Origin of the sequence: Absiella sp. AM29-15, from assembly GCF_003434225.1 — a bacterium.
Taxonomy (GTDB): domain Bacteria; phylum Bacillota_I; class Bacilli_A; order Erysipelotrichales; family Erysipelotrichaceae; genus Hoskinsella; species Hoskinsella hominis.
Genome location: NZ_QVFL01000019.1, coordinates 57,672 through 101,925, shown reverse-complemented (window position 1 = coordinate 101,925; position 44,254 = coordinate 57,672). Strand labels below are relative to the sequence as shown.

The window sequence follows — 44,254 nt, the reverse complement described above, 5'->3', positions numbered from 1 at the left end:
ATCCGGTGCTAATGTTTAATTATTTTTAAGACATTTTCATTTTTGCTTGACATCATTTTTTTAATATTTTTTCACTTTAATTATATCAAACTAATACTAAAACTTAAAAAAAATCATGATTTTTACTATCGAAAAGTATAAAAATCCCCCGTTACATACATAACGAGGGTTGTAAAAGTAATACTATTTATTTTCGTAATAAATTTCTTCTTTTACGGCATCTGCCTGTTTCTTTCCACATAAAGCTTCCAATATCGCAAATCCAAAATCAATTGTCGCTGCAGCACTTCTACCAGTGATGAAGTGACCATCTTTCACAACATACTGATATTGATAATCTCCACCAAAATCGTCGTTCATGGCAGTGAAGCATGTATATTTTTTGCCCTTTAAATATCCAAGTCTGCCAAGTACTGTTGGTCCTGCACAGATTGCACATACCAATTTATCTTCTGCATCAAATGTTTTGATTGCGGCTTTCACAGTTTCATTTGCTTCTAATACTTTAAATCCAGGTCCTCCTGGTAATACAATTGCCTGATAGTCATTAGCATTAAATTCTGCTAATGGTTTTAAATTTGTACAAGTCATGCCAAATCGACCTGTTTTATCATCTGATTCTACAGCATATAGGTCTACATCCACGCCACCTCTTCTAAGAATCGCAAATGTTCCTATAGCTTCTATTTCTTCAAATCCTTCTGCTAAAAATACACAAACTTTCATTTATTTTTCCTCCTTTTATTCCTTTGGATCTCTAGGTTTATATGGTTCAAATGTATTTGGAAACAACATATATTCCACAATACGTGCACAATCCGCAACACAGCCTCGACAGCTTCTGATACGATCTGTAACACCATCACTTCCACGTAATACATTGCATTCACAACTACTATTCCATTCTTCAAATACTCTGCACATATCATGCCCTAAGGTAAATGTGGACTGTTTGGTTTTTGGATTTTTTAATTCTCCATCACTGTTTTCCAATCCTGCCAACATCATCATGCCACATACAGAACCACACATTTCATAACGTTTCGCAATACCAAGTCCAAATGCTTCACTTACACGAAATGCTGTTTTTTCATCCATTCCTAATAAATCTGCATAGGTACAAACGACAGACTGACAACAGTTATACCCGTTTTTATGACGATTTAATGCATCTTCAACTCTTGATTTCATTTGTGTCTGCCTCCATTTCTTTTTGCATTGTAACACATTTAAAATGGTATGAAAAATTATATTTTCTGATAGATAGATAACAAACGCTAATACTTATGATATTTAGAAATCTTTTATAAAAAACTTTATGATATTTCATATCCATAAACAGATATTGAAGAAAAAAATCAGGATATCCATATTATCGATAGATAACATGTCACAGGTCAAAAAAAGAGGAAACATGTTCCTCTAAGCTAAATCTTCCCCATTGCTGGCAATGACTTTTTGATACCAGGCAAATGATTTTTTCTTTGTCCGTCGATAACTTCCTTTTCCCATATCATCCACGTCCACATATATAAAACCATAACGTTTTTTCATTTCTCCACTGCTGGCACTTACTAAGTCAATTGGACCCCAGCAGGTATAACCAAGTAATTCTACACCATCTTCCTCAATGGCATCTTTCATGGCCTGTATGTGATTGCGTAAGTATTGGATACGTTCATCATCTTCTACATAGCCATGTTCATCTGTTTCATCTATGGTACCCAATCCGTTTTCCACGACAAACAATGGTTTTTGATAGCGATCATATACTTGATTTAACGTAATGCGAAAGCCTAATGGATCGATTGGCCATCCCCACTTGCTAAATGTCAGATAAGGATTTTTTGCGGATGCAAATAGATTTCCTTCTGCCATATTGTTTTTATCTAAGGATGCCGCAATACAGCGGCTATTATAGTAGGAGAACGCCACAAAATCTACGGTATACTCTTTTAGAATCTGTGTATCTTCAGGTTCCATTTTCGGCATACAGTTTTTCCGTTGTAGTTGCTTAATGGCATAGGCTGGATAAGCACCACGTGATTGTACATCAATGAAGAAATAATTCTCTCGATCTACCTGCATTGCCTTAAAGACATCTTCCGGTTTACAACTGTATGGATAAGCACTGCCTGCCGCAAACATACATCCAATTTGATTGTTTGGATCTATTTCATGTGCTAGTTTTGTTGCAAGTGCACTTGCAACGAGTTCATGGTGGGCCGCCTGATATTTAATGGCTGTTTCATTTTCTTCTTTTTGAAATACCAGTCCAGCACCCATAAAAGGTGCATGTAAAATCATATTTATTTCATTAAAGGTAAGCCAGTTATGTACAAGTCCCTGATATCTATCAAATAATGTTTTACATAATTTTAAATAATGGTCAATCATTTCTCTGCTTCGCCATCCACCAATGGTCTTTATAAGATGAATAGGACAATCAAAATGAGTAATAGTTACTAAAGGTTCTATGCCATAATGCTGACATAAGCGAAAGATGTTTTCATAAAACTGTAAGCCTGCCTCATTGGGAATATCTTCATCCCCCTTTGGATAAATTCTGGTCCAAGCAATACTCATGCGATATACTTTAAAACCAAGTTTTGCAAATAAAGCAATATCCTCCTGATAATGGTGATATAAATCGATTCCATGATGCGATGGATAGTGATGGTTTTTATCACATGATAAATGCTCAATATGTCCAGCGATGATCTTACTTCGATCTGGTCCACTTGGGCAGATATCCACATTGGCAAGTCCTCTGCCATCTTCTTGATATCCACCTTCACATTGGTTGGCAGCCGTTGCGCCACCCCATAAGAAGTTATCTGGAAATCCCATACTACACCTACTAACGAATGATATGCATTAGGTTTTCCCCATGCATAATGGTTTCTTTATTTTCTGGTAATACATCCATAAAGTTTGCGCTGTTGGTAATAACAATTGGCGTTTCAATACAATAACCAGCTTTTGTAATGGCCTCCATATCAAATTGAATTAGTTTTTGACCTTTTTCAATATGATCTCCCTGTTTCACAAATGCTTCAAATCCTTCTCCATGTAATTGAACCGTATCTAATCCAATGTGAATTAATACCTCTACTCCTTCATCACTGGTGATACCAATCGCATGCAGGGTTGGAAAAAGGGTTGTTACTACGCCATTTACTGGTGCATATACCATACCTTCTTCAGGCAGGATTGCGGCTCCTTTTCCTAATGCACCTGTTGAAAATGCACCATCTTGTACATCTTCAAGTTTCATTAGTGTTCCACTTATCGGGCTGATGATATCATCTTTCTGAATCAGGTTTTCTTCTTTTGTTTCGGTGTTTGTATCTGGCTTTTCTGTTTCTTCTTTATCCTTAAAACTTATCATCGTCATCACAAAGGCTATGATCATGGTAATGATAACACCTGTAATGGCAACAATCAGATTATCAATAGAACCATCTGGGGCAATCATTGCAGGAAATTCAAAGATTCCCATGCCACCCATCATAAATTTTCTAAAATTGAAGGCTCCATAAAATGCACCACCGATGCCCCCAGCGATACAACTGATTACAAATGGTTTCTTTAATGGCACCAGGATACCATAGATGGCTGGTTCTGTGACACCAAAGATACCAGAGATAAAGTTAGGCAGACACATTTCTTTTAGTTTTTTATTTTTGGTTTTGATAAAGATAGCCGCTACAACAGCTGAAGTCGCAAAGGTACATGCGAAGAATGGCATCATTACATTATCAAATCCATATGTCACAATATTATTGATATATACAGGAATAAAGCCCCAGTGTAATCCAAAGATTACTAAAATCTGCCATGTTAAGCCAACAATGCCACCAGCTAAAAGTGGAGAGAAATCGCGAATAGCGATTACTGTTTCCGCAATCAGTTTAGAACCAAAAGTTGCGACTGGTCCAATCAACAAGAAGCCAACTGGTAAAGAGATCATCAATGTCAACATTGGCACAAAGAAGAATTTCACCAGATCAGGCACAATTTTACTAAACAGCTTTTCACATTTGCTGGCAAAATATACGATAAAGATTACGGGTATAACCGTGGATGTATAATCCATAGAGATTACAGGAATGCCAAAGAAATCAATATAGACAGGTGATGCAAACATTGTTCCTTCAAACATTGTGTATAATGGCTCCATTCCATTTGAAATCATAGAGCTTTGAATGGCTGGATAACACATGATTGCGCCAACGGCTAAACCTACCATTGGTTTTAAGCCGAATTTTTTCGCTGATGTATATCCTAAAAATACAGGTAAAAAGGTAAATAATCCATCGCCAATCGCATTTAAAATCATATAGCCGCCACAGGTATCAGGATATAATCCCATGACAACAAATAAGGTATTAAAGCCCTTGACCATTCCACATGCGGCCATTAAGCCTAAAATTGGCTGGAAGATACCAGATATGATATCGATGAATTGATCTAATGGCTTTTGTTTTTTCGCATGTACAGGCTCACTGTTTTGAAGATTTAGTAAAGGCATGACTTCTTCATAAACATTCGCTACCTGATTTCCAATAACGATTTGATATTGCCCACCGCTTTTCATTACGGTCACAACACCATCCATACCTTTGATGACTTCATCATTTGCGATGTTTTCATCTTTTAATTTAAAACGCAGACGTGTGATACAGTGGGTTAAACTAATAACATTGTCTTTTCCTCCCACTTGTTTGACGATTTCTTTTGCTAGTTCTTGATATTTTTTCATTTTCTTTTCCTCCATTTTTTATTGTTGAAGGTCAAGCCAACTGAATGTAACTATCCTTTATGAATGTATCAAGTTTGTTTGTATACCGCTTTGATGCCTCCTTTTTATATCTATATATCAGTAGTTTCCTACTTTGATACCTGCACAATACGTGAGATGTGAATGCTTAAATACAGAATTTCTTCATCACTTAATGTATAGCCATATTTTTGTTTTAGGAAATGAGCAATTTTCTGTACACAGACACATGCTTTGGGATACTTGCTTTGGACAAGCTCCAACATGTTGTCCACATCCTGTCCTTCATAGCTTTTTCCCGAAAACAAGCGCTGTGCAAAGAATTTCAAATGGGTGATAAAGCGATAATAGTAGACGGAATCTTCATCTAATTCAATAGAAAATGTCATACGCACGATGGTTTCAATTTCCTGCATGACTTTTGTAATTTCTTTTACGGATTTAGTATGCATATCCAATTGTGCATTCACAATATGCAATGCGATAAAGCCTGCTTCATCATCATTTAATTGAACATGAAAGCGTTCTTCAATCAATTTGACAGCGTATTTTCCTACTTGATATTCATCACGGTAAAACTTTTGAATATCCCAAAGCATAACATTCTTTACTTCAATATCCTGTTTCTTACGTTCTACTGCCATATAAATATGATCACATAAGGAAACGATGACATTCTCATTTAATGGATTATCAATGTGAATTTTCGCATAAGATATAATTTCTTCTGCGATTTCCACATGCTCCACAGGTATGGTTTGAAACAGCTCCTGTAAGCGTTTGTTTGCTGTGGTATCCTTTAGAGTAAAGACTTTTTCTATCTTTTGATCATCTACAGGTGTTCCTGCTTCTACCTGAAAGCCAATCCCTCTGCCGGTTAAGATTTGTTCCTGTCCCTGTTCATCTAATGCAACTACTACATTGTTATTTAGACGTTTTTTATATGTATACATCTTTCCACCTCATCTCCACAAAAAAACCTGTCAATCTATCAAACGATATAATGAATCATCAAAAGATCACTATATAAACATTTTCAGATATAACAGGTCGAGCTTGTATTTAAACAATAACTATCCTATTTGCAAGGTTATTCTAACACTAGTTTTTCCCCTTGTCAATCAGGTTTTTTACTTTCTTTTGTAAATAATCGGATCATCAAATCCAAAAGTACGCTTTCCATTCATCTCCATGGATTCAGATACTTCTAATCGATCAGCTGAGAAAGTTTCATGTAATGTGAATTTTAAAACTGGTGTAAACATACTTTCACTGCCACCTTCCCAAACACCATCATGATATTGATAAAGAGCTGGTGTAAACTTAGATGAAACCTTTAATTCCTCATAATTCAAAGAGGATAAATGCTCATATGTAAAAGTAGATGCATCATAGCCGGATGGCATTTCATAAGAAGTTAATTTTATACCTTCTTCTACCTCTTCAAATAGAAATAGATGAGGTGATGCATGGCTTTTTCCATTGCTAGCGTAATTGCTTTCTTCTAAAAGGAAGATGCCTTCAAATGCTACTGGTAAATGCTTAATGTTTGCATTGATCACTGTATTACGGTGTTGGGCGAATGGAAAATTGATATCTTTTTTCTGTTGTTTGTCTTGAAACTGTTCACGATTATCAAATTCACCTTCTAATAACTTCACAAATTCTACTAATGTTTTCATTGGTACTACCTCCATCTGCCTACCATCATACACCGAACAGGACTCATTTACCAGATGAATGCTTCATTTGTATTAATTAATTAGACAGTGATTGAATATGGGCAACAATACTACCTATAATATCTACACGATTAAATGGTGTAATCAAATAAAATCCATCCACCAGATCATAAATTTTTTCTGCGATTTCACAGGATATTGTAACCGCAAGTTCACTTGCTTGTGTGCGATCTTTATCCACATACAGATCAATGATTTCCTGATCTACATCGATACCGGATATTTCATTATTCATATATACTGCATTACGATGGGATACGATAGGAATAATACCACCAAAGATTTTAGATGATAATGCTTGTTTTGCCAGCTTTAAGTTTTCATAGGCCTGTTTCGATAATACCGGCTGACTCATAAAGGCAGTAACGCCTTGTTTTTCTTTCTTTCTGGCTTTTTCCAGTTCTGCCTTAAAGTTGACTGCATTGATATTTAATGCGCCACAAATTAAGAATGGCTGTGGAAAGGTAGTTTGATTTAAATCGTTGATAAAGCCAGCCAAAAGCTGAGAATTGAAATTGAATACCCCTTTGACCTGTTTACGATCTTCAGCAGGGATTGGATCACCAGTTACAACCAATACATTATGCACACCTTCGATTTGTAGACCAAACAGCAAAGCCTTCGTCGCATTGATGTTACGATCACGACAGGTCATATGTGGTATGACATGCATTCCCATTTCACGATGTAGTTTACAAGCCAGTAAAGAGCTGTCAACCCTTGCACGTGCCACAGGGCAATCCGCAATGGTTAATGCATCTACACCTGCCTGCTTCAAATAGGCGGCATTATCCATGAAATGCTCGATATCACAATGATTTGGCGGGTCAAATTCAACTGCAATTATTTTTTCTCCTCGTTTGATTTTCTGATGAAAAGGATCATGGTCTATGATTTCTTTTTTATCATTTTTTATTTCTTTTGTGCTTGATTCTACTTTAGGACTTTGTATTTTCAACTGTTTACGAATAGCTTTAATATAAGCCGGTGTCGTACCGCAACATCCGCCAATGATACTGGCGCCATGGGTAATGATCTGCATCATTGCGTTGGCATAATAGGTTGAATTATCCCTAAAAAAGGTACGATTATGCAGAATGGTTGGATATCCCGAATTTGGCATGACACTGATTTTATGATGCTTGATGGATAATCCCTGAAGAATGCGATCTAAATGCATTGGACCACAGATACAGTTCATGCCAATCGCATCTACATAAGGACATGTGTCCATTTCCATCAATAGTTTTTCTCCACTGATTCCCTGTCTAGTATAGCCATCCCCACTTAACGCAAAGCTTGTGATGATATAGCTTTGTGGACTTTTTTCTTTGATATAGGCGCAGATTTCTTTTAAGGCGATATCATTATAAAAGGTTTCAAACAGAAAACGGTTGGCCCCTAAAGATAAAAAGATATCCACGATTGCCTGATATTCCTTAAAAAGATCCATTCCTTTCTGCTGGGCCATTGGGCCGATATCCGCAAATACTTCTACCTGGTATTCTTCACCAATGTCTTTTGCGAGTAGATATCCCTGATGAATGATGTTTTCAAGTTCTTCCTTCGTACAATCAAGGTTTTGGGCATTGGCAGAAAAAGTATTGGTTTTTATGGCATTGGCACCTGCTTCACAATATTCCCGATGAATCTGTAAGACTCGTGAGGGATATTGTATATTCGCTAGTTCACATGGCATATCTTCATCATATAAAGAAGCATAATATGTCCCAAATGCGCCATCAAATAAGAAGGGTTCTTTGATATCTAACATTGGAATACCTCCTTTGCGATGTCTGCGCTTTGTTTTGCGTCTTTTGCGTAATAATCCGCATGGATTTTTTTCGCATATTCTTCACTGACAACAGCACCGCCTACCATAATCTTACATGGATGTTTTGCGTCATGTAGTGCCTGGATGGTTGCCTCCATGGATGCTAATGTTGTCGTCATCAATGCACTTAATCCAATCAGATAAACATTTTCCTGAATGGCAGTTTCCACAATTGTTTCAACTGGTACATCCTTGCCTAAGTCAATGACTGTAAAGCCATAGTTTTCTAATACTACTTTTACGATATTTTTACCGATATCATGGACATCTCCTTTGACAGTCGCAAGTATAATCTTTCCTTTGGAAATACTTTCAGCACCGCTTTTTAAAATACTTTTTCGTATTTCTTCAAATGCACACTGACTGGCAGTTGCCGCATTGATCAGTCCTGGCAGATAGATTTCTTTTTTCTCATAGCGTTCCCCAACGATATCCAAAGCCGGAATCAATTGTTCATTAACGATATCCAATGGTTCTTTTTCTTTTAATGCTTCGATGGTCAATTGACGTGTTTCATCTTTCAATCCTTTGCATACCGCCTCCACAAGTGTGACTTCTTTATTCAATGTTTGTGTTACTGGTTGATTGCTCATATTGGCATACGCCTCAACATACGCCATGCAGTCTTTATCTAATCCGGATAATACACGATACGCGCGGATTGCGTCCATCATTACTTTTTGATTAGGATTGATGATTGGCATTGTTAAGCCTGCGGATAGTGCCATCGTTAGAAAATGCTGGTTTAATATACTACGCTGCGGCAGCCCAAAGGAGATGTTACTGACACCGAGTACGCTTTGTACACCCAGTTCTTTGCGAATAGCAGTTAATGTCTGTAATGTTTGTTTTGCCTGATCCTGTTGGGCGGATACTGTTAGTGTTAAACAATCTAAAAACACACGTTGTTTTTCAATTCCATAGGCTTGTGCACATGCAGTGATGCGCTTTCCAATTTCTAAACGTTTTTCTTTTGTTTCTGGAATACCTTTTTCATCCAGTGTCAAACCGATGACATTGGCGCCATATTTTTTTATGAGTGGCAAGATTGCCTGCATATTGGCTTCTTCCCCATTACAAGAATTTACGATAGGGATACCATTATAAATCCGTAATGCTGCTTCCATGACTTCTGTATTCGTTGTATCAATCTGTAAAGGAACATCAATTACCGTCTGTAATTCTTTGATGACTTTTACCATCATGCTTTTTTCATCGATACCAGGCAATCCTACGTTAACATCTAAAATATCAGCGCCACCTTCTACTTCTTCCATCGCAATGGATAAAATTTCATCCATATTCTGATGGCGCAAAGCCTCTTTCATTCGCTTATTTCCTGTAGGATTGATACGTTCTCCAATCACATGCACATCATCTAGTTTCAGGCATTTTGTAGGTGAACAGGTGTAGCCTGCTTCTTCATATAAACTTTCGGAGCAGGTAGAAACAAGTGTTTCTGTTAGTGCCTTAATAAAGGCTGGTGTTGTGCCACAACATCCTCCCACATAGCGAACAGGCAGTTCTTCATAAGCTTTCATCTGACTTGCAAAGCTTTGTGCATCCATATCATACGTATTGCTCATAGGATCTGGCAGTCCTGCATTTGCTTTAATGATTAAAGGAAGGGGTGTCACCTTAGCTAATCGTCTGGCAATTGGCAATATTTCGGCTGGTCCTAAGGAACAGTTGATGCCAAGGGCATCTACGCCAAGTCTTGTGGCAGTAATTCCAAAGCTTTCCACACTACATCCGGTAAATGTTCTTCCATCATGTTCAAAACTCATTGTCACAAAGATTTCCATATCACTGTTTTCTTTTGCGGCAAGTATCGCCGCTTTAATTTCCATCAGATCACTCATTGTTTCAAAAACAACCAGATCTACACCTGCCTTTACTCCTGCGATAATTTGTTGTTTAAAGATATCATACGCTTCTTCAAAGCTTAAATAGCCATTTGGCTCTAACAGCTCTCCAATAGGTCCAAGATCAAGAGCAACTCTGGCCTTTCCATTTGCGGCCTTTTTCGCAAGCTCAACAGCCTTCATAATCACTTCTTCTACACTATATGGACATTTTTCAAGTTTCTTACGATTTGCGCCAAAGGTATTAGCATAAATAATCTGGGCGCCACTTTCAATATAATTTCTATGAAGCTTCATAAGCAGTTCTTCATGTTCAAACATAAATGCTTCTGGTAATTCTCCTGGTTTTAAACCATTCGCCTGTAGCTGGGTACCCATGCCACCATCTAAATATATTACATTACGCTCCACAACGATTCCCTCTCTTTCTTAACTCACATGTATCTTTTAAATCACAGTATGCACAGCCACTGATGCGCTTTTCCTGCTTTTTATCTGATATCCCTATCATCGCAGTAATGGATTTTAGCGGGATCAATAAGGAAGATTCATTCACAAACAAACCGATTTTACGTTTGGTATCCAGACGTTCACAGAAGGTTTTCTGTATATCGATGCGTAAATCTCCATAGCCACAGGAAAAACGATCGGTTAAATAACGATGCTGCTTAGCATATTTCTGTGCCAGTTCTTCCTGAAAATCATTTGCGAATGCTTCAATACCTGCATTACATACCGCATCAAATACCAGCATATCTCCCATATCTTTTAAGGATAAACGTTTTGTTTCCACATCGATTGCAGTTCCAAGAGTGGCAGCCATAAAGATCACCTGATCACAGGTTTTCAATAATTCTCTGATATCTTTGCCATGTAATGGTATTTTCAAATCATTATCATATCCATGTATCGTAGAGATATGATACACCACCTTTGGCTTTGCTAGTTCTTTGACACGTTTGATTTGTGTCTGTATCTGATTTGTTAAATGTTCATCTGCTTCTTTACATCCAAGATAATGTAATACCTCATCAAATGGAATATCCGGCATCAATCTTTCCATGCTCATCTTCCTTTCTTTACAAAAAAAGCTTTCATCCATAGGACGAAAGCTCGTGTTACCACCTAATTTTATCTCAATCTCACAATTGAAATCTTCATAAGTACGCCTGCATAGCAGGTTATACCTTTGCCTGTAACGTGACATCACGTCATGATCTACTATATGTTCAACCATGCAACTCCAAGACCATCTTCCCATACACGCTCCTTATTTCCTTTCACCAAGCTGGAAACTCTCTTTGAAGGTTTATGTATCGTACTCTTCTTTTCATCATCTTTAATTTGCCTTATTTTACCATGCCACCTATCTTACGTCAATAAAAAGATATTTTTATAAAGAATTTTTCTGATATAATAAATAATGAAAGGTGATGAGGGAACATGAAAAAGAAACTCTTATGGATGATCGCTGTTAGTTTATTATTGACAAGCTGTTCAAAAAAACAAGAACCGCCAGCACAAAAAGAACTAACAAAAGAAGATATTTCCATAGCTGAAGAACAGGGAAAACAAGTAGGCTTAGAGATGTTGAAGAATTCAGAAAAAGAAACTGCCTATATCATGATGGCAGAAGATGGAAATGCTAATGTTTATGATACAAAGATTGGTGGTACACCATATTTACCACCTGATTTTGATTATCCCTATGATCGAGAAGCTGGTATGGAGGATCAGCCGTTAATCATGCTGGCACAATTCAATTTCTCCCAATTCCCGAAGAACGATCGTTTTCCTGATCATGGTATTTTGCAAATTTATATATCGGGAAGTCATGGCGCCAATATGTATGGGTATCATTATGAAAATCCCAGCAATGATGAATCATTCCGTGTGATTTATTTTGATGATATAGAAACAGATGAAACAAAGCTTCAATCACCGCCAAAGATTGAAAATGATGAAGAATTCCCATTACAGCCAATGGATACCTGTATTAAAATCAAGATTGAAGAAAAGTCATATCCGACCATTCCTGAAATGGAAGATTTTAGTGATATCATGGCATCAACATATCAAAAATTATATCATAAAGATTTAGATTCCAACCCGGCAAGTGTTTATTTAAGCAGTGCGGTTTATGATACCCTTGGCTATACGCCAAGTCGTATGAGTGGGCATCCTTATTATATGCAAGGAGATCCTAGAAGTGAGCTGGATGCATTGGTTTATGATGAAGTACTGGCGTTGTTTCAACCTGATTTAAGTGATCATTTTATGTTTGCGGATGGTGGCTGTGCTGTCTTTATGATCAACCACGAAGATTTAATAAATCATGATTTCTCTGATGTATATTATACATGGGACTGTTTTTAAAAAGTCCCATGTTTTATTTATGGTGTTTTCTTAATTCCTCGATCTGTTTCATGCGTTGAGTTACCTTTTGTTCACTTCCCTGCATGGTTGGTTCATAATAGATTGCATGTAATAAAGCATCTGGCAAACACTTCATATTTGTGATTTTATCATCATAATCATGCGCATATTGATACCCTTCTCCATAATGTAAATCAGCCATCAATTTGGTTGGCGCATTACGGATTTGTAAAGGTACTGGTTCTGCGATTGTTTGTAAAGCATCTTTTTTCGCAGCTTCATATGCCATATATAAAGCGTTGGATTTTGGCGCAAGTGCACAATAAGTAACAGCATGTGTTAAATGCACACTGCATTCTGGCATCCCCAAATAATGACATGCCTGATAAGCCGCAATACAGATTTCTAAAGCACGGCTATCTGCCATACCTATATCTTCACTGGCAAAGCGTACGATTCTTCTTGCGACATATAAAGGATCCTCCCCTGCTTCTAACATTCTGGCAAGCCAATAAATCGATGCCTGTACATCTGAATTACGCATGCTTTTATGCAAAGCGGAAATGATATTATAATGCTCCTCCCCTTTTTTATCATACAACAGACTTTTTTGATTGATACATTGTTCCATGATTTCTTTAGTGACATAAATACCATCTTCTTTTTGTTCACTGTTGAGTACGATCATTTCTAAGGTATTCAAAGCTGTTCTGGCATCGCCATTCGCAAATCCGGCAATCATATACAACATATCATCATCTATATGAACATGATCATCTTTAAATCCAAATTCATCATGTATGGCATTTTGAAGCAGCTCCACAAGATCTTCTCTTGTAAGAGGTTGTAAAACAAATACCTTACAACGGGATAACAACGCTCCATTGATCTCAAAGCTTGGATTTTCGGTTGTCGCACCAATCAAAATGATACTGCCTTTCTCCACATAAGGAAGAAAAGCATCCTGTTGTGCCTTATTAAAACGATGGATTTCATCTACGAAAACAATGGTCTTTTCTCCTAAACGACGGCTTACTTCCGCTTCCTTCATGACTTCTTTGATTTCTTTTACACCACTGGTAACCGCAGAAAAATTAATAAAGTGGGCCTTTGTCTGATGAGCGATAATCATCGCAAGGGTTGTTTTTCCTACCCCAGGTGGACCCCAGAATATTAAAGAAGATATACGATCTGCTTCAATCAGTCGATACAATACTTTACCTTTTCCAATCAAATGCTTTTGACCAACAAATTTATCTAAACTCATGGGGCGTAAACGGCTTGCTAAAGGAGTATCACTTTTATCTTCAAATAAAGATTCCTGTTGCATAAGATCACCTGCTTTCCCCTTTATTATATCATGAAAAAGAAGGCATAATACGCCTTCTATTCTCTTTCAAAACTTGCTTCTATAATCTGACCTTTATCTACATCTACCATAATGACAAATGTGACATCTTGCTTTGGATGAGCTACCCAGCTTTCTACATGTCCTGGATCATAAATATGCTGTGTAGAGATGGCCTCTTTTTGAAAAGATAACTGTGATGCATCTTTACGATAAGTTTTCACAAAGTTATCCACAAGCTGTTGCGCCTGTTGATCAGATAGCTTGTTTCCTGTAGATTCTGAAGATATTTCATAATTTTTAAATACAAAATGCTTTATTTCCATATCGTTGGAATGTATTTGTATATTATATCGATACGTATAACTACCATTCTTATCTTGTGTACTTGCATAATTACCAAACATATAAAACTTTACATTATCCACTGTTTCTATTTTCGCTGTATTCATTTGTGCCAAATATTTTTCTGGCACAAAAGCTGATAAAGATTGAAACAGTTCTTTTTGTTGCTGCAGCTCTTGTTCTGTCAGCTTTTGATTCATTGCTTGTAATTCTTCATCATATATCTTTTGATATGTATCAACATCTTCAAGTTCTATATCTTCACTGTTTTTCGTATATATCTTCATCAATTCCTGATTATCATGTTTCAAATGATAAATAACTTGATGCACCGGTTGTTGCAATGCCAATATGGCGGCAGCGTTCTGCTTAAGACCTTCCTCTTGTAAAGTAAAGAAATGTTCATAGGAAAGATCCTGTGTTGTATTCATGGTAATCAATAGTTGCTGTTGTCCCATGCCATCTTTATCAGAAAGCTCACAATGCTCATAGCTAAATGTATCTCCATAATCTAATTTCGATACCCATTGATCGAAAGGTGTCATACGTTCTTGATAAATATCACTAACATAATGTTCATCCTGTCTTGTCCACTGCTTATCCTTTTGTTTTGGTGTTGTCCATAGTCCAATACCGATTGCAATTATGATGAAAATCAAGACAATCGATAGCCATACTTTCATTTTTTTTAATTTTAAAACGTTTTTGATACGCTCTTTTATATTTCCTTCCCCAAAACAGACAACACTATTTTGTATCTGTGATTTCTCACATGCAAAAGATAATAACGTTTGCGCATAGGCTTTTTTCTGTATCTGATATTTATTGATAACTGCCTCATCACAAGACATCTCCATATCTTTCCCCATCAATATATAAGCAAGCCATACCAATGGATGAAACCAATACATCACAGTTAGACAATATGCGAATATTTTCATGAGATAATCTTTTCGTTTGATATGCATCTGTTCATGAAGAATGATATATTTTGCTTCTTGATCAGAAATATCCGCAGGTAAATATATAGCTGGATGCAGGATGCCAAATACAAAAGGAGTTCCTGAAACATCACTTTGATAAATACCAGGTTCCCTCACGATAGATGAAGCAAGGCGTTTTTTTAAGTGTACATACGCCATGCCATTTTTTATAAACAATGTCAATATACCAATCGCCCAGATATAGATACTAATGATTTTCCATAATGGTTCCTCCTGTGCTTTCTTTGTGATATAAGGCATAGTTTCATCCACAGGTTTTCTATTATTATTTACCATATCCGTGCTATCTTCTGTATCCTTTGCAATGGAAGGGGCTATTAACATTTCTGTCATAGTTGTTTCCATTTTAGGATGTAATGTAAATTCACTTTCTATATGCCATGGAATCAATAATGGAATTGCCACAATGATCCATAAAGCATAGGCATATTTTTTAGGAAAACGTTTTAATATGAAACGTACGATCATCACAAATATGATGACATAACTGATAGAAATACTTTGTTTGATCAAAAATTGAAACACCTCAGTCATGATCATCACCATCTTCATAAGCAGCAATCATTTCTTTTAATTGCTCTGCTTCTTCTTTCGTTAATTTACGATGATCCATAAAAGATGCGATAAAAGCTGGTAAAGAATTATCAAACATACGTTCTATCAATCGTTTGCTTTCATATCGTTGTACCTGTTGCTTCTTCAAACAGGAAGTCACAATCGTATTTTGATTCTGTAATATTCCTTTATCACATAGTTTTTTTAATACCGTATACGTGGTTGTTCGTTTCCAGCCTAAACGTTTCTCACATATTTTGGTTAACTCCCCAGAAGCAATTGGTTCTACTTCCCAAATAATACTGACAAAATCATATTCCCTGTCATGTAAAATTGCTTTCTCCATTTTCTGTGCCATATAGTCTATTATTATAGACACCCTTTCTATCTTCAGTCTATCACGATAGACTAGCAATGTAAAGAAAAAGACACAACAGATGTCTTATTCAAAATATTTACGCCAAATCGCAAGTTCTCTTTCTGCACTCTCATGGGAATCACTTGCGTGAATGACATTATTTACTAAGCGCCATTGTTTTGTTGCCTGCTCATAATCATCATGGCTGTATTTACCACGAATCGTATCTTTCCCAGCATCCTTTGGATTTGTCTTACCAACAAGTGCCCGTGTATATTCAATAATATCCTGATTCCCTTCATACGTTATCATCATTGGCATAATGTAATGAGGTCCATCATAGTAAAAGGAATTGAATAATTTTCCCGGGAAATCAAACGCTTTTTTCATAGAATCGATAACACCCTTATAATGATCCAATAAGGTTTTCATAACATCCATATCTACTTCTAATTTCACCTGTTTTTCTATTTTAAGGCCATGTGCTATCAAATCCTTCAGTATTTCCTCATACTGGTTTGTAAATGCATCAGGTTTCAACATCATAAAAGTTTTCTGTTTCATCATTATCACTCCTCTTGCTCATTATACCCACTTTATACAAAAAGAAAAGCTTTCTGCATAAGAAAGCCTACTTTTCCATAAATTCTTTAATCATTGGTAAACGATTTTTTGTATCTTCATATCCTAAATCAAACCATCTTTGTAATAAATCTTTATCATGTGTATAACGTGTGACACCATAATCTGCACTAGGACGAAGAACCAGCGCTTTTCCCTCTTTTTCCAAAGATTGTACAATGCCCCATTGCTTTTGATAATTGATATGGCGAATCTTCAAATTTTCACGAATCTGCTTGTTGCCTGGATACATCAATTTTGCTAATTGTATCTGCCAGCCTGGTGCAGCTTTACGCACATAGTTTTCTTCCTTAGTAGAAATAAAAACATGCTTTTCCATTCCCTGACGAATACTTTGTTCAATTGGTATCATGTCAACCAATCCTGCATCCATATACGTATGTCCACGGAATTTCACAGGTCTAGTCAATAAAAATAAAGAACAAGATGCCTGCATTAACAGCTGCTCTTCATTATCGAAGAATTCTTTTGCATAATATTCTACTTCATTGGTATCCATGTTGTATACACCGATATCCAATTGTGTAGGGTTTTTCATAAATGCTTCATAATCTAATGGTGCATGTTTTTCAATAAAGTTACATACATGGCGTATGCCAAACACACCACGTTCGTGTAATAAAGGATAGACACCAATGGCATGTGGATCACTTGCGGCATCAACTCCGGTAATTCTTAATCTTTCTTTTTGTTTGGAAACAAAAGGCAACAATACTTCTGCGCCTGCACTGATTCCAGCTGTGTATGGAAAATCGATATGCTCATCTAAAAAACACTTCAAAACACCGCAGGTATATGCTGCTTTTGTTCCTCCGCCTTCACAAATCAAACCAATCTTTTTACTCATCTTATATACACCTCATAGATTATTATTATACTATTTTCATTCAAAAAGGTAAAGAAATCATCAAGCTTTTTCACGAAAAAAGGCATAAAAAAGAGCTTTTTCAGCTCTTTTTACATCATTGGAGAGAATAAATTCAAAAAGGCTCGCATAATACGAATTGGAAGTTTTACAGATCGGCATTCTTCCAATGTAACTTCATGACTCATCTCTAATGTTTTCATATAATCTTTTTTTACATCCATAACAACCTTGCTCTTATAGAACCATACACCACATTCATAATGTAAATAATAAGAACGATAGTCCATATTCACTGTCCCAACAATGGCCATTTTATCATCCACAACAAATGTTTTACTATGTACAAAGCCAGGAGTATATTCATAAATTTTAACACCTGCTTCTATTAAATCACGATAATTGGATCTTGTGACTTCAAATACATACCACTTATCTGGAATATGTGGTGTCAATATTCTAACATCAATACCATTCTTTGCTGCCAGCATTAATGTTGTTTTCATTTCGTTATCAATGACAAGATACGGTGTTGTCGCATATACATATTTTGTAGCACTGTTGATCATATTGATATGTGTGTACTCCCCAACATTTTCATCATCTGTTGGTGAATCGCTATATGGCTGTACAAAGCCATCATTTTCAATTTCTAAAAATTCTTGGAAAGATGGTTTAAAGTTGAATACATCATCTTTTATTTTTTCATCATAATTCCAGAATTGTAAAAACATTAATGTCAGATTCCATACAGCTTCACCTTTCAGCATAACACTGCAATCCTTCCAATGTCCAAACCGTTCTTTCTTATTGATGTATTCATCAGCAAGATTTATTCCACCTGTCATACCGACTTTTCCATCGATAACCAGTATTTTTCTATGGTCACGATTGTTCATTTGCATCGCAAGCATCGGGCGAATTGGATTAAATACTTTTGCTTTGATGCCAAGCCGGTTTAATACTTTATAATAATCTTGGGATAAGGTTGTAATACAACCTGCATCATCATATAATACTCTGACATCTACGCCTTGTTTCACCTTTTCAATCAAGATATCTAGTACCGTATCCCACATCAATCCTGGCGCAATGATAAAATATTCTAAGAAAATAAATTTCTCTGCTTTCTTCAACTCTTCAATCATTGCCTCGAATTTATCTTCTCCTACTGGAAAGAATGTCGTTTCTGTATGTTTATGAATAGGGAAACAAGCATTTTTCCAAATATAATTTGCCTGTTTATGTGCAATTGGATCTTCTAATTCAAGATCATCCATGATTTGTTGATTCTGCCAAATGATTTCCTGAACCGTTTCCGCTGATTCCATGTCACGTTTACGTAATTCTTTTGGAACTTTTTGACCACCAAATAATAAATAAATCAATCCGCCAAAGACTGGAAATGCCATGATCAACAATACCCAGGCAAGCTTATATGTAGGATTTTCATTCTTATTAATGATATATACACTCATACAAAAGCTTAACGCAATTAATATGAAATAAATCCAAACGAAATATTCACTCAGTTGAAATATAATACCTAAAAATACGGCAAGCTGAATCAATATTAATACTGTCACAATAAATATTTTGTTTTTAAGAACGGATAATACTTTCCTCATATGTTCCCTCCTTTCTTAAAAAACAAATTAATTTTATTTTTGTTTATGTAAATAGTTTGTGACCATGCCAATCACTCTTGTTAAATTTTCCTCTTGTAACTTGTTATCTTTCCCTGTTCCTGTTCCTAATACATACAATCTGCCATCATTGTCAACTTCTCCACAACTAATAACGATTGCTTTATCAAAATGTGCCATTGCACTTTGAAATTGCATACCTTCATCTATTTTAACGACTTCAATATTCTTTTTATTTGGATCACATTTCACAACTTCCTGTGCCATTTTTCTGTTTTGTGGGCGATATCCAATTTGTAATGTACTTCCCTTGCCTATACAATCTAAACAAATGATATTTGGATTTTTTCCAGCATCTTTAAATTCTTTACCAGCAATATCAGCACCTAAATAACGTGTTTTATTTTTATCTGTAAATAAGAACCCAACTTTTTTTCTTTCATCCTTGCTTAATGCCTCCGCAATATCTAATGCAGCTATGATAGATGCAGAATTACGTGTAAAATTCTTTGTATTTCTAATCCCATGTGTTATAAAATAAACTAAGAATAGCAACAACAGAAACATAATCAATGAAATCATTGCGGTCATGATAGGGTTTGTTGTCATCTTTCCACCAAAGAATACAAATATTAAGATGATTGCATATAATGCTACAATTGGCACAAAGGTTGCGGCCATCGTTTTGCTGGCTGTTTTTTCTCCATCAAATGGAAAATAAAAAACCTTATTCCATATTTTACGCTCTGGTGTATCATATGGCACAACAATGACAGTTTTCGCATTTTTTATATTTCCAAAGAAATAATCTTTCGCTTTATTCAACCATTTTCTTCCTTCGATTTCTTTCATTTCATAACCTAATTCAGAAAATTCTTTTGCGATTTCATCCTTGAATTTATTTTTTTGTTTTCTTGAAAAACGTGTCCCAAATTGCTTGGTATATTTTTCGATACGGTTATCGTTCATTTTCATTTCCTCCTTGCGAATGACACTATTATACATGAAAAAGCTCTAATTTAAAACCCGTTAATCAAAAAAGTACCTGTGGGCTTCAGGTACTATTCTGTAATTTCTATAATTTTTTCGAAAGGGTTATTATATGCTTTTATGTATACAAGAGGTTTTCCACTCTTGCTGGTTATTACAGTTTCCACTCTAATAATAGGAGTATTCATTTTTATCTTCAAAAGATTTGCGAATTGTACTGGTACCAGCATAGGAATAAAACGCTGAATAATACGTCCATCTTTCAGATACGCATTTAAATCTAATAATTGTCTTAGATTATTCAATTCCGATTCGCTGATACTGCTTCGTATAAAAAATATCTCTTCCACACTAATAGGTTTTGTGTTAAGGGTATTCAAACGCAAGACAATTAGTGTCATTTCGTCTGGACTGATTTCAAGTCGTTCCGCTATTTCAGGACCAGCTTCATCAGCCTTTTTTACATTAAAATATAATACGTTAAATTCACTGATATCTTCCTGTAACAAAGCTGAAACAGGAGTTTTCTTAACAAATTTTCGATCCGCGACAAAGGTTCCTTTATTTTTATCACGGTACAAAAATCCTTCTTCTACAAGTTCATTTATTGCATTACGTACAGTCATACGGCTAGCATCAAATCTAACCGCCATTTCACGCTCAGAATCGATAGGCGAATTCGCAGGTTTATCTTCAATTTCCTGTAAAATCATTTCTTTGATCTTACGATAGATTGGAGTCGCCATATTTTCACCTTACCTTTCTTTTTTTAACGCATGAAACCGAATGACCTCCAAGGCTTAATGTAATCTAATAACATAATTTCATCAGCTGGAATATGTCCAATGACATTCTTTCTACCATCATTAGGCATATCTTTCAAAACAATATGAAGTTCACCTTTATAACGAGAATATTCATCATTTACAATGACAACATCTCCACGTTTTAAATCTCTTGTATTTTTTGGTGGAACACTTTCTTTTGCGAATGTTACACGAGGCATTGTGCTACGTGCCATATACTCACTCATGTCACCACGTACAAAGTGTGGATGCTCAAACAGAATCTTTTCCTCTGTTGGATGAAGTTCTGCTTCATAGTCGATTTTGAAAGTTAATAGACCTGGATCAATTGTTGAAAGTGTTTTCAACTCATCTTCAGTTGCATATGCATTTGCTATTATAACATCATCTACCAGTCTTGTGGCAAATAAATGTCTAGCTTGCACATCAATTGGCAAGTCCCTGTGTATTTCCAAAGTACATAATCCTTCATTTACAGGCCAAGGACCATAAGTTCCTTCTGCCTGAGAACTAACGAATGCTGCAACTTTTACATTCAAATTTTTAATATCCTTACTGCATTTTTCAAAATGTTCATAACTGATTCCACTAAATCTCTGTGGATAGAAGTTATGGCAAGTAATAATGTTATCCAGCTTTGGATAGTGACTCATAATATTGTCTAAGTATTTCGTACCTAAACTTGCGTTAATTTCGATTTTCAAATTTTCTTTGTTATAGCTCATTAAAGCTTCCTTTAATGAATCAAATCCTTCATCTAGACGAATCCCATCCGCATGCATTTCTTTGAAAAAAGATAAATCATCATAAGAAACGCCTAATTTTTCAAATACAAATGGCGCTACGTCAAGGATGACTTCCATTCCATAACTATGAGCGTGATCAATTAATTCACGGAATTCGCGTAAAATTTCTTCACGTTCTTTTTCAACACTTAACAGACAAGTAAAAATTCTTTTGAATCCGTATTTTGCTGCAAGTGTAACATATGCCTTATCCTTTTCTAATGTCGAATGTTCTGGATATAGTGATATCCCTAATCTAGCCATGATTAGCCTCCTTTAGAGCGCTATTTCTTTTCTTCTTGCTCAGGAATAGCTTCCTCTTTATTTTCTATTTTTTCATTTTCTTTTTTTTGATCAAGTATGCTTTTCTCAATGGCACGCAACAATTTTGTTGCCTTCTTCTTAGCACCACGGTTATAGAAGAAAGACATAATCTTGAAGTTTACTGCTTTTGTTCCGGTAGCAGCATCAAATCCTTCACGATATGTTACCCCAATGTGATCAGCATCAAGTTGTTCGATTTCATAAGCGATATAATTTACACCTTGAGAACTTTCAAATTTAGCCTCATATTTTACAGGCTCCTCAAATTCTGTTATGGTTACCTTAACAGATCCTTTTCTTCCTGTTTTGTTTTTCAGGGTTTTCGTATAAGTATAACCTTTTTTAATCTGTTTTGGTCTTACATTTTTTCCTGTTGCCTGTGTAATATCATAAGCTAATGAAGTTTGTAATACTTCCCAAAATTCACTAGCACCTACATATAATTTTTCACATACTTCCATATCTATATCTCCTTATCTTTTCTTAGCCGGCTTGCTGCTTGACTTTGCATTCTTTTTGTCTTTATATACTAACACAAAACCTGCAATAGCGACAAGTACTCCAGCTAAACAAGTTGATAAAGATACTCCTGAATCTTTTGTTGTTTGCGAAAATATAATCATAATACATCCAATACTTGCTAAAAATAAACCCCAGCGTGTCATAATATCACCTTTTCTTATTGTTATCTTTCTATTGCCTTTTTATTTTACTTCAAAATTGAAATAAAATATAGATTTTTTACTGTTATTTTTTATTTATCAGTAATTTGGAAATACATAACACTTCCAATTTGAGTACCTTTGATAGCTGCTTTAGCGATAGCCATTGCTTTTGCAACATCATCTGTATTAACAGTAAATTCTAGTTTAATTCCTTTTTTTCCTTCATATTTATAAGAAATACCTTCTTCAGTAGATTTTTCTAATAAATCGATGATAAAATCCTGATTCAGTCCACAACTGATGTAAATTTTGTTTTCCATGATCAAATCTCCTTTTTCCTAACCTATTTCTTAATTTCCTTATATAAATCGATAAATTCCTGTGCTAAAATTTTGAAAGCTTCTGCGCTCATCAACTGGTCTTCTGCATGTGTTAATAATAAAGTCATCTGAGTAACTTCACCACTAGCTTCCTGCTGAATCAACTGAGCATGTGCATGATGTCCTGTTGTGAAATTTTCATTACCTTCATTAATTTTCTGTTCTGCTGCTTCAAAGTTTCCTGCTTTTGCTTCCTGAATAGCTTCGATAAATAAGCTTCTAGCCATTCCTACTGACGAAATAATCTGAAAACAAGTTAATTCTAATCCTTCCATTAATAAGTACCTCCTCTTATAAAAGCAATTAAGGAAGAAAGAACACGATCTTTCTTCCTTATTTACTTTTGTCTATATTAGTTTTTTATTCCTGAGTTGTATCCATGCGGTTTGCAACGATAACGAATGGGATCCAGCATAATGTAGCAACTACTAAGTTGATAGCAGCAATTACACCGGCCATGATGTTACCACCTGTAGCTAAGATAGCGTAAATTACTGGTGGAACTACCCAAGGAACTGTAATGAATACTGGTGGAATTAATCCAGCAGCTGTAGCACCATAAGCGATTAGAGCCAGGATAACTGGTGTAATCAACCATGGAATGAAGTAAATTGGATTTAATACGATTGGTAAACCGAAGATAACTGGTTCGTTGATGTTGAAGCATCCCATTGGGAAACTTAATTTAGCAACTGCTCTGTTATCATCACGTTTAGAGAAGATGAAGATTGCAATTAATAATGCGATTGTACATCCTGAACCACCCATCCAAATGAATGCATCGAATGATCCACGAGTCCATGTGAACATTGTTGGGATAAGATCGCTTAATGATTTTCCAGCGTCCATACCTACGTTATAGATATCTGTATTTTTGTTCAATAGAGGGATATAACCACCATCTAAGATTGGTGACAATACGTTTGGTCCATGTAAACCGAAGAACCAGAATAACTGAACTGCAAATACGATAATTACGATTGTCAATGGTCCCTGAGATAAGTTCTGGAATGGAGCCTGTAAGAATTCCATGATTAATTCTGGAAGGCCGTTTCCTGTTGTCATTGTACAAATCTGCTGAATAATACCTGCTGCATAAATTGCTGCAGTACCTGGAATAATTGCTGCGAATGCTTTAGATACAGCTGGTGGTACTTGTTCTGGCAATTTGATAGTAACTTTTTTGATCATCAGTTTTGAATAGATCATAACTGAGATTAAACCAACGATTAATGCTGTAAACAGACCTTGAGCGTTTGTCCATGCATATGGCAGGAATCCCCAACCACCTACATTATTTAATACAACAGCATTATTAGCAGCATCAGCAACTACGTCTAAGCCTAGTCCCTGTAATACTGATAATGAATCTGGTGTAACGCCTGGTAATGTATAAGCAATTCCGCTTGCACTCTGTGATAATACAGTAATGAAAGCAGCTGTAGAAACTAAACCACCTGCAAGAGGGTTAGTATCATATGATTTTGCTAATGTGTAACCAAATGAGAATGAGAATGCAATTGCAAGCATTGCAAGAGTTCCCCACCAAACACATCCATTGATTCCGATCAACCAGCTGAAAGTATCAGCGATGTGAAGATCTGGTAAGTAGTTGTTTGGTAAGTCACGGAAGAATACGTTTAATAATGTAGCGATAGCACCTGCCATTGTAACTGGCATAATCCCGATGAAACCATCACGGATTGCTACAAGGTGTCTTTGAGAACCGATTTTGGCAGCGATTGGCACAAAATGTTTCTCCATCCATGCTGTGAATTTTTCCATTTTTTCTTTCTCCTCCTAAAAATGAAATATTTTTTTACACTGTCCGACAAACTAGCCTTATTTGCCGATTAGTGACAATGCTTGTTTTAAGACTTTCTCACCGTTCATTGTTCCATAAGATGCCATATCAATGACCTGAACAGGTTTTGCGTCTTTTACTAAGTCCTTCATCTTCTTTTCTAAGAAACGAACCTGAGGCCCAAGCATAATAACGTCTGCTTTAGGTGCATTGGTTGGTGATTCTGCATCTCCGACCGCCCAAATATTTGCTTCAATGCCGTCTTTAGCAGCAGCCTCCTGCATTTTCTTTACCAACATACTTGTTGACATACCAGCAGAGCAAACTAGCAGTATATTAACCATGAGATGTCCTCCTTTCTGGTGGTCTATACCACCTCAGTACACACATATAATACACCGGATATTGAAATAATGCAAGCGTTTTCTTTAAATTTTTGTTATTTTTGTGTGATAGCTTCCCCAACGTTCTCACAAAAAGTGTTAAAAAGCCTTTAAAATAAAGGTTTTAAGCACTTCCATTTTTTTTGTTTTTTTTCAACTTTTTTGTGTTTTTCTTCTAAATTTTATGCTTTTTTTATCTATTTTAGACCATTTTACCATAACTTTTGTGGTATAAACCATGGTATGTGCGTGATTAATATGTGATTTTTTGATTTAAAAATTTAGACCATGCAATTGACATAAAAAAAGGAAGTTTTTTATTCTTCCTCTTCCTGAAATTGACTATTATATAGTTTTTCATAAAATCCTTTTTGTTCCATTAAGGACTCATGTGTCCCTTGCTCCACAATATCTCCATTTTGGATAACCAATATTAAATCAGCATTACGAATGGTGGAAAGACGATGTGCAATCACAAAGCTGGTTCTACCCTTCATAACTTTCTGCATTGCATCCTGCAGCATTTTTTCTAATCGTGTATCAACACTGCTGGTTGCTTCATCCAAAATTAAAATAGATGGATTTTTTAAAATTGCTCTGGCAATCGTCAATAATTGTTTCTCTCCCTGGGAGATGTTATTTGCTTCTTCATTGATAAAGGAATGATATCCCTCAGGTAACGTTCTGATAAAATGATCAACATTTGCCATTTTTGCTGCTTCTACAATTTCATCATTTCGTGCGTCTAATCTTCCATACCGAATATTATCATACACACTACCATTAAACAGCCAGGTATCCTGTAATACCATACCAAACATACTTCGTAATTCGCCACGTTTCATATCACGGATATCCACACCATCAATTTTGATGCTTCCGCCTTTGACATCATAAAAGCGTAGTAATAGGTTAATTAAGGTCGTTTTACCAGCACCGGTTGGTCCAACAATGGCAACCATTTGACCACTCTTTACTTCTAAGTTTAAGTCTTTCATTAATATTTCATCATTATAACCAAATTTCACATGTGAAAAGCTGACATTGCCTTTTACATTTTCTAATGTTTCCGCAGGCTGTTTCTCCGCGACTTCTTCTGGTTCATTCAACACATCCATGACACGTCCTAATGCCGCAAAGGCACTTTGTATCTGGGAGGATAGATTGCTAACCTGAGATAATGGATCATTGACCTGCCAGATATATCGTACAAAGGCCTGTAAATTTCCAACCTGAAGCCTTCCATGAATGATATCAATGGTACCAACAACAGCAACAACACCAATGGTACAATAGGTCACAAAAGAATTTAATGGTCCAATGGCACTGGATACAAACTGTGCACGACTGGCATTTTTTCTTAAATTTTCATTGATGGTTTTGAATTTATGAATGCTTTCTTCCTGTTTGTTATAAAGTAGGATTTCATTATACCCGGTATACATCTCCGTAATAGCGCCATTTAAATCTCCCAAAGCATTTTGCTGTGCCTGAAACAGTTTCTGGCTTTTTCTTACCACAAATTGCGTAATGAGCAAAGTCAATGGAATGATCATAAAAGCAATACATGCCATGGTCACATTGGTTGAAAACATCATAAACAATGCCATAAGAATGGTTAAAATACCACTTAGCACCTGTAAAACACTTTGTTGCAGTGCATTTGAAATCGCATCAATATCATTGGTGATTCGACTTAATACATCTCCATAGTGATGTGAATCGAAGTAACGTACAGGAAGTTTTCTGATTTTATTCATCATGGCACTTCTCAAATCCCGCATAGAATGCTGAATTGCATTGGTCAGCCAGATTGTACCAAATGCCTGCGAGAATGTTTTTGCTAAATAAAATCCAAACAAAATTGTCATATAACGAAGCACCTGATCAAAATGTACCTGAATGCTTGTTTTATTTTCTAAACTTGTAGTAACATCTTGCATTAACTGTGTTGTGATCTTTCCTTCATATCCTGGTGCAAGTCCCAAGGATACGGTTGTTACAACAATCATAAGGACAACACCAAACAGCTGCCATTTATATGGTGCAATGAACGGCATCAATCCTTTGATATCACGTTTTGCTTTTGATAATTTATGTTTATTCATGAGCAAGTTCCTCCTCACTTAATTGAGATAGAGCAATTTCATGATAGATTTCGCAATTTTTCAATAATTCTTTATGGGTTCCCATACCTACAATATTTCCTTCGTTTAATACGACGATTTTATCTGCATCCATAATAGAAGAAATACGCTGGGCAACCACCATAACAATTGCTTCTTTGGTTTCTTTTTTCAATTCATGACGTAAAACAGCATCCGTTTTAAAGTCCAACGCACTGAAAGAATCATCAAATATATAAATTTCAGGTTTTCTGATGATAGCACGCGCTATAGATAAACGCTGCTTCTGTCCTCCTGATACGTTGGTTGCTCCTTCTGATATTTCTTCATCAAAACCATGCTCTTTTTCCATAATAAAGTCATATGCCTGAGCAACACGTGCTGCATGTATGATTTCTTCATCACTTGCATCTTCTTTGCCAAAACAGATATTCTCTTTGATACTGCCACTAAACAAGAATGCTTTTTGTGGAATGACACCTAATTTGCTTCTTAGTTCTTTTACATCATAATCACGGATATCAATACCATCAATATAAATCGTACCTTTGCTTACATCATAGAAACGTGGAATCAGATTGATTAGCGTACTCTTTCCAGATCCTGTACTTCCGATAAAGGCTATGGTTTCTCCTTTTTTCGCTTCAAAGCTGATATCTTTTAATACCGCTTCTTCACCATCTGGATACACAAAAGTCACATGATCAAAACGAATCGTTGTTTCATTTTTCGCTTCTTTTGTTTCCGATTTTGATTTAATCAATGGGTCTACATCAAATACCTCTTCAATACGTTTGGCACTGACTTCAGCACGTGGATACATCATAAACACGGTACAAAACAACATGATACTAAACATGGCATGGAATAAGTAGTCTAAAAAGGCTACCAATTGTCCAACTTGTAAAGATCCATCCGCTATCAAATGAGCTGCGACCCAGAATATACATAAACCAGCGATATTCATCAATAAAAAGAATACCGGCTGTGTCAATGACATTAATTTAAACAGTTTCTTAGAATATCCGGTGAATTTTTCATTTGTACCTTCAAAGCGGTTTTGTTCATATGCATCATTATCAAATGCACGAATGACTCTGATCCCACTTAAATTTTCTCTTGAAATACGGTTTAATTCATCTAATGATGTCTGCTGATTTTCTGAAATCGGCTTACTAAACTTTGCGACGGCAAATACTCCTAAAATAATAAATGGTATCGTTGCCGCAATAATACCAGATAATGGCAATGACGCTCTTGCCGTCATGATAAAACTGAATATAAACATAACCGGAGTCATTAAGGCCGTTCTAAGTAATACATTGACAAACATCTGTATCTGAAATGCATCATTGTTTGTTCTTGTAATCATAGAGCTAATGCCAAATTGATTAAACTCATGTGCTGTAAATTTCTGTGCTTTTTCAAAAATATCATTTCTGATATCTCTGGTGATATTGGTAGAAATTTTTGCACAACAAAATCCCAATAATATCGTCATGGATACACCGATAATCGAAATTAGTAATATCACAAGTCCCATCTGAATTAGATAATTTTCATCACTTCGCAAAACACCCTGGTCAATCATTTCTGCAATGATTGTTGGAATACCCAGCTCCACCAGTGCGAATCCGAAAACAGATATTACATTGATAAACACCAGCAGTTTATATTTTTTCAAATAATGTAATATTAATCGCATATTATCCCTTCCCTTCTTGATTTCTTCGTGAAACTACCTTATCATAAACTATAAGGTAACCTTATAGTCAAGAGAGGATTGTGATTTTTTTGAAGAAAAATAAATATTTAACCGCAGGTGAGTTCGCTAAAATCTGTGATATACCAAAACACGTATTATTTCATTATGACGATATTGGTTTATTTCAACCAGAGTACAAAGCTGAAAATGGTTATCGTTATTACAGCTACCGTCAATATGATACGTTCTTAGTTATTATGAATTTAAAAAAGATGGGCATGTCTTTAAAAGATATCAAAGTTTTTTTAAGTAAACGGGATCCTTCTTTATTTTTATCCTTATTAGAAGATAAGTTTGAAGAAATTGATTCCTTGATTGAATATTTAAAAGGTGTAAAATCAATGATGCAATGGATGAAAGACAGTACACAGGAGGCATTATGTCATAAAGATGATCCCATCAGTATCACACATCTACCACAGCGTATTATTTTATGCAGTGATAACATGGAGAATTCCAATAATACCTCATTTGTGAATTTCATGCAGGAATATATCCAGTTTATCAAAGAGAATAATATCAATATGCAGCAAAGTGTTGGCAACATGATCAGTGTAGAGGCTATTCGCAATCAGGATTATTTAAATTTTTCTTATCTTTATGTCGATGTTGATATTGAAATCCCTGAAAAGACGAGAGTTTGTAAAGAGCGAGATTATATATGTGGATGGCACCATGGTCCTTATGATACCATTACTGATACATATGATCAAATGATGGCCTATGCGATGCAAAACAATATAAAGCTGGGTACATTTGCATATGAAGAATATCTGATTGCGGATATTGCACAGATGAATCATAATGAATATGTGACACGTATCCTTATAGAAATTGATGCATAACATAGCATATTTTACTTTTTTCTTCCATTCATGTATCATAATCGACCACTTGTGAGCATTGTATCTTCTAATTCATATTTTTTCTTATAATATATATAGAAAATGATGATATAAAACATGAGAGGACAGGTATTATGAAAAAAAATAATCAACATGAAGATTTCACAGAATTTAAAGGTATCGGCCATAAAGAAATTATACTTTTTTCTATTACATCAATGTCTACTGATTATACTGCGAATATGAATTTTCTCATTAGCAGAATGTATAAAGTCGCAAAAGCCAATGATATTGATGTTAGCATCCATATGGATAGTGCTTCTAAGATTGAAAGTCGTGGAAAAAATGCCGATATCATCTTATTGACACCAGAGCTATTCGCAATGTTAGATGAGATACAAAAGAAATTACCCGATAAAGTTGTCAAAGTTATTGACCGGAAAGATTATGGATTTTTAAATGGTGAGCATGTCTTAAAAATGGCATTATCATAAACAAAGCCGTATCATCTATTGAAAAGGTGATACGGCTTTTCTTTATTTTTTTAGTATTTGAAGAGCTTTTTCTAAACATTCTTCATCAAATACATCCGGGCATACAACACAATGTCCTGGAAAATGGGACTCCATGTTGATATCATCTAATATAACATACGCATCAATATCAGGATGTGCATGGAGATATTCTTCAATGGATGGTTCTTTAAGAAAACTGGATGCCATAGGTGCGATATCAATTACCGCATCTTTTAAGCCATGAATATGAAACATCTGTTTAAAATCTTTAATGGTATGCATAAACCGCCATGAGGATGATACAACGATATATGCGCCCGTTTCATCTACTAATTTTTTTAAACGCTTCATTGCTCCTTTATCAAAGCCTTCATAAGAAGCCAGTAAATCTTTGGCATTGGCATCTTCATAATAGCTATCTGTAGCGATCAATTTGGCTTTTACACGATCTTGATTCATTTTTAAACGACCACGATGAAAACAAGGATATAATACCCCATCAATATCCTGAAAAATAATTTTCTTCACACCTATCACCCTCTCTACCATAAGTATATCGTATTATGTTTGAAAAGTAAGTGTTTTCATAGGTAAATTTTACATATGGAAAGCTTGCTTTCCATTCTGATATATTGTATACTGGTAATGTAAAGTTAGCTTTCCATTTGAGGTGAAATATGAAAAACAGACTGGAAGAAATAAGGAAACGAAAAGGAATTAGTCAGGAAGATCTGGCAAAAGCCCTGGAAGTATCGCGTCAGACGATTGGTTCTTTAGAGAATGGACGATATAATCCCTCTATTTTACTAGCGTTTAAAATTGCCCATTATTTTCATATGCGCATAGAAGATATCTTTATTTATGAGGAGGAATGATGTATGAATCACAAAAAAATTATGATACCTATTGTTTTACTTGGAAATTTGATTTCGATTGCTATCCTTATGTTTACCTTATATATTTTTATCACAAAACCGGCTTTCTTAGAAACGATTTTTCCTGATGCTGGAAATGCACCACTTGCTTTTTTGATTATTGGAATTACCTTATTGATTGCATCTAATCGTCCATGGGGAAGACTCATTCAAAAAGATACTATGCCAAGCGAAAAACGCATTGAAAGAAATGATGAACGTAATATCCAGATTGAACAAAAATCTGATCAGTTAGCCTTTCAATTTTTGAGTTTGGCAATACTATACGCAATCTGTATTCTTAGTATTTTAGGATATCTAAATGATACTCTTAACTTGATATTTGTGGGAATTGTCACAATTTCCTTACTGATCAAATATCTATCAAAACGCTATTTTTCTAACCGCTTATAAAAAATCAACCATGACGGTTGATTTTTTTATTTAAAAACTGGCATTTTTCGTATAGCAACATAAGCTAAACCACATGCAATGATAAATACGATGATGAAATTTATCACAGGTGCTACCAAATTCACAGAACCTTGTAGTCCAAAGAAATATAATACAAAATCAAAGATAGCTGACATTACAACACCCTGCAACAAATAATGATCAATCGCTGGTATCAGTGTTACTAATGCAATTGGAAATGCAATAAATATGACGATTCTTGAAAACTTAGATAAGCGGAAATTAATGATCGTAATCAATAATGCAACTGCACCGATGATACAATAGATACCCCACAGCCATAAGAACTGCATAATCAAAGGCTGTGATCCATATAGCTGCATAAATAATGATGAATAATTCATTATACTAGAAGTTGCGATTGCCAGTATAATTTCAACAATAGAAATAATCGCTCCTACTGCAAGAAACTGACATGTATAAAGTTTGATAAGTGATTTTCGTGAATATCCATTCTGTAAGAAAAATTTAAAATCATCTAAGATGGAATATACCCCTAAAAATCCCATAAACACCATGGAATTACTTTCCATAGCTGACATATTTGTTTTTTGATTCCCTGATAAAACAAATATCACAACCATCGCCAAACGAATCGCAATCATGATACTGTAATATATACCTACTGCCTTGAAACTGGAGCATATCTGATATTTAAATGCTTGTTTTAATCTCATATTTCTCCCTCTTTCTTTGTTAATTCCACAAACAATTTTTGTAGATTTAATGGATTGATTTCCATTGTATCTTTTAATGAAGTTTTATCTACTTCCCCCATGATGTAAGCTATCTTTAATCCACCTAAGACATCGTAGCCAAGTACATGTTTCCCTTCACAATAGGTATCAATATCTTTTGCAAGTCCAGAAACACTATAACCTGCCGCAAGAATATCTTCTATCGGTTGATTCACAATCACTTTACCATTTTTTAAAATGATGATTTCTTCTATCAGATTAGCGATTTCCTCAATCAGATGAGTCGCAATCACAATGGTCTGCTGTTTTTCCATATAAGTTTCTAACAACAGCTTGTAAAACATTTCACGATGATTGGCATCCAATCCAAGTACCGGTTCATCCAGAAAAACATAAGGAACATCTAAGGACAACGCAATGATCAGTTTATAGATTGATTGATAACCCGTTGATAAATCTTTTACTTTTTTGTTGATATTTAATTCAAATTTTTTCGCAAGTTCTTTTGCTTTTTCCATGTTGAAGCAGCCATAAAATTCATCTGTCCAGTGAAACACATCTTTTACCTTCATAGATTTTGGATACATATCTTCTTCACTCATCAAATACATCTGATGCAATACTTCATCATTCTCCATTACTGGCTGATCATTTAAATAAATCACACCATCATCAGGGAAGATACGATTGGTCATAGCTTTTAATAAAGTCGATTTCCCTGCGCCATTTCTTCCCAGCAAGCCATAGATTTTACCTGCTTCAAAGTTAAGATCCACATGCTCCAATGCGTAAATATCCCCATAACGTTTTGTTATATTCGCTACATTAATTGCTTCCATTTCCATACCCTCTTTCTATCAGTCGTATAATCTCTTCATAACTCATGCCAAGCTTCTTTGCTTCTTCCACCAGACTTTCTATATATGTATCATAGAAATTTTTCTGACGTTTTTCTCTGATTTTCTGTACAGCGCCTTCTTTCACAAACATCCCCAATCCTCTCTTTTTGTATATCATGTCTTCATCAACAAGAATATTCATTCCTTTTAAAACGGTATGTGGATTGATTTTCCACATGGCTGCCATTTCATTCGTACTTGGTATCTGAGCTTCTTCTTCAAAAATACCAGTAAAAATATCATCCTCTAATCCTTCTGCAATCTGAAGGAATATTGGTTTATCACTTGCAGGATCGATTCGCATCACCATCCTCCTTTCTGTCATCGGTATGTTATTTAGTTTGTTAGTTGAGTAACTAACTTACAAACTTAGTATATATGATACATTCTCATCTGTCAATAGATTAACAAAAAAAAAGATATTCCCATTTATGAGAATACCTTACAGTTCTATTTCATTGTTATCCTTTAATATTTGTACATATTTTTCAAAACTTAATGGACAATTAAAATAAATTTTTAAAGTCTTTCTTATCTAACTTCAATTGTTTTTTCATGCAATTTATTAAATGATCATTAATATCTTGTTGATTATGGCTTGTATGCGTATTGATTGATGTTCTTTTACCATTGATATATAAAAAGTAAAAATTATGATCTTTTGGTTCTTCTTTAAACTTTTTTTTCTTTAAAGCTCCCCTTACTTGGTAAGCATTAAATACTGTCATTTCTTAACTCATTCTAAGGTATCAATTAACATATTCCTTAATTTTATAGCATCTTTAGATAATTCATCTTTGTCACATTCCACATACATTTTCCATTGAACAATTAAACTCATGGCGATATCATCCATTAATTCTTCTTCCGTTTTTCCTGAACAGAATAAATTTAATTTTTTATCATCTGCATAATAATATTCATCCTCGATATAGTAATGAATAAAATATCCTCTTTTAAATTCAAGTGCCTTATCTTTATATTTTACCTTTTTTAAGTAAAATTGGTTTTGTAATATGGCAGCTGGTTCATAGTGTTTTTTTATAGCATTCGCAGTCTTCATATAGCACCAGCTCCTTTGTTTTATAATAACATTCTTTTAACTATTTGTATAGAAAAAGATATTCCCATTTATGAGAATACCTTACAGTTCTTTTTTCTTCATGATTTTATTTGAAATAACAATGGCGATTGCTTCTATGCCTAAACTGATTGGAAGTATCAGATATGACAGATACTGGTCTAAAAATACTGTAATTCCACTCAGATCAGGCTCTCCAAATACTTTTCCAAGTAACCCGCCAATAAAACCAAGTCCAAGAAAAGTTACCAGAAATACAATTCTACCCTTTTCTGAGCCATATTTAAACATGATAATCAAAATAATGGATGCCAAGATGTTGACAATCATACTGGCAATATATGTGTATTCTAAGAAATATACAGGACTGAAGTTCACAAATTTATCAGGTGCCAGCATAGCAATTCCATTTGCGAATAAGTTACTGATGATTAAGACAATGACTAAAAATAAATTAGATATCAAAAACTTGGAAATAACCAGATCTTTACGATCAATGGGAAGTGTCAATGCAAAATTATTGAAATGCGCCATATCATCATATGCAAAGCTGCTAATGACGATAAATATTCCTAAAAAACATGTTCCAAATGCTAATAGATCCGTAGATCCATCCTGATAACCAAGAACCGCAAACAACAAAGGAATTAGAAAATAAATTTTTAAAGAACTTCCAACATTGTAGAAATCTTTTTTCATCAACCCAATCATAAACGTTCTCCTTTCACTGTAAACAACATGATATCTTCTAAGGATGCCTGATCAATAATCGCATCAGGAATTTTTCTTAGTATCATATCTTTATTTTTGACCAATACATCTAATGTAAATGAAGATTTACGATATGCCACATATTCAGCTTCCTTCAATGCTGTAAATATTTCTGGCGTTGTTTTTAAGATACCATAGCTTTCCAGTAATTCATCCTTTTGTTCACTTAAAACAATCTCACCTTTATGGATAAATGTTACATAATCTGCTACTTTTTCAATATCACTGGTGATATGAGAAGACAGGAAAATACTGTGTTCTTCATCCTGGATAAAATCCATAAAAACATCCAAAATTTCATCACGAATAATTGGATCCAGTCCACTAGTTGCTTCATCTAAAATCAATAGCTTTGGATGATGTGCAAGTGCCATTGTAATATTAAGTTTCATGCGCATTCCTTTTGAATAATCTTTGATACGTTTATCTTTAGGAAGCTGAAAATTTTGAAGTAATTCATGATAATAGGCACAATCCCATGTTTGATATACGCTGGATAATACATGCTCAATTTGCACAGGGTTCATATTTTCAGGAAAACTACTTTCTGATAAAACCACGCCGATGTCATGACGAATTGTTTTTCCATCTTTTATTGCATCTTTCCCAAATACTGTGATTTCTCCACCATCGATATGAATCATATTCAGAATCGCTTTGATGGTTGTGGTCTTACCTGCGCCATTTTCTCCAATGAATCCCATAATGACACCTTTGGGAATTGTTAAAGATAAATCTTTTATTTGAAAGCCAGGATAGCTTTTCTTCATATGTTTTATTTCCAGTATGCTTTCCATACTTATGCCTCCTTATATATGAGTGATAGAATATCAACTAATTCTTCATAGGCGATACCACTTGTTTTGGAGATGTCACAGGCCTTGCTTAACAATTCCTCTATCTGGCGATATCGTTCTTCTTTAATCAGTTCTTTATTTCTGCCAGCCACAAAGCTTCCTTTTCCAGTTACGGTTTCAATAAACCCTTCACTTTCTAATTCTTCATAAGCCCGCTTTGTTGTGATAACGGATATACGCAAGTCTTTCGCAAGTACACGCATAGATGGAAGAGCGTCCCCTTCTTTTAAAACATCTGTCATGATCAGCTGTTTTATCTGTGTGACAATTTGCTCATAGATTGGCTTTCCGCTGGCATTGCTAATAATGATATTCATAACTTCACTCCTTCATCCAATCATCAAAGTGTATATATTGGACATATACAATATATAATGTATATACACAGTTGTCAATAGGTTTAGAAATATTTTATCTGTTCATACTAATAAAAAAGAATGGAGGAATCATCATGGAAGAATTTGATTTACATGAAAAAGTTGCTTTGGTATCCGGTGCCAGCCAAGGTATGGGATATGCAATGGCATTAACACTTGCACGTCATGGCGCAGATATCTTTGGTGTCAGTATTGGCGATGATCAGGATTTAAAGAAAGAGGTAGAAGCAATGGGGCAACGATATCATTCCCTTACGATATCACTTACGACACCGGGTGCTATCTATACTTTAATGAAAGAAGTGTTGGCTGCTTATGGACATATTGATATATTATTGAATTTTGCGGGTATCATGAAAAAGGAAGATACCTTAAACATTCATAAACAAGAATGGGAAATGGCAATGGATATCAATGTGAATGCGGCATTTATCTTAGCACAGGAAGTGATCAAGCAGTTTATAAAACAGGGATGTGGCGGTAAAATCATCAATGCCAGTGGTATATTGCCAAAACATACTTCTCAATATTGTGCGTATTATACAAGTAAAGGTGCCGTTGATGCTATGACACGTTATTTGGCGATGGAATTTGGAAAAGATGATATTCAGGTCAATGCCATTGTTTTTGGTTTTATGACAACCGGAACTTCTTTAATGGCTGGTGATGGCAACCATTATGATGAAAGTATCTTACATGATATACCCGCAAAACGATGGGGCTGTTACAAAGATGTGGATGGATTATTATTGTTATTAGCCAGTAAACAGAGCAATTATATCAATGGCGTATGTATTCCTGTGGATGGTGGCTATTCTATACAAAAATAAATCAGTGAGCGTATCACTGATTTTTTCATCTATTGTAATAGATTATCAAGTAAAAATATTAATAAAACACCAATCACAATAATCAGCATGATGAAAAGGTAAATATCATAATGTACTGGATGTTTCATGAGCTGCCCCCTTCTCTATAGCATAAGAAAGAGGGACTTTTTTGTGTAGGCGCTTAAAAATTTGGAAATTGATATCGAAAACGTTACATTTTGGAGAGTTTTTGGACTCTATTTACAATAATTTAACTCACTATAGAAAAATATATATTATTTGTTATAATTACCTTAGCTGGTGTGTCATGGAAATGACGATATAAGAAAGGTGGTATTTATGAAATCTGAATTTGGAAGAATTTTTCAAATTGCTTTAGAAAGAAGCGGCTATTCACAAAAAACGGCAGCTGATCTGCTGCACGTTACTCCACAAACTATAAATTCTTACCTTAATGGAAGAAGCATTCCTAATATTGAAACATTTAGTGCCATGATGAAATACTTTGGTATTGATATGTTAGAAGTATTTGACCTTGATCCGATTCCTAAACAAGAAGAATTCAACCGTGAAAAGATTTGTGAAATCGCTAAAAACTTAAGTACTCAGCAAATCACACTGCTTAAAGGAATCTTATTATATTTTCATGCAATTAATACAAGTAGTATTTAGCACACAAATGATACCAGATATACCACAACACATGCGGCAACTGCGACACTTAACAATCCTTTGCCTTTATAGGCAAGAAATAAAGCAGCAATTGCTCCACATGTAGAAGCAATCATATTTCCTGAAGCTGTAAAAATAGCTGGAAATGTCATTGCACCCAATACAGCATAAGGTACATAAAATAAAAATGATTTAATAAACTGACTCTTGATTTCCTTTTGAAAAAAAGTGAGTGGAATCATACGGATCAAATAGGTCACAAGCGCCATAATCAGCATATAAGGTAAATATTGTGTCATGATGACACCTCCTCAACTGGAAAAAAGTATGCGCCAAAGCCACTGGCTACGACAGTACAAATTATAATGACAAAACCAGAGCTGATTGGTAAGATGTCTTGTAATAATGAGAAAATACAGCTCATGATAATAGATAATATCAAAACGATACGTACAGAACGAAATTTTTCTGCAGGTGGAATAATAATCGCAAGAAACATACCATAAATCGCAATACTTAAAGCTGAACGAATACTTTCTGGCAATAATGTACTGGCCGCTCCGCCAATAAAAGTGCCAAGTGTCCAACAGGCCATAGGAAATGCGATTAAGCCATACATATATTTTTTGCCAACACGCTCATAAGTACTGCTGGCTAACGCAAAAATTTCATCCGTTACCCCATAAGAAACTATTGCACGCTGTGCTGTTGTCATTTTACGATCAACTTTTTGTGATAATGATAAAGACATCAGCGCATAACGTAAATTGATAATAAATTGTGATAAGGCAAGCTCGATATAAGAACCCTGCGCCATGATGAGTGCCAAACCTGAAAACTGACCTGCACTTGTCAAATTGGTTAAGGATATTAAAACTGCAACTTCTAATGGCATTCCCTGTGATACTGCCATCATGCCAAAGGTAAAAGATACAGAAATATACCCAAGTCCTATAGGTACGCCATCCTTAATACCCTGCATAAAGTGATTTTGTACATGCTCCATGTAGAATCTCCCCTTTTTTAGTCTATATTATATCGCATTATGTTGGAATTTCAAACAATTCATGAAAAAAAGAATCAAATTTTACATATCTGATTCTTCCTTATCACTATTTAAAATGATACAAAAAGTTAATCTTCAATCTGCCAGTCAATTGGTGTTTTCCCATGCTCCTTCAAAAAAGCATTTGCTTTTGAAAAATGACGACATCCAAAAAAGCCATAATCCGCACTATAAGGACTTGGATGTGAACAAGATAAAATCAAATGGGAAGGATTTGTGATAAGCGCTGTTTTCGCTTTGGCATTCTTTCCCCACAAAAGAAAAACAATGGGTTCTTTTCGCTCATTCAATTTGCGTATAATTTCATCAGTTAATATTTCCCAGCCTTTTTGCGCATGAGAATTTGCCTGTCCTCTGCGTACAGTCAACACGGTATTCAACAGTAGTACACCTTCTTTGGTCCATTTTGTCAATTCTCCATGTGATGGTATCTTACATCCTAAGTCATTATGTAATTCCATAAAAATATTTTGAAGACTTGGTGGAGGTGTTACTCCCTTTTTCACAGAAAAACATAATCCATGTGCCTGATTAGGGCCATGGTAAGGGTCCTGTCCTAATATCACCACTTTTACATCCTGATATGCTGTATATTTCAACGCATTGAAGATATCATACATATCTGGATAAATGGTTGCTGTTTTATATTCATGTGCAATAAAATTACGTAATTTCCGATAATATTCTTTATCAAATTCTCCATCTAAAACCTGATCCCAGTCATTTCCTATATGTACCATTTTTATCACCATTCTCATTTTATATCATTTTCATAAAAAAAGGAACGTTTTTCTTATCATTCATTTGAAAGTATGATACCATTAATTAATAAAAGGAAGGTGATATTCATGATGGAACTTGTAAGATGGGAAGAATACAATACCATGGATGAACAGAATGGAAAAGAACTAAAAACACTGCTTGATCAACTGGCAGTCGCAGAGGATGATCAGGAATTTGATCAAATATATCTTACGATTAGTCAAATGCTGATACAGGATGGAGAAAGTAATGAATGTGGTGTATTCGCCTTTCCTTTTCTTGTTCAAATAACATTAAATCAAAGTGATATCAATCGTATCATTCAAATGCTGGTATTATTGGGAATGTTGAAAACATTTAATCATCGTATAGATATCTTTGATTTCCACCAGAAAATATATACAGATTATTATGAAGCTCTTTTTATTTTACAGGAACAGATGATTTATATTATGAATCCATCGAAAATGAAAGAACTGCCTGTGGATGATAAAACAGAATTAGCCCGTATCTGGCTGTCTATCATGGATATTGGTGTTGATTATTTACCATTTGCGACTACCGGATGTTTTGATGAAGCTTTCTCTATATCATGCCCATATTGTACCGCAAAGATTGAACAGGTCAATTTATTTAATAGTGATCAAAGAAATACCATTACCATATCACCAAATCGAAGAATTTCACCTGCTCCTTTTCTGGCCCCTTTAGAAAATACAGGCATTCTCTTCCAACGTTTTCTAAAGGATTTAAAAGAGGAATACTTATCCAGTTGTCTGCCTCTATTATATGGCACAATGGTATGTCCACATTGTACTGGCACGATTCGTGTGATCGATGGTATCATTGATTATTTAAAATATGAAACAACTTTAATCAATATGCCTCAAGAAGAAGAAATTACTTTTTTGATTGATTATGCAAATAACCTACGTATTGAAGACACAAAAATGGCACATCATTATTTAGTGAGAGCTTTATTTTTATGGAAGATGTTATATCCAGAAGGTGTTTCAAAAGAAGAAGTGCGTATTTATAATTCTTTAACTGTATGTTATCGTCTAATTTATGATCATGGAAAAGAAAGAACATGTGCAGAAACAGCGTTATCTTTAGCACTAACCCTTCATGATGACCAGGAGGAACTTGCCAGAGCTTATGCTAATATTGGTTTAACATACCACAAAAACGAAGAACCTAAAGATTCACCAAGTAATACAAAAGCTTTAGATTACTATCAAAAAGCCCTTGATATCTACACAAACATTCAGGGCAGTCAGGGAAAAGACACAAAGATCTTAAAGAAAAATATTGCGATGATCTTAGGTATCTCCTCTGATATGGAAAAAGCGATTGAAGCATTGGATGAACAAATTGAAGAAGAAAGTGATGCTTATGAAATCGCTGATTTATATAAGAAAAAATGTGATATTTATATAGATCATGGACATTTCACTGAAGGATTAAAAGCATATGAATATTATCTGCAATATCATATCAAAGAATATGGCGAGGATAGTGATGTCGTTGGTGATTGTTATGCTGAATTAGGCGATTATTGTATGGAATGTAATTATTATAATTATGCAATGGAATGTTATCATCGCGCAAAAGTAATCATGTTATCCTGTTATCTAAATGCTTTACAAGATGATGATGGCTATATGGAAAGCCTGACATTAGCTGACTGTTACAGCAGTATGGCACATTGTGCTCATCTCATGAAGCAAGATATCACAGCATTCACCTTGATAGAATCCTGTTATGCTTTAATTATGAAATCACAGCCAAACACTCCTACCAAAGAAAAAGGAGATGCATTATGCTTCATGGGTGAATTAATGGAAGGCTTTGATCAAAAAGCCATTACTCTGGCTTATTATGAAGCAGCACTAGACATGTATAAAAACACCCAAAATTATGATATGACACGGAATGAAAATATCTTTCTTGAAGAAGCAGATGATTGTGATGTAATTATTCAATCACTTTATGAGAAAATAAAAAAACTGAAACATACTGCGTAAACCATAGTAAACGTAAAAAGACGATTATCGAAATCGTCTTTTTATTATCGCTATGATCAATTACTCTCCGCTAATCGCAAGCTCCTTAAATTTAATAGAAGGTGCACCGATGCCAGAGTAACTAAATTTTAAATCATTTCCAACAGCTTCTATTTCTTTCATTGCGTCCATAAAGTTTCCTGCAACTGTAATTAAATTGATTGGTTTTACAATCTTACCATGTTCTACATAAAAACCGCTGGATTGTAAAGAAAATTCTGTACTGATTGGATTTAATCCTGCATGTAGTCCGGTAATATCTGTAATGATAACCCCCTGCTCCATGCTGCTTACCATATCATCAAAGGAAGTATCCCCATTTTGAATATAGAAATTCGTTGGAGATATGCCTACATTGCTGGCGTATCCTGCTTTAAATCCATTGCCGGTAGATGTGGTATTCATAAGTTTTGCACTTTTTAAATTATGCAGATATGTCTTTAGAACACCCTGTTCAACTACCGTTTTCTTTTTACAAGATACCCCTTCATCATCAAAGGAACAACTGGAATATCCATAGTCCATTAATGGATCATCTATGATGGTAATTTTTTCATTAAAGACCTGTTTATCTAAAGAATCTTTTAGAATAGATATACCTTTGCTGGCATTTTCGCCATCAAACAGTCCACATAATGCACCCAGCAGACTGATCATCGTATCCTTTTCCATAATGACAGGATAATTTCCACTTGGAATTTGTGTCGCATTAAGTTTATCACAAACCTTTTTAGACAATTTATTTGCGAATGCTTGTACATCAATGTCTTTTTCATCCATGATCACAGCCCAATCGTAATCACTTTTTACATCTTCATGATCTTTTGCCATCACTTGCGCCATAACCATAGAATAAGAATTACTATCACTTAATGAAAGCTGCTTGCTGTTTAATATACTTCTTGTGACATCACTTTCCGCATAATCTACACTCATGACCTGTTCAATACGTTCATCACTTGCGTAAATTGCCTCTTCAATCTGTTTCAATAAAGCGATTTTCTCTTCACTGCTTTTTAACTTGAATGTATTTTCTTTCTGTTTAACTTCTGGATAACTATCTTCTCCAGCATAAATTTCTACTTCATCTTCACTGGTGATAATACTTGCATTATCCATCAATTGTGAAAGGGCATAATCCATATTGGTATCACTGGCATCTTCTAAATAACAGATTCCCATTTTTCCTTGATAAATTCCACGAATGGCTACTCCATCACATTCACTGATTGTAAATCCATCAACTTTATGTTCAAACAACTGAATACTGGTAGAAGAAGATTTCTGCTCATAAATTTCAAAATCTGTGATTCCACGTTTTTCGGCTTCCTTCATCCATACTGTTTTATTCATGTGCATTACCTCCATCTTTTCCACCAACAATCATAGAGCTGACACGAATGGCAGGTTGACCAACATCAGTTGGAATAGAACCACTGCTTGCACCACACATTCCCTGTGCACGCTCTAAATTCTTACCTACTTTATCAATTTTCAAAAGGGTATCTGCACCATTACCTATTAATGTAGCACCTTTTACTGGTTTATCAATCTTACCATCTTTGATCAAATATCCTTCACGAACAGAGAAGTTATAATCACCTGTACTTGACTCTACACTTCCTCCACCCATATTTTTGGCATATAGACCGAATTTGATATCCTTGATCATATCTTCAAAGCTATCTTCACCTGGTGCAATAAACGTATTGGTCATACGTGATACTGTTTCATATTTATAAGATTCTCTACGTGATGAACTGGTGGATGCCATATGCATTCTTCTACCGTTCAGCGTATCGATCAAATAGCTTTTTAAGATGCCATTTTCAATTAATACATTGCGTTTGGTAAAGTTACCTTCATCATCAATATTTGCACTACCCCATGCGTTTGGAATTGTTCCATCATCAATGGCTGTTACACAATCACTTGCGATTTTCTGTCCTAATTTCCCACAGAATACAGACTGATTTTTAGCGACAGCAGCTGCTTCTAAAGAGTGTCCACATGCTTCATGGAAAATAACACCACCA

General features: G+C 35.1%; 48 protein-coding genes and 1 other annotated feature (1 of these 49 running past the window's edge). Of the genes, 8 read left to right on the top strand and 40 right to left on the bottom strand.

Translation table 11 applies throughout. The features are described 5' to 3' along the window. Positions 1-183: 183 nt before the first annotated feature. The 9 genes from DW761_RS17405 to DW761_RS17365 form a co-directional block, all read right to left on the bottom strand. Complete coding sequence (locus tag DW761_RS17405) at positions 184-726, bottom strand: DJ-1 family glyoxalase III (protein ID WP_117453941.1); 543 nt, start codon at positions 724-726, stop codon at positions 184-186. A gap of 15 nt (positions 727-741) precedes the next feature. Continuing rightward, positions 742-1,191 (bottom strand): C-GCAxxG-C-C family protein, encoded by a 450-nt coding sequence (locus DW761_RS17400; RefSeq protein WP_117453940.1) that lies wholly within the window; start codon positions 1,189-1,191, stop codon positions 742-744. A 231-nt stretch (positions 1,192-1,422) separates the two neighbouring features. Continuing rightward, positions 1,423-2,850 (bottom strand): 6-phospho-beta-glucosidase, encoded by a 1,428-nt coding sequence (locus tag DW761_RS17395; protein WP_117453939.1) that lies wholly within the window; start codon positions 2,848-2,850, stop codon positions 1,423-1,425. 10 nt (positions 2,851-2,860) lie between these two features. Beyond that, positions 2,861-4,765, bottom strand: coding sequence for a beta-glucoside-specific PTS transporter subunit IIABC (locus tag DW761_RS17390; protein WP_117453938.1), 1,905 nt, complete (start codon positions 4,763-4,765; stop codon positions 2,861-2,863). Between the two features lie 128 nt (positions 4,766-4,893). Beyond that, positions 4,894-5,736 (bottom strand): BglG family transcription antiterminator LicT, encoded by an 843-nt coding sequence (licT, locus tag DW761_RS17385; RefSeq protein WP_117453937.1) that lies wholly within the window; start codon positions 5,734-5,736, stop codon positions 4,894-4,896. A 177-nt stretch (positions 5,737-5,913) separates the two neighbouring features. Then, positions 5,914-6,465 (bottom strand): hypothetical protein, encoded by a 552-nt coding sequence (locus DW761_RS17380; RefSeq protein ID WP_117453936.1) that lies wholly within the window; start codon positions 6,463-6,465, stop codon positions 5,914-5,916. 76 nt (positions 6,466-6,541) lie between these two features. After that, a complete protein-coding gene (locus tag DW761_RS17375) occupies positions 6,542-8,299 on the bottom strand; it encodes a bifunctional homocysteine S-methyltransferase/methylenetetrahydrofolate reductase (RefSeq protein ID WP_117518900.1) in 1,758 nt (585 codons plus the stop codon). Beyond that, entirely contained in the window at positions 8,293-10,635 is a 2,343-nt protein-coding gene (locus DW761_RS17370; protein WP_233513125.1) for a homocysteine S-methyltransferase family protein, read from the bottom strand. Before DW761_RS17370 ends, DW761_RS17375 begins: the two co-directional genes overlap by 7 nt. Then, positions 10,625-11,287: a 5-methyltetrahydrofolate--homocysteine methyltransferase gene (locus DW761_RS17365; protein WP_117518899.1), complete on the bottom strand. Its 663-nt coding sequence runs from the start codon at positions 11,285-11,287 to the stop codon at positions 10,625-10,627. Before DW761_RS17365 ends, DW761_RS17370 begins: the two co-directional genes overlap by 11 nt. A gap of 35 nt (positions 11,288-11,322) precedes the next feature. After that, positions 11,323-11,567: a binding site (T-box leader), on the bottom strand. A gap of 100 nt (positions 11,568-11,667) precedes the next feature. Here DW761_RS17365 and DW761_RS17360 point away from each other — a divergent pair. Further along, entirely contained in the window at positions 11,668-12,600 is a 933-nt protein-coding gene (locus DW761_RS17360) for a YwqG family protein (protein WP_117518898.1), read from the top strand. A 13-nt stretch (positions 12,601-12,613) separates the two neighbouring features. On the opposite strand, the gene DW761_RS17355 is transcribed toward DW761_RS17360, so the two are convergent. The 17 genes from DW761_RS17355 to DW761_RS17275 form a co-directional block, all read right to left on the bottom strand. After that, positions 12,614-13,930, bottom strand: coding sequence for a replication-associated recombination protein A (locus DW761_RS17355; protein WP_117518897.1), 1,317 nt, complete (start codon positions 13,928-13,930; stop codon positions 12,614-12,616). 56 nt (positions 13,931-13,986) lie between these two features. Next, positions 13,987-15,831 (bottom strand): M56 family metallopeptidase, encoded by a 1,845-nt coding sequence (locus DW761_RS17350; protein WP_158553841.1) that lies wholly within the window; start codon positions 15,829-15,831, stop codon positions 13,987-13,989. Beyond that, entirely contained in the window at positions 15,824-16,210 is a 387-nt protein-coding gene (locus tag DW761_RS17345) for a BlaI/MecI/CopY family transcriptional regulator (protein WP_233513124.1), read from the bottom strand. The genes DW761_RS17350 and DW761_RS17345 overlap by 8 nt, the downstream gene beginning before the upstream one ends. An 84-nt stretch (positions 16,211-16,294) precedes the next feature. Next, the gene (locus DW761_RS17340; RefSeq protein ID WP_117518905.1) at positions 16,295-16,774 is read right to left on the bottom strand and encodes a nucleoside-diphosphate kinase; all 480 of its coding nucleotides are present in this window, start codon (positions 16,772-16,774) and stop codon (positions 16,295-16,297) included. A gap of 67 nt (positions 16,775-16,841) precedes the next feature. After that, entirely contained in the window at positions 16,842-17,699 is an 858-nt protein-coding gene (locus DW761_RS17335; protein WP_117518895.1) for a patatin-like phospholipase family protein, read from the bottom strand. 110 nt (positions 17,700-17,809) lie between these two features. Next, positions 17,810-19,345: a cardiolipin synthase gene (cls, locus tag DW761_RS17330; protein ID WP_117453928.1), complete on the bottom strand. Its 1,536-nt coding sequence runs from the start codon at positions 19,343-19,345 to the stop codon at positions 17,810-17,812. A gap of 33 nt (positions 19,346-19,378) precedes the next feature. Then, the gene (locus DW761_RS17325) at positions 19,379-20,332 is read right to left on the bottom strand and encodes a hypothetical protein (protein WP_117518894.1); all 954 of its coding nucleotides are present in this window, start codon (positions 20,330-20,332) and stop codon (positions 19,379-19,381) included. A gap of 92 nt (positions 20,333-20,424) precedes the next feature. Continuing rightward, entirely contained in the window at positions 20,425-21,099 is a 675-nt protein-coding gene (locus tag DW761_RS17320; protein WP_117453926.1) for a GntR family transcriptional regulator, read from the bottom strand. A 23-nt stretch (positions 21,100-21,122) separates the two neighbouring features. Continuing rightward, positions 21,123-22,208, bottom strand: a complete 1,086-nt coding sequence (locus DW761_RS17315; RefSeq protein WP_117453925.1) for a DUF871 domain-containing protein — start codon at positions 22,206-22,208, stop codon at positions 21,123-21,125. A gap of 20 nt (positions 22,209-22,228) precedes the next feature. Next, positions 22,229-22,729, bottom strand: a complete 501-nt coding sequence (locus DW761_RS17310) for a DUF3284 domain-containing protein (protein WP_117453924.1) — start codon at positions 22,727-22,729, stop codon at positions 22,229-22,231. Between the two features lie 12 nt (positions 22,730-22,741). Continuing rightward, positions 22,742-22,933 carry a hypothetical protein gene (locus DW761_RS17305; protein ID WP_117518893.1) on the bottom strand — a complete coding sequence of 64 codons (192 nt, stop codon included), beginning with the start codon at positions 22,931-22,933 and terminating at the stop codon, positions 22,742-22,744. An 89-nt stretch (positions 22,934-23,022) separates the two neighbouring features. Further along, positions 23,023-23,253, bottom strand: coding sequence for a hypothetical protein (locus tag DW761_RS17300; protein WP_117453922.1), 231 nt, complete (start codon positions 23,251-23,253; stop codon positions 23,023-23,025). Positions 23,254-23,276: 23 nt separating this feature from the next. Then, on the bottom strand, positions 23,277-23,588 hold the full coding sequence (locus DW761_RS17295; RefSeq protein ID WP_117453921.1) for a PTS lactose/cellobiose transporter subunit IIA: 312 nt from the start codon (positions 23,586-23,588) through the stop codon (positions 23,277-23,279). A gap of 85 nt (positions 23,589-23,673) precedes the next feature. Next, the gene (locus tag DW761_RS17290) at positions 23,674-25,098 is read right to left on the bottom strand and encodes a PTS sugar transporter subunit IIC (protein ID WP_117453920.1); all 1,425 of its coding nucleotides are present in this window, start codon (positions 25,096-25,098) and stop codon (positions 23,674-23,676) included. Positions 25,099-25,155: 57 nt separating this feature from the next. Continuing rightward, on the bottom strand, positions 25,156-25,461 hold the full coding sequence (locus DW761_RS17285; RefSeq protein ID WP_117453919.1) for a PTS sugar transporter subunit IIB: 306 nt from the start codon (positions 25,459-25,461) through the stop codon (positions 25,156-25,158). Between the two features lie 356 nt (positions 25,462-25,817). Then, complete coding sequence (locus tag DW761_RS17280; protein ID WP_117518892.1) at positions 25,818-27,608, bottom strand: ABC transporter ATP-binding protein; 1,791 nt, start codon at positions 27,606-27,608, stop codon at positions 25,818-25,820. Further along, complete coding sequence (locus tag DW761_RS17275) at positions 27,601-29,331, bottom strand: ABC transporter ATP-binding protein (RefSeq protein WP_117453917.1); 1,731 nt, start codon at positions 29,329-29,331, stop codon at positions 27,601-27,603. Before DW761_RS17275 ends, DW761_RS17280 begins: the two co-directional genes overlap by 8 nt. 89 nt (positions 29,332-29,420) lie before the next feature. Here DW761_RS17275 and DW761_RS17270 point away from each other — a divergent pair, with 89 nt between their 5' ends. Both DW761_RS17270 and DW761_RS17265 read left to right on the top strand, forming a co-directional pair. Then, positions 29,421-30,236: a MerR family transcriptional regulator gene (locus tag DW761_RS17270; protein ID WP_117453948.1), complete on the top strand. Its 816-nt coding sequence runs from the start codon at positions 29,421-29,423 to the stop codon at positions 30,234-30,236. Positions 30,237-30,370: 134 nt separating this feature from the next. Beyond that, a complete protein-coding gene (locus tag DW761_RS17265) occupies positions 30,371-30,730 on the top strand; it encodes a hypothetical protein (protein WP_117518891.1) in 360 nt (119 codons plus the stop codon). Between the two features lie 42 nt (positions 30,731-30,772). Here the strand turns inward: DW761_RS17265 and DW761_RS17260 are convergent, their stop codons facing one another. Continuing rightward, a complete protein-coding gene (locus tag DW761_RS17260; RefSeq protein WP_117518890.1) occupies positions 30,773-31,279 on the bottom strand; it encodes an HAD domain-containing protein in 507 nt (168 codons plus the stop codon). A gap of 149 nt (positions 31,280-31,428) precedes the next feature. On the opposite strand from DW761_RS17260, the gene DW761_RS17255 reads away from it, so the two are divergent. Together DW761_RS17255 and DW761_RS17250 are read left to right on the top strand one after the other, a co-directional pair. Next, positions 31,429-31,626 carry a helix-turn-helix transcriptional regulator gene (locus tag DW761_RS17255; RefSeq protein ID WP_117453914.1) on the top strand — a complete coding sequence of 66 codons (198 nt, stop codon included), beginning with the start codon at positions 31,429-31,431 and terminating at the stop codon, positions 31,624-31,626. A 3-nt stretch (positions 31,627-31,629) separates the two neighbouring features. Further along, positions 31,630-32,079 (top strand): hypothetical protein, encoded by a 450-nt coding sequence (locus tag DW761_RS17250; protein ID WP_117453913.1) that lies wholly within the window; start codon positions 31,630-31,632, stop codon positions 32,077-32,079. A gap of 26 nt (positions 32,080-32,105) precedes the next feature. Here the strand turns inward: DW761_RS17250 and DW761_RS17245 are convergent, their stop codons facing one another. From DW761_RS17245 to DW761_RS17210, 8 genes are all read right to left on the bottom strand, one after another. After that, positions 32,106-32,816 carry a hypothetical protein gene (locus tag DW761_RS17245; protein ID WP_117453912.1) on the bottom strand — a complete coding sequence of 237 codons (711 nt, stop codon included), beginning with the start codon at positions 32,814-32,816 and terminating at the stop codon, positions 32,106-32,108. After that, positions 32,813-33,676, bottom strand: coding sequence for an ATP-binding cassette domain-containing protein (locus tag DW761_RS17240; RefSeq protein WP_117453911.1), 864 nt, complete (start codon positions 33,674-33,676; stop codon positions 32,813-32,815). The genes DW761_RS17245 and DW761_RS17240 overlap by 4 nt, the downstream gene beginning before the upstream one ends. Continuing rightward, complete coding sequence (locus tag DW761_RS17235) at positions 33,663-34,040, bottom strand: GntR family transcriptional regulator (protein WP_117453910.1); 378 nt, start codon at positions 34,038-34,040, stop codon at positions 33,663-33,665. The genes DW761_RS17240 and DW761_RS17235 overlap by 14 nt, the downstream gene beginning before the upstream one ends. 202 nt (positions 34,041-34,242) lie before the next feature. Then, the gene (locus tag DW761_RS17230) at positions 34,243-34,464 is read right to left on the bottom strand and encodes a type II toxin-antitoxin system HicA family toxin (RefSeq protein ID WP_117453909.1); all 222 of its coding nucleotides are present in this window, start codon (positions 34,462-34,464) and stop codon (positions 34,243-34,245) included. Positions 34,465-34,472: 8 nt separating this feature from the next. Beyond that, on the bottom strand, positions 34,473-34,799 hold the full coding sequence (locus DW761_RS17225; protein WP_117453908.1) for a hypothetical protein: 327 nt from the start codon (positions 34,797-34,799) through the stop codon (positions 34,473-34,475). 81 nt (positions 34,800-34,880) lie between these two features. Further along, positions 34,881-35,528 carry an ABC-2 transporter permease gene (locus DW761_RS17220; RefSeq protein ID WP_117453907.1) on the bottom strand — a complete coding sequence of 216 codons (648 nt, stop codon included), beginning with the start codon at positions 35,526-35,528 and terminating at the stop codon, positions 34,881-34,883. Next, positions 35,525-36,385 carry an ABC transporter ATP-binding protein gene (locus tag DW761_RS17215; RefSeq protein WP_117518889.1) on the bottom strand — a complete coding sequence of 287 codons (861 nt, stop codon included), beginning with the start codon at positions 36,383-36,385 and terminating at the stop codon, positions 35,525-35,527. Before DW761_RS17215 ends, DW761_RS17220 begins: the two co-directional genes overlap by 4 nt. Positions 36,386-36,387: 2 nt before the next feature. Continuing rightward, positions 36,388-36,762: a GntR family transcriptional regulator gene (locus DW761_RS17210; protein WP_117518888.1), complete on the bottom strand. Its 375-nt coding sequence runs from the start codon at positions 36,760-36,762 to the stop codon at positions 36,388-36,390. A gap of 134 nt (positions 36,763-36,896) precedes the next feature. On the opposite strand from DW761_RS17210, the gene DW761_RS17205 reads away from it, so the two are divergent. Together DW761_RS17205 and DW761_RS17200 are read left to right on the top strand one after the other, a co-directional pair. Beyond that, the gene (locus DW761_RS17205; RefSeq protein WP_117518887.1) at positions 36,897-37,652 is read left to right on the top strand and encodes an SDR family oxidoreductase; all 756 of its coding nucleotides are present in this window, start codon (positions 36,897-36,899) and stop codon (positions 37,650-37,652) included. 339 nt (positions 37,653-37,991) lie between these two features. Beyond that, the gene (locus DW761_RS17200) at positions 37,992-38,324 is read left to right on the top strand and encodes a helix-turn-helix transcriptional regulator (protein WP_117453903.1); all 333 of its coding nucleotides are present in this window, start codon (positions 37,992-37,994) and stop codon (positions 38,322-38,324) included. Here the strand turns inward: DW761_RS17200 and DW761_RS17195 are convergent. The 3 genes from DW761_RS17195 to DW761_RS17185 form a co-directional block, all read right to left on the bottom strand. After that, positions 38,321-38,623, bottom strand: coding sequence for an AzlD domain-containing protein (locus DW761_RS17195; RefSeq protein WP_117453902.1), 303 nt, complete (start codon positions 38,621-38,623; stop codon positions 38,321-38,323). The two genes, DW761_RS17200 and DW761_RS17195, sit on opposite strands and share 4 nt — an antisense overlap. Then, positions 38,620-39,330: an AzlC family ABC transporter permease gene (locus DW761_RS17190; RefSeq protein WP_117518886.1), complete on the bottom strand. Its 711-nt coding sequence runs from the start codon at positions 39,328-39,330 to the stop codon at positions 38,620-38,622. Before DW761_RS17190 ends, DW761_RS17195 begins: the two co-directional genes overlap by 4 nt. 128 nt (positions 39,331-39,458) lie before the next feature. Beyond that, positions 39,459-40,130, bottom strand: a complete 672-nt coding sequence (locus DW761_RS17185; RefSeq protein WP_117453900.1) for a uracil-DNA glycosylase — start codon at positions 40,128-40,130, stop codon at positions 39,459-39,461. A gap of 108 nt (positions 40,131-40,238) precedes the next feature. Between DW761_RS17185 and DW761_RS17180 the strand changes: the two genes are divergently transcribed. Further along, complete coding sequence (locus DW761_RS17180; RefSeq protein WP_117518885.1) at positions 40,239-42,179, top strand: tetratricopeptide repeat protein; 1,941 nt, start codon at positions 40,239-40,241, stop codon at positions 42,177-42,179. Between the two features lie 60 nt (positions 42,180-42,239). Here DW761_RS17180 and DW761_RS17175 read toward each other — a convergent pair whose 3' ends face one another. Further along, complete coding sequence (locus DW761_RS17175; RefSeq protein ID WP_117518884.1) at positions 42,240-43,571, bottom strand: TldD/PmbA family protein; 1,332 nt, start codon at positions 43,569-43,571, stop codon at positions 42,240-42,242. Next, positions 43,564-44,254 carry the end of a TldD/PmbA family protein gene (locus DW761_RS17170; protein WP_117518883.1) on the bottom strand. 710 nt of this gene lie beyond the right edge of the window, so the window shows 691 of its 1,401 coding nt (coding positions 711-1,401); its start codon lies off the right edge, out of view; its stop codon occupies positions 43,564-43,566. The genes DW761_RS17175 and DW761_RS17170 overlap by 8 nt, the downstream gene beginning before the upstream one ends.

Excerpts from the sequence above, each read along its gene's own strand:
- DW761_RS17405 (WP_117453941.1), bottom strand. The coding sequence starts at position 726 with ATGAAAGTTTGTGTATTTTTAGCAGAAGGATTTGAAGAAATAGAAGCT.
- DW761_RS17400 (WP_117453940.1), bottom strand. The coding sequence starts at position 1,191 with ATGAAATCAAGAGTTGAAGATGCATTAAATCGTCATAAAAACGGGTAT.
- DW761_RS17395 (WP_117453939.1), bottom strand. The coding sequence starts at position 2,850 with ATGGGATTTCCAGATAACTTCTTATGGGGTGGCGCAACGGCTGCCAAC.
- DW761_RS17390 (WP_117453938.1), bottom strand. The coding sequence starts at position 4,765 with ATGAAAAAATATCAAGAACTAGCAAAAGAAATCGTCAAACAAGTGGGA.
- licT (WP_117453937.1), bottom strand. The coding sequence starts at position 5,736 with ATGTATACATATAAAAAACGTCTAAATAACAATGTAGTAGTTGCATTA.
- DW761_RS17380 (WP_117453936.1), bottom strand. The coding sequence starts at position 6,465 with ATGAAAACATTAGTAGAATTTGTGAAGTTATTAGAAGGTGAATTTGAT.
- DW761_RS17375 (WP_117518900.1), bottom strand. The coding sequence starts at position 8,299 with ATGTTAGATATCAAAGAACCCTTCTTATTTGATGGCGCATTTGGGACA.
- DW761_RS17365 (WP_117518899.1), bottom strand. The coding sequence starts at position 11,287 with ATGGAAAGATTGATGCCGGATATTCCATTTGATGAGGTATTACATTAT.
- DW761_RS17360 (WP_117518898.1), top strand. The coding sequence starts at position 11,668 with ATGAAAAAGAAACTCTTATGGATGATCGCTGTTAGTTTATTATTGACA.
- DW761_RS17355 (WP_117518897.1), bottom strand. The coding sequence starts at position 13,930 with ATGCAACAGGAATCTTTATTTGAAGATAAAAGTGATACTCCTTTAGCA.
- DW761_RS17350 (WP_158553841.1), bottom strand. The coding sequence starts at position 15,831 with ATGACTGAGGTGTTTCAATTTTTGATCAAACAAAGTATTTCTATCAGT.
- DW761_RS17345 (WP_233513124.1), bottom strand. The coding sequence starts at position 16,210 with ATGGCACAGAAAATGGAGAAAGCAATTTTACATGACAGGGAATATGAT.
- DW761_RS17340 (WP_117518905.1), bottom strand. The coding sequence starts at position 16,774 with ATGAAACAGAAAACTTTTATGATGTTGAAACCTGATGCATTTACAAAC.
- DW761_RS17335 (WP_117518895.1), bottom strand. The coding sequence starts at position 17,699 with ATGAGTAAAAAGATTGGTTTGATTTGTGAAGGCGGAGGAACAAAAGCA.
- cls (WP_117453928.1), bottom strand. The coding sequence starts at position 19,345 with ATGAGGAAAGTATTATCCGTTCTTAAAAACAAAATATTTATTGTGACA.
- DW761_RS17325 (WP_117518894.1), bottom strand. The coding sequence starts at position 20,332 with ATGAACGATAACCGTATCGAAAAATATACCAAGCAATTTGGGACACGT.
- DW761_RS17320 (WP_117453926.1), bottom strand. The coding sequence starts at position 21,099 with ATGGCGACTCCAATCTATCGTAAGATCAAAGAAATGATTTTACAGGAA.
- DW761_RS17315 (WP_117453925.1), bottom strand. The coding sequence starts at position 22,208 with ATGGCTAGATTAGGGATATCACTATATCCAGAACATTCGACATTAGAA.
- DW761_RS17310 (WP_117453924.1), bottom strand. The coding sequence starts at position 22,729 with ATGGAAGTATGTGAAAAATTATATGTAGGTGCTAGTGAATTTTGGGAA.
- DW761_RS17305 (WP_117518893.1), bottom strand. The coding sequence starts at position 22,933 with ATGACACGCTGGGGTTTATTTTTAGCAAGTATTGGATGTATTATGATT.
- DW761_RS17300 (WP_117453922.1), bottom strand. The coding sequence starts at position 23,253 with ATGGAAAACAAAATTTACATCAGTTGTGGACTGAATCAGGATTTTATC.
- DW761_RS17295 (WP_117453921.1), bottom strand. The coding sequence starts at position 23,588 with ATGGAAGGATTAGAATTAACTTGTTTTCAGATTATTTCGTCAGTAGGA.
- DW761_RS17290 (WP_117453920.1), bottom strand. The coding sequence starts at position 25,098 with ATGGAAAAATTCACAGCATGGATGGAGAAACATTTTGTGCCAATCGCT.
- DW761_RS17285 (WP_117453919.1), bottom strand. The coding sequence starts at position 25,461 with ATGGTTAATATACTGCTAGTTTGCTCTGCTGGTATGTCAACAAGTATG.
- DW761_RS17280 (WP_117518892.1), bottom strand. The coding sequence starts at position 27,608 with ATGAATAAACATAAATTATCAAAAGCAAAACGTGATATCAAAGGATTG.
- DW761_RS17275 (WP_117453917.1), bottom strand. The coding sequence starts at position 29,331 with ATGCGATTAATATTACATTATTTGAAAAAATATAAACTGCTGGTGTTT.
- DW761_RS17265 (WP_117518891.1), top strand. The coding sequence starts at position 30,371 with ATGAAAAAAAATAATCAACATGAAGATTTCACAGAATTTAAAGGTATC.
- DW761_RS17255 (WP_117453914.1), top strand. The coding sequence starts at position 31,429 with ATGAAAAACAGACTGGAAGAAATAAGGAAACGAAAAGGAATTAGTCAG.
- DW761_RS17250 (WP_117453913.1), top strand. The coding sequence starts at position 31,630 with ATGAATCACAAAAAAATTATGATACCTATTGTTTTACTTGGAAATTTG.
- DW761_RS17245 (WP_117453912.1), bottom strand. The coding sequence starts at position 32,816 with ATGAGATTAAAACAAGCATTTAAATATCAGATATGCTCCAGTTTCAAG.
- DW761_RS17240 (WP_117453911.1), bottom strand. The coding sequence starts at position 33,676 with ATGGAAGCAATTAATGTAGCGAATATAACAAAACGTTATGGGGATATT.
- DW761_RS17235 (WP_117453910.1), bottom strand. The coding sequence starts at position 34,040 with ATGCGAATCGATCCTGCAAGTGATAAACCAATATTCCTTCAGATTGCA.
- DW761_RS17230 (WP_117453909.1), bottom strand. The coding sequence starts at position 34,464 with ATGACAGTATTTAATGCTTACCAAGTAAGGGGAGCTTTAAAGAAAAAA.
- DW761_RS17225 (WP_117453908.1), bottom strand. The coding sequence starts at position 34,799 with ATGAAGACTGCGAATGCTATAAAAAAACACTATGAACCAGCTGCCATA.
- DW761_RS17220 (WP_117453907.1), bottom strand. The coding sequence starts at position 35,528 with ATGATTGGGTTGATGAAAAAAGATTTCTACAATGTTGGAAGTTCTTTA.
- DW761_RS17215 (WP_117518889.1), bottom strand. The coding sequence starts at position 36,385 with ATGGAAAGCATACTGGAAATAAAACATATGAAGAAAAGCTATCCTGGC.
- DW761_RS17210 (WP_117518888.1), bottom strand. The coding sequence starts at position 36,762 with ATGAATATCATTATTAGCAATGCCAGCGGAAAGCCAATCTATGAGCAA.
- DW761_RS17205 (WP_117518887.1), top strand. The coding sequence starts at position 36,897 with ATGGAAGAATTTGATTTACATGAAAAAGTTGCTTTGGTATCCGGTGCC.
- DW761_RS17200 (WP_117453903.1), top strand. The coding sequence starts at position 37,992 with ATGAAATCTGAATTTGGAAGAATTTTTCAAATTGCTTTAGAAAGAAGC.
- DW761_RS17195 (WP_117453902.1), bottom strand. The coding sequence starts at position 38,623 with ATGACACAATATTTACCTTATATGCTGATTATGGCGCTTGTGACCTAT.
- DW761_RS17190 (WP_117518886.1), bottom strand. The coding sequence starts at position 39,330 with ATGGAGCATGTACAAAATCACTTTATGCAGGGTATTAAGGATGGCGTA.
- DW761_RS17185 (WP_117453900.1), bottom strand. The coding sequence starts at position 40,130 with ATGGTACATATAGGAAATGACTGGGATCAGGTTTTAGATGGAGAATTT.
- DW761_RS17180 (WP_117518885.1), top strand. The coding sequence starts at position 40,239 with ATGATGGAACTTGTAAGATGGGAAGAATACAATACCATGGATGAACAG.
- DW761_RS17175 (WP_117518884.1), bottom strand. The coding sequence starts at position 43,571 with ATGAATAAAACAGTATGGATGAAGGAAGCCGAAAAACGTGGAATCACA.